Here is a 57,671-nt window from a genome sequence, read left to right as displayed (position 1 = left end):
GGCTGGTTTTACGCTGTAAAGATGAAACATGGGGCGAGTGGCAGTGGGGGCAATCCATCAGGAGGCGGTGGAACGAGATGATCGCACCTAGCCTATCAGCCGATGGCTAATGCTACATTTTGGCTACTCAGAGCTGACACTTTCGGATCGAGTGCAGCAGATTGAAACAAAGGTTTATGTGTACCGCATGAGATCAGGAATTACTATCTCCTTTTAGAGGAACGATTTTTTGGAGAGCAGGTTGGCCTACTGTGCTAAGCAGTTAATAGTTCCATACTGTGGCCGTGAATAACTCAGTGATCGTCTTTCTTAACTCACCACGAGCAGAAAAACGTTACATAAGTCGGCCTGGTGCGACTGTACTTTCCCGAATGATATTTACTCTTCTATCCAGACGATTGCTTACACGGTTATTGAACAGAGATTCACCTCAGTCATTGTGTAAAACTTAGAAAATTTCACGGGTTTTACAGCAAATTCCTTTAATTGCCCAAGCTTTGGCAGCAAGATGGATTTTACCATCTGATTGAATTGGAAGACTTTCCTTAAGACGATTGCGTAGTATTAGACGATTTTTCTCCGTCAAGCTTTGTACATATCGTTGGGTTGTCCCAGGTCCCCTAATAAAAGGAGACCAATAGTCCTCAAAATCATAGAATAGAGTAGGTACTTCAATTGCACATATTTCAATATGACGAAGATCTACTGATTCAAATAATGCTTTCAATTGCTTAGGACAGGCCAATGGATAGCGCTTTACAGGATCCAACTCCATCGCAGCTGAATCCATACTTTCAACACTATTCCATAGGTAACGTAACATTTGCAGTCCTTGACCAAAGTCCCAGCAATATGCTGCAACAACACCCATATGGCGAGTCGTCCTAATCATATTAGACAAGGCTAGCGTAGGGTCTGATACAAGATTAAGGGCTAACCCGGATACTGTAGCATCGAAATTAATCCAATTAAGAGGAATATCTTCTGCACAGCCCACCACAAACTTAACAAAGGGCAATGATTCATTTGCATAGTTGATTCGTTCAGCAGATGGATCGATACCATAAACAATCTGAGGTTTAGATTCAGCAACAATTTCTGCGGTCAATGCACCAGTTCCACATCCTACATCCAGCCATCGGCTATTAGGACTAACTGATAACCAAGTGACAAACTCATGAGCAATCATCTGACTCCATCGACCGATAAACCTATGATAATCTGTGGCGCTGAAATCAGATGTTTTGAGTGTATTTTGGATTAGTGACATTTAGACAGATATTATTTTCTAAAGTTCTGAAAGTCGGTTCCATAGGCATACATGACCAAACAGTCTTATAAGTCACGACGACTGTTACCAGTCATCCATAGCTCATAGTTTTTGGTTCTGCTTTGAATACTGGCTATATAGAAAGCTAATACGGCTCCAAGTAAAGAGGTCTTGTGCTTACAGACAAACTGAAAATGGCAGTCTTTTAAGACTAGTCCAACATTATCTCAAACACTACACTAGTAGGAGGCGTATGTGTTGATTACAGATATGTCAATAGTACACCCTTGAAAGTGAAGGATAACAGCATTGGTCCGAGAGCTCTCTTAATCACTTACTTGTATATTAATGATTAGCCACACTATCTCATGTCATTAATAGCTGAAGTTCAACACATAGCGTAAGCCCTAATTTTGAATCATTCTAAGATAGCCTATGTCACTCATTTGACAATTATTACTTAAAAGAGGAAGTGGAGTTTCATCCTGTTGAAGGATAGCTAAAATAAGCAAAATCAGGAATTTATATCTTGTGTTTCATATGAAAAACATTTCTTCTCTCTACTTATATGAAGAAAATTATCTGTTTTCATGGAAAATCCCAGGGTAGGTAAATGCAATATTATCTAATTGACGTTGCCAAAGTCTAGTCTGGGACATTAACTTGATATACGAAACACTTCTGCCCTATGTATACATTAGCCTGAGTATCTTTTCATTGTCCCTATACTTAATGACGACATAACATGTGATAACTTTCCATCGGTTGTTAATAGTATCCTCACTTTATAATGTAGAGACCTATTGCATTCTGGAAAACGCATCCAAAATATCACTTCTTACCTTTTCGGAGAGCTCTTGAGAGTGATAATCAGCTATACGACTAAATATTTCATCTTCACTCAAAATCATATTAGAAGATGATGCCATAAGCTCCTCGCTCTCTTGGTATAGTAGCCAACAGACTGGCATTATAATTGAGAACGTCTCGCTTCTACTAATCCAGGGCCTTAAAAACGAAGTAGAAACAAATTCTCTGAAGTTAGAAACTACTTCACCTGCTTCATTGTCAGCATAATGATGTACTACTGGAGAAAATGTTTGACGATAAGATGTGGATGCAATACGTAAAGATAGGCTCTTATAATATCTCATGATTATGCTTGCCAATGTGTCAATGATAAGTGGATTTCTCTTGTGTACATCACTGTAGTATCCAACTAGAAAATGTTTAAATGGGTTCGCAGTTAAAACTTTCTTATATGGGAAATGAGTAGATATCGAAGGATCTGTTAAAAACGTTACCAAGTAGGCTAATCCACTAGCCGCATCTCTCATGACTTCCAAACCTCTTCTGATTGGAGATAAAAGACTTAGTTTTTGAGCGGAATCTAAATCAATTAGATATACCTCGCCTATATCTGTACAATAACTGTAATTATCTAAGGAGCCTGAATATCGATAAAATCCAGCTTTGCTGAACTTACGAATTGTTTTTCCATACAACCTACTTAGAGCTGATAAGAGAGATAGACGAGGATAGTTGTCATCGAATTCAAATTCATCTGGACTCATATGCTGTTTGAGACTGATAATCCACTCATTGATAGTTGCTTGTTCCTCTTTGTTAAGAGAGTGATACCTGAGAACAGCATCTGCTCTTAAGTGAGAGGTACTTGGTACTCCTGAGACAACGACACCTATAGGCATAGCTGTTTTACAGTTCTCTTTTAGAAAAAAAGCATCAGTATACTGATATACCTGGATAGGAATAATGCTGGGGCAATCATGCTTAAGAAGCGCTTTGGCTGTTTCAAACTCACACACAGCTCTTTCTAACGTTATTGCCCCTGTAGGTGCAGGCTGTGTGTGCTTTCTGATGAATTTCCCATCTTCTGAGAATCCTAAGTGAGGGTTGTGATTGTAGAGAGGAACATCACTAGGACGAATAGTCTCCCCGGTATGAGTCAATGCACCTGCACCTTTTATTTTTAAGGATTTTATTCTCATACCTGTACTGAAAGTGAGATTAGTCCTCTTTTCAATTTTGTGTAAGGCAGAGCGTCCTACTACTCCACAGAATTCTAAAGAGGTTCCTGGGTGCCAGCAAATTTTTCTCTCCAGGCAGGATAACTCAGCATTAAGTTCACTGACTGCTAAGTTGTATTTGCTCACTAATTCGCACTTTAAAGTGCTCTTTGGGATTCTTGAAACTTCCTTCTTTGAAAAGAGTTCTCTATGCAAAATATGTGTTTCTCCGATCATAACTAAAACCCATCAACGCTAAAAACTGAAGTACGTTTTATTCTAAACTTGGTATCTGCTAGTAAAAGACTCTTTCCTTAGGAAGCTGTTTAATCATGAGCTGTAGTGGAAAACTAGATAATCTGTACTTCTTCTGATTGTACTCTATTTGTAAATCATCAGCTTCGTGTCAGCTTAAACCAGTGTTATAGGCGGATAAAGATCTCCTATTTTTCTCTTTGCTTACATAAGTTGTTCTAGATCATCATAGCTACTGATAACGTTATTGGTTCTTTCTGAAAAAGTTGGAAAGTAAATCTGAGACTGTGTAATAGAACCATGATTGGTATGGCTCTATTCTTTCGTTATTGAGAAAACAACTCAGGCAGTCATATATTAGACCTGTTTAAAGCAACACCTCAGTATATAGAAGCTTTCTGGGGATAATTCTCTGTGAAGGTTGCTTCTTCGAATACGATAAGAACCCACTGGTCAGTAGATGTAGTGATCATGTCGTCGATTAATGACTACTCTAATCCGTCAACCTCAGATGGATTCGGGTTATCTGGAGTTTGGTTGACTCCTTCTAATCGAAGTCGCTTGTTTGGGCCGAGTTGAATATCTAATACTCCACCGTTATGTATGATTGCTAAGCCTATTATGCTAAGACTAAGAGCAATCGATGGTATGACGATAAGGATAGTTCGTAGCGACATGAAATTCTGTACAGTGTACCGAATGATCGCCTTTTCTATGTGTTCTTTCATTGACTAAACTTCTCCTGTATAAAGAGACATCTCGCTATTATGAGCTCACGGCTTAAGGCTTCATGACCTTACGAACAAACATCTAGGATGCTCATGAATGAGTAAATATCACTCTGTTCAAAGCTTACGAATATAAGGCTTGTTCGATGTGTTTAGTAAGACAAGTGAACTCCTATTTGGTTGTGTACATTATTGTGAGTGATTTCTATCCCTGATAACGTGGGAACAGAATGGAGGCTCTGAGGGATACTTACATTGGTTCATTATGTGATTTCTTGTGAAAGGGGTATTGCTGACTATTGTGAGGTAAAGAAATTTATTCCTCAACCAAAAATGACGAGTTTACAATACTAAGTTAAGGAAAAACCTGTGATATCGCTCAACTCCTCTCTACAAGAAGGATAGAAGCAATTAGGATGCGCCTTGATATTTAAGAAAGTTTGCTTAAAATAGGAAGTGTCCCCCTTAACTTAGGCCGTCCAACCTCTGTCCTTGGTGTTGTCTAAGTTAAATCTGCGATTTGAATAGAGAATATGACTAAGGAAGTATCGACTCGCCGGCGAGGTGTAGTGTTAACTCCGGTTGGAAAAGCTCGCTTAGAACGGGCTATGCAAGACGAGCTAGAGAAGACTCATCCGTATAAAATACGATTTACTCTAGAAAACCTAACTGATCGGACTGGCCTTAGCAAAGACACTGTTGCTAAGGTCTTAGCTGCAGAAAAAACTGTAGATAAGGGTACTTTAAACAAATTCTTTGGAGCATTTGATATCACTTTGGAAGAAAGTGATTACGTTAAGCCAACTAATGCTTCTGAACGAGTGCAGGTCTACGCTCCTAAGACTGATTGGGGCGAGAAACCAAATACTAGCTTTTTCGTAGGTCGTGAGCAAGAAATTAGCCTATTAACGCATTGGGTCAAAGGAGAGAAGACTCGCATCATTACCCTACTAGGCATAGGAGGGATAGGGAAAACGATGCTAGCCGCAAAGCTTTCTGATCATCTTCAACATAATTTTGAATATATAATTTGGCGAAGTTTACGAGAAGCCCCACCATTAAGCGAAATACTGATTCATCTGATTCAATTCTTATCAAATCAGGATGAAATAGAGACGAACCTTCCAACTCGTTTGGGAGAGAGAATCAACTGCATGTTGAAATACTTACGAGAGCACCGTTGCTTAATAATCTTAGATAACTTAGAGGCAATTCTACAAGCAGAAATTGTTGGGGAATTTCGTCAAGGTTATGATGAATATGGAAAATTCCTTAAACTTATAGGAAAGTCGGAACACAATAGCTGTCTTATATTAACTAGTAGAGAACATATTCTTGGATTATCTCAATTAGAAGGCCCAAAATTCCCAGTGCGTCATTGGCCCGTCAAAGGCCTAAAGTATGAGGCTTCTTTGCAAATCTTGAAAGCTAAGGGGCTGACCTTCGAAGATTCTAATCAACAGGCAGACACACTTATTGCTCGTAGTGGAGGGAACCCTCAGATACTAAGCTTAGTGTCTACAGACATTAAAGAGTTGTTTTTTGGAGATATCTCTGATTTCCTGCAAGAGCAAGTTACTGTTCTAGAAAATGTTCAAACGCTCCTTAGTGGACAAGTCAACCGCTTAACTCACTTAGAACAATTAACTATGTATTGGCTAGCAATTAATAGAGAACCAGTTTCTATTGATGAATTAATGAAAGATTTGCTGCCATCTATTTCCAAGCATAAGCTACGTGTTGCACTTTCTACTTTGTCAAAGCGTTCACTAATTGAAGTGAATTCGTTACGTTTTACTTTGCAAAACGTAGTTATGGAGTATATAACAGAAAAATTAGTGCAGCAAAGTATACATGAGCTGAGAGAGTGTGAATTTAATCGACTTCATAATCATTCATTGATTAAAGCCTCGGCTAAGGATTACGTTAGAGAAACACAGATACGCTTGATCTTGCGACCTGTGGCTAATAGCATTGAAAATTCGCATAGAGTGATTATTAATGCTTTGCAAAATGTTCGTCAACATATCGAATGGAAAGCAGGCTATATTTCAGGCAACTTGCTTAATCTAGTGACTCATTCAAAATTACAGGAGAAGTCTTTTGATTTCTCAGAGCTTACCCTGAGACAAATACATTTGACAGGTGTATCACTTCGCAATCAAAATCTAGCATATACTTCTCTTATTCAATCTTCTCTGACACATACTTTTCATAGCTTATATACAGTAGCGTGGAGCCCGAATAGGAATTTTCTGGCAACAGGTGATGCTATTGGAAACGTACAACTGTGGAGTGTCGAAAATCGCCAACAGTTAGCAACATTCAAAGGGCATGCTAATTGGATTCGCTCTGTCGCATTTAGTCCAAATGGGCAATTACTTGCTAGTAGTAGTGGGGACTCTACTGTTCGGCTATGGGATGTCAAAAATAAAACATGTATTCATGTTTTTGAAGGGCATATGGATGGAGTGCGAACAGTTGCATTCAGCCCAAATGGGCAATTACTTGCTAGTGGTAGTGGGGACTCTACTGTTCGGCTATGGGATGTCAAAAATAAAACATGTATTCATGTTTTTGAAGGGCATATGGATGGAGTGCGAACGGTAGCATTTAGTCATGATTCTAAGTTACTTGCTAGTGGGAGCGAAGACTGCTCCGTTCGAGTGTGGAACGTTGAGGAGCGCTTATGTCTCTATAAATTTACAGGTGAGAAAAATTGTTTCTGGGCGGTGGCATTTAGTCCTGATGGAAAGTTCATAGCTGGCAGTGAAAACTATCTAATTCGTTTGTGGGATATTGAGAGACAAGAATGTGCTCATACTTTTGAAGGACATAGAAATTGGATCTGGGCGGTGGCATTTAGTCCTGATGGGAGATTTATGGCTACTGGTAGTGCAGATACAACAGTTCGATTATGGGATGTGCAGAGACAACAGTGTGAGCAGGTTCTTGAGGGCCATAATAGCTGGATTCAGTCTGTTCACTTTAGTCCTGAGGGAAGAAACCTTGTCAGTGCTAGCAATGATGGCACTATTCGTTTATGGGAAACCCATAGTGGTAAGTGTGTTCATGTGTTTGAGGGATATACCAACGGAGTTTTATCCGTGACTTTCAGTCCTGACTCTATGTTGGTTGCTAGTGGTAGTGAAGAAACTAACTTAGTTCGATTGTGGGATATTCAGCGATGCCAGTGTGTTCATCTCTTTGAGGGGCATACTAAATGGGTTTGGTCAGTGGCGTTTAGCTCAGATGGAAAGTTCCTTGCTACAGGCAGTGCAGATACTACTATCAGGCTTTGGAATATTTCTAATAAAGAATGTGTTTTTACTTTTGAGGGCCATACTAACTGGGTGCGCTCAGTGGCTTTTGACCCTAGTAGCCATTATTTAGCTAGTAGTAGTGAAGATGCAACAGTTCGTTTGTGGCATCTTCACAATCGAGAATGTATTCATGTCTTCGAAGGCCATACTAGTTGGGTGCGCTCAGCAGTTTTTAGTCCTGACGGAAATTGCTTAGCCAGTGCTAGTAATGATGGAACAATTCGACTGTGGGATGTCAGTAAGCTCCAATGTATTCATACCTTTGAAGGCCATACCAACGGAGTTTGGTCAGTAGCTTTCAGCCCAGACGGTCAATTCCTTGCTAGTGGCAGTGCAGACAATACTGTTCGCCTATGGAATTTGCGCACGAATCAATGCGTACAAGTTTTTGAAGGACATACTAACTGGGTATGGCCAGTAGCTTTTAGTCCTGATGGCCAGTTGCTTGCTAGCGGCAGTGCAGATGCGACAGTCCGACTGTGGAACTTTCAAAAAGGCAAATACACACGTATACTCCGAGGCCATACTAGTGGTGTTCGGTCTATTCACTTTAGCTCGGATAGCTTATATCTTGTCAGTGGGAGCCATGATGGAACTATTCGCATCTGGAATACCCAAACAGGCACACAGTTAAACTTGTTTCAGTCACCTCGCCCCTACGAAGGGACAAACATAACGGGGATTCAAGGGCTAACAGAGGAGCAGAGATTCTCAATGATATCGTTGGGAGCAATAGGAGGCAACTCATCAAAATAAGTATGGAGACCGAAAAAGGTGTGGGGTGCGATTCGTTCCTGTACGAAAGGCTGAAAAGCTAATAAGACAGGGCTTCTGAGAGATAACCTATTCTAGGTAGAGTTCGCACTTTTAATCTCTCTCAGATGATAACTTGATGTCTTTGTAGGTGACGCCTCTGACCAAGCCCAGAGAGCTAGTCCTACCCGCCCGGTATAAGGCGTGACAGCATAGCCCCCATGCCAAGCGGTTTAGCGCCAATGGGATGAAGCGGGGCTAAATGTCGGTATCTGGAAGCCTACTCTGGAAACCCGGCTAGCAAGTGTGCATGAGTAAAGCTCAATGAGCCTGAATGTATGTCAGAACCATCGTTATTTTTAACCAGTGAAAAAGGCTGACGTGAACGGAAGGCAGTGCCTGAAATTCACAAACACTGGAAACAAAAGTTACTGATTTCGAGAGCCTTCTCATCCCACAAGAGTAGGTTTTATACCCAAATCGAACCCGGTGGATAGTACAACTCTAAACCCACAACCAAAGGACATCAGGAACGAAGTAACCTGACCAATTTTCACTCCAGAGGGTCGAATATCTGGAGCAGGTACTAAGCCGAAAGGATTGGCAGGCAGGATGGTCTAAGAAGCCAACGCCTGGGGTAATGCCCAGGATATGCAGACGTAGACCCGATAGTACGGAATGAAGAGCCTTCAGTCGGAGTAAAGACAATGACACACTCAGCAATGGGTAGTGATGAATGGGCAGCCATCGACTGGAAAGCAGTCGAGAAAATGGTCTACCGACTCCAAACCAGAATCTTCAAAGCCAAACGTCGTGGTGATACCAAGCAGGTTCACAGACTTCAGAAGCTATTGATGAAGTCCCGTTCTGCCAAGCTCTTAGCAGTCAGGCGGGTAACACAGGACAACACCGGCAAGAAAACAGCAGGTGTGGACGGGGTGAAATCCCTGCAACCACAACAACGGCTTGACCTGGTGAATGACCTGTATCTAACGGATAAATCTAAGCCGACGCGGCGGGTGATGATACCAAAGCCCGGCACGACGGAAGAACGACCGTTAGGCATCCCGTGCATGATTGAAAGAGCAAGACAACTGCTAGTGAAACTAGCGTTGGAAGCCGAATGGGAAGCGGTTTTAGAAACCAACACCTACGGATTCCGAACGGGAAGAAGCGCTCACGATGCTATCCAAGCCATCTTTAATGGGATCAACTTCCAGCCAAAGTATGTCTTAGATGCTGACATCTCGAAATGCTTCGACAAAATCAACCAGGCCGCCCTATTGAACAAACTGAAGACGTTCCCGAGCTTACGCAGGCAAATCAAGGCTTGGCTGAAGTCGGGAGTGGTTCTAGACGGGCAGCTATTTCCAACCACTGAGGGAGTGCCGCAAGGCGGAACCTTGTCGCCATTACTGGCGCTGGTTGCCCTTCACGGTTTGGAGGCAGCAGCTAGAGGATGTATTCGTCAGCGTCAGTACCTACAGCGAGAGCTGTGTGTCTGTGTCTATGCTGATGATTTCGTCATTCTCCACAAGTCACTAGATGTTGTCTTGCGGTGTAAAGCAGCAGTGGAAGCCTGGTTACAAGAGATGTCTCTTGGGTTGTGTTGCAAAAACCTGGGTAGTCCTGCCTTGGTATGCTGAGATGTCCTGATCACAACCGCGCAATGCTCCCCTCTAACCCATTTAAGTGGCGTCACTTCCAATCAGGCATCATCTTGCTGAATGTACGCTGGTATCTACGCTACGGCCTCAGCTACCGGGACATAGAAGAAATGATGCTCGAACGGGGCGTCAACGTTGACCATACGACGATCTACCGCTGGGTGCAGGCTTATAGTCCAGAGTTAGACAAGCGCTGTCGCCGCTATCTCAAGCCTACCAATGACTCATGGCGGACTGATGAGACATACGTAAAAGTCCGAGGAAAGTGGAAGTATCTCTATCGAGCCGTCGATTCCGAGGGTAATACGCTGGACTTCATGCTCAGTGCCAAACGGGATGCCAAAGCGGCCAAACGCTTTTTCAAAAAGGTGCTCCATGCCTCGCACACAATTGCACCGAGAGTGATCACCGTCGATAAGAATGCGGCCTATCCGCCTGCCATCAAAGCCTTAAAGAAAGAGAAATCTTTGCCTAAAGCGACGAAAACTAGGCAAATAAAGTACATGAATAATATAGTCGAGATGAACCATTCTCAATACCCCCATCTGCCCCAAAGTCGTCTGCGTTGGCTGTGTTGCAAAAATTGCGTAGCCCTTTATTGGTATTCTGAGATGCCCAGTTCGCACCCTTGCTATGCCTTCCTCAAAACCGTTCAAATGGCGTCACTTCCAATCAGGCATTATCTTGCTGACGGTGCGTTGGTATCTGCGCTATAGCCTCAGCTACCGGGACATAGAAGAAATGATGCTCGAACGGGGCGTCAACGTTGACCATACGACAATCTACCGCTGGGTGCAGGCCTATAGCCCAGAACTAGACAAGCGCTGTCGCCGCTATCTCAAGCCTACCAATGACTCGTGGAGGACTGACGAGACATACGTAAAAGTCCGAGGAAAGTGGAAGTATCTCTATCGAGCGGTCGATTCTGAGGGCAATACGTTGGACTTCATGCTCAGTGCCAAACGGGATGCCAAAGCAGCTAAACGCTTTTTCAAAAAGGTGCTTCATGCCTCGCATACGATTGCACCGAGAGTCATAACCGTCGATAAGAATGCGGCCTATCCGCCTGCGATTGAGGCATTGAAGACAGACCAGTCCCTACCGAAAGCAACAAACATTCGGTAGAGAAAATACTTGAACAACATAGTCGAGCAAGACCACCGATTTCTAAAACGCCGCACTAGACCAGGCCTAGGATTCGGCTCATTCAACACCGCCAGACGCACGCTTAAAGGATATGAAGCCATGAACATGATTCGCAAGGGGCAGATCAAAGGTGCCGACCAAGGAGATGTCATAGGCCAGATCTCATTCATCAACCAAATTTTTGGGCTCGTTGCATAATCGGTAGGAGAGTGGTAGAGATTTTCTCTTCTAAGTGTCTTTTTGCAACAGAACCCTTTTCCGTCCTGAGTAACTACTCGCTGCCTTGAATGACTTGGACCTACTGCTAGCGGTAGGTCCCCGCGTCGCTTTGCGGCGCTAGGGAATGCCTACCAAGACAGTCGCTGTAGGCCAAGCGATAGTGATAGATCAGATGCTCAAACGGCTCGCCGTTAATCGTGATCTCCATCCCCTTCAGTTTGGTGAAGTCCGACAGCCCCATCACACCTGGTTCATGACGCAACATGAACATCACTTCTGGCTCTGGCCCGTGCAGCGCTTTCCACTCGCGCACTCGGCGCTGCAACGTCCGCAGCACCCGTGGATACTTCCCTGGATATTGTTCTTCTAGATACTCGAACAACGTGGTTGGTTTTAGTCTCGGCTCCCGGCGCAGCATTGGCTCTAGCTCGCTAGCCCACACTTCTGCTAAGGGGTCTCGACGTTGGGGCGCTGCCATGACGATCCGCATCAATCCGTTGCCCCGTTCGCTCTGATATCTCGGCTATCGTCGACGATGCCGACTGGGGCTGACCCAGCTTTCTCGCGTTCATATAAGCTCTCTTCTGGTATAAGTGAATGGCTTTGGGCACAGGACATAGCTCTCTTTCGCATGAGATCTACCTGTGCCTTTTTCTTTGCTTTTCGGTAAGTCGCTCTGCTAGGTTGCTGGTGCTAGTCAGTCTCACTCCGTTCTATCCGAACACGACAACCTTGGTTTAGAACCCGCCTATGTCACTGTCGCCTAATAGACATCCTTAGTAAGAAAGGTTAGCTAGTAATAGGTCAGACTTGAATTAAATATGCTGATATTTTCGTCTTCGTTGAACTTATTTTCGTTATTAGATATGCTTTTAAAATCTTTAATGCCTTGTTATGTATTGGTTGTAGACTTTTTGGTTGATTGACTATTAATTTGACAACCTATGCGTGGTTTGTGCGTATTCTTTGTCTCTATCTCATTAATCTAATAACCGGTACTGTAACTTCTATCGAAGGTCATCGTTAAAGCTCGGCAGTGATTCCGAGCTTCTCAAGCCCATCTATTCCTAATAAGGCTGAAGATATGAATATAAAACATCTATTCTGGTGGCTAGCCGGCGCTGATGCCAATATCTTGCTACGCCCTGAATGTCGAACCGAACGCATGAAGCATACAAACATGGGCATGATTGTCCTCGCCACCTCAGTCATGGGTGGTATATCTGGTGGATATGCATTACTGACCATCTTTGGTTCTCCAATCGTCGCTGTCACCCTCGGCACATTCTGGGGATGCATCACAATCAATATTGACCGTTCGTTCTTGATCACATCTAAAAGCTCTACCGGGTTTTGGGCAAAAGCCAAAATGGCAGTCCCTAGACTGATGTTAGCAAGCATGCTTGGGTTGATCATCAGTAAACCCCTGGAGCTGCGAATGTTCCAAGCTGAAATTAGCCAACAACTAGCCCAAGATAGACAAACCCAGAGCCTTGAAGGGCAGGCGATCACACGACTGCAAGATAATAGATCCAAGAAGGCGGAAGAAGTTAATACTGCACGGCAGCAGTGGCAAAGCGACAATAAAGCTGCAATTGACGAAGCTACTGGAGAAGTGGGCACTGGACTGAGGGGCACAGGCGACATCTACATGTTGAAGCGTGATACCGCAGACCAGAGTTTAGCCGCTCTTAGGGAGCGTGAGGCTGAGCTAGAGCAAATTGATCAGAAAATTGCTGTTCAGGAGGCTAAGCTTCAAGCTTTGACTCAAGACATTCTCAGTGGTCAAGCATCTTTACTAGAGCAGTTGGGTGCTCTTTCCAACTTAGCAGCAAATAACGCAACCCTAGCACTGGCAATCCACACGATCACGCTGTTATTCATCACTCTAGAGATTACGCCCGTACTGGTGAAACTAATGAGTCGGCCTGGCCCCTACGACATATTGCTCTTGGCAGAACAGGGACAGGTAGAAAAGTCAAGCGAGCTTGAGGTGCTTGAGGCTCAGGAAGAACGTGAAGAGGCGTTTTTACTCCGCCGTCAGCTACGAGAAGGCCAATCGAACAAAACACTAACGTTAATCCGTGAGGTAATCGATACAGAGTTTTCGGAGGCAATGCAAAAAATGTTGTTAAGACCCGAATATGCACGAGCATTCAATCAGGTAATGGATGTTCTTCAGCAAAATGTGGTGACAACACTAGCGGCAGAAGCCAATCGAGTTAATGTCTACAATGCCACAGATGTGAAGAAAACCTTGCAGAAGACTCATTTGGACTTTGCGCAGCAGAAAGCTAAACAGCAAGTACAACAGCAATGGCAAGAGGCCAAGCTCGACGAGCTTAGACAGATGACTCGAAAAATGAACGAGATGGAAGTAAAAGTATTTCAGGATAATCTTCCGACTAACGATGATGAGACAACGCCAAAAGCAGCCTAGTTCGCTCTAGACAGCTGCTCAATAGCTATTTGCAAACCATAAATTTGAGAAACAGACCATGGCAGAGAAGTACAAATCGATGAGATTAAACAATTCTTTGGCTCAGTCCCAGTCAAGTAATATTGATCTTATTTCTGCACAAGAAGAGGCTCTCATTGAGCAGACTCGGAAAGTGCGGCACAACTGGATTACTAGTCGATTAGATGCCAGACAAAGAGAGCTGCAGCGGGGAGAAGTGGATCTCATTCGGATCACACAAGAGGCTCGCCTCGAGCGGCTAGAAATGGTTAAGGACACACAGGCACAAGCGTTAAAGGAATCCTGCAATCAGTATCTAGCGCAGGGAAAAGCGAAAGTTAGATCAGAAACCCACCGTTTACTTATTGAACAGGCTCAACAGTTGCGCGAGGAGGCAGATCGGATAGAAGAGAGCTTCATTGAAAGAATTGAGCGCAAACAGGAACGGTTGAAGGCCATCAAGGATGATCGGTTACAGCAGCGGTTAGCGGACCAGCTCGATCAAGAGATAGATGACTTTTGTGAGTTGCAGAATCAGTTGATGGCTAAATACCAAAGCATCGTATCAGAAGGCATTTAACGGACCACCAGGCTCTAGAGATTAACTTCAGAGCTTGGCGGTAATTCGTGACTTGGCTTCTCATCGTATTAATCGTAACTTCCGAAGCCTCTATTAGTGTATCCCTTTTCAGCGCAGTCAATTCTTAAGACAGACAATAGGCCATGCTTTATAGCAAAACTTTCCCTGTCGAATTCAGTCAACGAATTCAAGTTCAGTTAGATGAATTCAGAACAGCAAATCCCCTACAAGCTTTAGATCGCATCCAGTCAATTTATGAACAAGCCCACAAGTGTAACGTTGTTTGGGTACTTACCTGGACATTCCTACTCCCTGGTCCTGCCTGGATCGCAGTCCGAAGTAATCAACTTCTATCTCAACCAAGTCTGAAAACCATTCGTCCTGGAGTAGTCCTCGTCTACCCATTGATCATCATTGCGACTCTTCTCTATTTAGTGATGATGTGGCATTTACTACCTGCCTATACAGGAATGTGGCAGGTATTCACCGAGCCAAGCACGATTGGGAATGTATTAATGTCTTTGTGGCACAAGCATACTTTTCGTACCGTCTGTCTGATTACACTCAATATCGTAGTTGCAAAGTGGGCTTTATCTAGCTGTGTTTTGACTGAGACTTTTCAGGCTCAGCGCGATTCGCTCAAGGAATCTTGTACTCAAAAATGGAAAGACACCGCTGTTCAGGTTGCCGTAGAGCAAGAGCTGGTCGCGCAACAACCGGAGTTAATGCAAAATTTCATCAGTCAAGCAACAACTTTGATTCTTGCTAATGCAGAGCTAACTGACATAGAGCAACAAAAGCTAGTCGCACTACTACCTCAAATTCTACAAAGCTCTAAGCTTCTCCAAACTCCTATGCAGACTATCTCTCCTTCAATGCAAGATAAAGTACATAATTATGGTATGGATCCATTTTCGTGAGCTTATGTTACCATCACATCGACTTTCAAATGGAACCGAATTCTTCGTTTATCCTCTGACTCAACCGTCCACTGCTGAAGAGCCTAAAATTCGGCCAAAGGACTTAGTCAATGTCCTCGCACATCCGCAGACGTGTACCGCAGTCCACCCTCATCCCGGCAGTATCTTTTTGGGGTTAGGTGCTTCAGATCCTAAAGGGAAAGAGCGTTTCCCGATATGGCTTCCAGCTCCAGTACTATCTAGTCATGTCTGTATAGGTGGGGCAATAGGATCCGGGAAAACAACTATGTTGTCTCGGGTGGTGGCAGGAGCTATACGGACTTATGGTTCAGTAGTCATTTGTGAAGCTAAGGCCGGACAACAAGGAGGCGCTGAGGGGGCTGCGTTCACTAATTTGACAGCATATTTGAAACTTAGACAACCCGAGCTAGAAGTATATCGCTGGCCGCGAGGCAACTGTTGGTTTAACCCATTGCTCTATATTTTAGCTCCTCAGGATCGTCGAGCATTTCTAGATACAGTAACTCAACAGATCCAAGATCAGCACGCAGTGAGCGGCGATATGGTGGCATTTCTCTACAATGCAGCAAATATTTCTGAGCAGGTGCTGCTCTTCTTACAGCGATTTATACCTAAAGATCGTCTGACGCTGAGGCAATGGGTGAACTTTATGAAGCACCCCCTCCAGTTCGCCCGCCAATTGGAGAATATGCTTCAAAGGTCAGAAGAAGAAGAACATCAGTTTCTACTTGAGATCAAATCTCAGTTAGGGATGCTCAACTTTTTCTACCTAAACAAGCCAGAATTCGCAATGACACGTCATGGGGTAAACCTGTTTGCTCGTTCCCTCGACCACGAGGATTTGTTGTGGTACAGCGAACCCCATGCAGGATTAAAGGAATTAGCAATAGACCAAGTACTTTACAGGCGAAGTTTGGTTGTAGTGAGTTTGCCATTGCATGATCCCGCATCTCGAGTTCTAGGACCACTCTTTTGGGATAGTTTACTAGCAAGGGTGCTTGAGCTTGGGCCAGATCCTCAGCCCTTCAAAGGACAACAGCGAGAGCGAGTCCTAGCGGTCTTAGATGAGACACATCGGTTACCGGTAGGCAGACTAGGGGAGAGTGGCGATTTTTTGCGAGAGTTCGATCTTGGCTTAGTTGAGGTTACACCCGCAGTAGTGGATTTAGAACGATGGCAACGCAATCAGCACGTATACCAGACTATTATCTCTCTAAGTCCTGGAGTTCCAGCTATCACTGAACTGATACACGAGCGATTACCTAACTATTTTCTAAAGCCAACCTACACCTCAATGCACCCTAATGAGAATGGACAGATGCAAGCAGTACTCAATATCCGATCAGACTTTAAGCATCAAGTCAGTGTAGATAACCCTGGTGTTTCGTTAAGGTCTCTACAACGTACAGGTCGCTTTACAGGACTTCTGCAGTCTACTTTGCTTGATGATTTCTGTAGAGCGTTCTGGATTGACTTTGAAGATAACCTATTAGCCAAATTGCCCAAATTGTTAGAGCAAGCATTAGATCCAAATTGTTCTGCCGATATCACAGCAGCAGTAGATTATGCATTGGGTTTAGCAGAGTTTACTTAATAAAGTGTTTAATTTAACTTTTTCCCTGTTTTATCATTCTGAATCTTTACTCTAAGGAGAAAAAATGTCTGATTTTACTGGTAGTGATAAACAAGAATCTACTCCTGAGAAGGTAGAAGCAAGAGTAATTGCCAATGAGTTAAAGCAAGAGTCGGGCTGGCTGGATGCGCTGCCAGATTGTCCCTGTACTGTTGAGGATGCTAGAGAAAATAGTCACTTTGATGAGGCAAATTGGTTCGATAGACAATTCTTAGAAGATTATCATCCTGGGGCTGAAACTGCCTTTCGATCTGCAGACTACATTGAGTATGAGGCAAGTAATGGCGAAACGATGTATATCGGTCAGCAATGCACATTTGATCAGCAAGGCAATTTAATAATAGAAGGGCCTGGGGCTGGAACGCCAGATTCGGTTTCACCTGAATACAGTTTGTTCGAACACACAGAAAGGGATGTCGACCCCTGGGAAGCACTTGGCTCAGAAGAATACAATGAAACATGGCAACCAAATCAAGGTGAGGGATGTGACGCGCTATCAGAACTTTCGTCAGAGAGAAGTATTCCTAACGATCTTGAAACAGGCTTAGAAAGCCAGAGATCTCTAGAATCATTTGCAAATACAGAGACTCAGATGTCGATAGAGACATCTGGCGAGACCAGCTCTTTTGAATCCGAATCGCAAACCGGTTCAGGACTATAGAGGGGAGAAACTATAGATGAACGTTTTCAAACGCATTGGGGATACAGCCGCTACGATTCTTGGTCTAATGGTAATTGTTTGGTTTGGCATCAGCTGTATGAAGCTTGGGTGGCGAGCTCGAGATAACGACCTCTTACGACCTGTTGTGTCCTTTATACTAGGTGTGGAGGTGAATGAGGAAGAAAAAGGTACTGTTGGGAAAATTCAGGACTGGCTAATAGATAATAAAAAATATGATGAACAGAACAATGTTGAATAGACCGCATGTCTATCGAAACTGGCAGAGCTGAGTATTCAAAATAGGGCGTTGCTGAATTAAGGGATGAATCTAGAGGGAGCAGGCACATCCCAGAACTTTAGGTAGTGAATCAATAGTCGCATAGAGTGTTTCAACATCTCTGTTGATTTTGAGTAGCACAACGTCTTGCGATGCAACCTGGCCAGATAGTGACGCAATCGGGTATTCTCTCCCTCAACCCGAGTCATGTAAGTCTTACTCACTATCTGGTCTCCGTCTGGAATGTAGTTTGGATAGGACTTACGCAGTGGTCTGCGACTAGCTGAACTTGTATTCGATAAGATCAGCGTATGGATAACTGTTTTAGCCGCCTCGACTACTGCCAATATCTGCTGGTTTCTCAGGTCAACTATACGTTGACTCACTTTGCTGAGCATAGCGACAACTGGAGTCATGACCAGATCAATCGCTACCTGAAGCGAGAGCGCATCACACCTCGTCTAGTTTGGGAGAATGTAGCCTCAGCGGTCGATGCCGATGCCTATGGCTATATTCTGTTCGATGACACCGTTCTCGACAAGCGCCATTCGTTTGCCATTGATTTGGTTCGTCGTCAATACAGTGGCAACGCTAAGCAAGTCATCAAAGGTATTGGAGTCGTCACCTGTGTCTATGTCAATCCCAACACAGACCAGTTCTGGATTATCGACTATCGGATATATGACCCAGACGGCGATGGTAAAAGCAAGCTCGACCACGTTCAGGAGATGTTGCTGGGCATCGTGCACCATAGGCAGTTGCCCTTTCATGCGGTGCTAATGGATAGCTGGTATGCAGCCAAGCAACTGTTGTTACTCGTCGAGTCGTTGAACAAAGTCTACTACTGTCCGCTAAAGAGCAACCGCAAGGTAGATGATTCAAGTGGAGAGCAGTCGTATCAGCGCGTCGATAGTTTGGAGTGGCGCAGAAGGGAAGAGACAGTAGGCAAAGTTATCAAGCTCAGAGGTTTTCCAAAAAGCCACAAAGTGAAACTGTTCCGGGTTGTGGCGTCTACCCGCCGCACGGACTATATCGTGACTAACGATATGACTCAGGAGTCAACTGAGGCTACTCAAGAAGCATGTAGCCACCGTTGGCGTATTGAGCAGTTGCACCGAGAGGGAAAGCAACTGACAGGATTGGAGTCTTGTCAGTGTCGGCGAGCGAGGATACAGCGCAACCATATTGGCTGTGCATTGTTAGTGTGGGTAAGGCTTAAGGCGTTAGCCACTCAAACCAGCAAGACGGTCTATCAGCTCAAGCGAGAGTTGCTGAACGACTACTTAGTTCAACAACTCAGAAGTCCGAGTATTCAGTTCTCTCCTGCGTAAGTCCTATTGGATATACCTTGAAGCCATCCGTCACGTAGAAAAAGCATTGCCACAAACTCACAATTGCCCACAACGGTTCAAACGTCTCAGCACTGTGGTCACCGATGAGCCAAACCTAAGATTCCTGGCTTGAAGTGGTCTACGACGGTCCATATCCAGATTTTGGTTTTTTACTCCCCACAAACGTCTGTAGTTCCTCGAGTTCACCCACTTGCAGTGTCTCTTCTGGGTCATCAGCATCAGGCAATAACTCACCCACCTGCTTTACCCAGTTGATGACCGTCGTGTGGTGAATTTTGGTCACCCGTTCGATGCCACGAAACCCCATGCCGTTGACATATAGCAATCCGCGGATGCATTCGAGCATTGCTATGCACTTTGGGTTGCTGATAAAGGGCTGTAGCCTCTCGTAGTGTAGTCAGCAAAGTGCGGAAGGCTATACATGCTCAGGCATTGCTTTCTTTCCTCGTCGCTGTATCCGCTATGTTCTTTGGGGTTTTCTACAAACTGACGACGACAGTCCGCGCAGATATAGTTTTGCTTGCCTCGCTTGTGACCATTTTTGCGAATATGTTCAGACTGGCATTCAGGACATGCCATCAGTCACTTCTCTAACAGCTATACCAGGATGATAAAAATCATCCTCTATTTATGCAGCGCCCTGCGGTCGCGCAGAGAGCGATTCATAAAAGGTGTTGAGGATCTGGAAGCGTTATTCCAGGTTGCTTAAGTCAAATCAGAGAAAGGATGACCGCATTAATGTAGATGGGTTCTAATTAGGCTACTCACATATAACAGTTTCACCAGAACAACTATCAAAATTTTCTATGTCTAATCCTAAAAGGTTCAAATCTCCATAGTAAGAGAGAATATTTTTGTAATAAGATTGTCACGATATTGAGAAATTAATTGCGGATCGACCGTGTACTTCGCTTCTTTTACTTCAGAGATAATCATAGACTTACACTTTTTCAAAAATGAGCTAAGATGAGCATTGAAACGTTTTTGTCCATTATAAAAGGATACTTTTGATTGGCCATCATTCACTTCATGAAAGCTATCAAGCAGCAAATTTATATCTTTTTTTAGTTTCGCTTGCGAACTCTGACGTTGAGTATATAACTGAAGAGTTAGACACACTGCAGAAAAGACTTTACCTAGATCAACAATCTCAGAGATACGATGAGGGTACAAATCATTAACACTTTGAATATGAGGTTCTTCCGTAGAGTCACTGAATCGAATAATATTCCAACTAGACTTAGTACCATTATCTTCTGTAATTCTGCAATGGTCTTCAGCAATAGCCCATGAGTAGCTAAACAAACGATAACAGTGAACCAATTTACTATTCCAGTCGATAGCTAAGTTTTCAGATCCATCTGTGAATTCCTCATTTTCACTGCTGCAAAGAAAAAACAAGCCGCGCACAAAAAATAGGTAGCACGACTTTGGGCCAAACAAATAAACTATCTTCGGATTATTAGGCTCAGTATCTAATCCAGACAGATTCTTCAAACATAAGTACTTCATATCAAGCTTCAAAATGACAGGATATTCTTCACAGTCATATCCTGGCTGCTGACTATCAACGGATGAATCAATCTCTTGAATAATAGGAATTGGGTCAATTTTGTACGCTCCATACTCACTGTATTTATTGAAGAACTCTTGAGATAGTCCTGACTTTTCCTTAACCGCATGATAATAACGTTGACCGGGTTCTGCGTAGGAAGCTAAAGCATGACTGCGCAGTTTTTTTGCCCAGCTTAAGCATGTAGCTTTGTCTACAGAAATTGATTTGTTGTCTCGCAGACTAAAGCTTTTGACTGTAAAAGCTGCCATCAACCAATTCCAGCATTGGTAGACAGTACAAATCATATATAGTTCAGAATCACCATCTGCAGTAGAAAAAGAACGTGATCGCTCTGATAGGAATAAGCGGGCACTATATATATCTGAAGCACTGGTACGACTTTCTCTTGAAGGAGACTCCGTGGGTAGCTGGTACAGTACATTATTGTAAATACCCGCATACTTTGGTGATAATAAAAGCATCTTAGAACGTAGAAGATAGATCCTAGCGAGCAGATGATAATGTGGGTGAGAGGTAGCCTGTGAAACCTCATTGATCAAATGATAGTTCGCAAGCCTGGAAGTCAATAACTGCTGAGCTCTATCTAAAGCCTTCCAAGACGCTTCGTTTAAATCTCTATAATGAATATTCTTCAGACTCTTCGGTAGCAAATCTAAGCCATATATGTCATCAGTTTCTACCTCCCAATCAAGTATATAAAAGTATTCAGCCAAACATATTTCATAACGTGCGAGTATTGAGGTTGATATCTTTTGATCATCACAAATAAACTCTAAGCTCGGGTCTGTGCCCTCGCGATAAGATCTGCACCAGTCAAACCAAATTTTTGATGCGTTATGTAACCAAGACTTCAACTCATGTAACCTAGTATAAGCTTTACGATATAGACCTTCACTAAGGAACAATTCAGTGATTGAAAGATAGGCATTAATAGTAATATATGAGTCTTTTTTATCAAGCTTCTTTTGATCAAGCGTATCGAAAAGTTCTCGTTGAAGCCAACTTTCCATAGCCAAAGTAGAAAATGGATAGCTATGATAAAGCGCCTCCGCTTCATCTAAGATTGTTTGCTGCTCCACTCGATAAAGAAGATCACAGTTATAGGTATGAGCAGAAATGCCGGCATCCTTAATTGCGCGCAAACGTGCCTGTAGAGCAGCTCTAGCTGTACTTAGCAGTGAGTCAAAACTACAGTAGTCTCCATAACCCACTGGATCAATCGTGGAAAATTCTGCATAGGAGCGAAGCGAACTTTCTTTGTTAACTAGTTTCCTATCTCCTGGATATTTCTTACAACTCGTTTCAAGTGTTTCTTGCATTGTTCTATGGCGACAAAGTTTCACCAAACTGTGTGATAAGACAGGAGATGGAATGTTGTCTTGAACCATATTTTTCAAGATGACAACATCATGGGCAATAGGGAAAAACTCATGTTTCAAGCAATGAATTCCCCAAAATAGTGCTGAATTGATCACTCTGATGAACTGAGATTGAGTGCCTCCAATTCCAGTAGTTTTGCACTTAAAGTAGAATCTTAGATGATCATCTACTTGAATCTTTAGTTTCTCATAGACGCGTTTTGAAAAAGGTTTGTATTTCCCTTCTTCCCAAACCCTTATATAAAACTCACCAGTTGTTTCAATAGTTGACTGATTATTCAATATGTCGAAGACTGCATCGATAGGTGCTTGCGGGCTATATCTGCAGTCCGTAGTTGAAATCTTTAAGGTAAGTAGCTTATCATGAAAAAAGTCTTGTGGTTTTCTTAGTATTGAGTTCAAACTTGAGCCAGTTATATCTATAGTCTTTAGATAAATTGAGAAATCATGATTTAATAAATAGTTATCAATCAGTATTTGAGTAATATTTTCAACAAAGCCAGGTGTGAAATAGGTTTTTACATATTTATCGTCATCAGAAATGTTAATAAACCTAAATTGGCTAGTGCCTGCTTGCAAAAGCATTAGACGTAATACATCTATGACTTTCTCTTTAAAGTTCTTACCGTCAAATACCTTTTGCTGTGATTTTTTTAGATGAGCTTTATATTTAACTCCACCATTCCTAAATAACACATTGCTGAGGTGATTTTCGACTTCTGTCAAACTATTAAAAGAGCGTTCGTTAGACTGTGATTTAATAATATTTAATGATGTTTTATAAAGATTTACTATCTGCTCGTGGCTGTGTTGGCTTGAGTATCTAGCAAAATTTAGAGATGCTTGTTTTATTAAAATATTGAGATCAGTTTCAATCAAACCTAAACTCTGAAGTTCTTCTCCAGTTGGCTGACTTAGTATCTGTAATACATGCAAGATTTCCTCTTCTGTTAATTCCGCAATATCTAATTCAACCTTATTACTACTCGTTGTATATCCAATCAGCTTATCTGAACATTCTAGATTGGTTCTTCTTTGACCTGAAACGGTTTCTTTTAGAGATGCAAGGACTTCGATTAGAGTTCCTAATGTTTTAATTTTACCCTCGTATTTATTTTTCCATTCTTTTCTTATTTTATTACTAGGGTCAATGTCGGGATCCTCTTCGGCCTCTCTCTTAAATTCTGCATATTTGTTTCTCAAAAGGATTTCTCCTCTAGACCGCGCTCCCAGGTCAGCTCTACCGATGAGGTTTTTTAGAATATAATCATTAATGGCTTTTGCACGGTAGTCATCCCCAGTTTTTTTGTTAGCCATACTTATTTACCTTGTGACAGACAATAAATTTGCATAGTAGAAATAAGTCAAGTTTTTTATTTCCTATTCCTTTATATAGAACAAAACCTTTTAAGATAACTAAGAAGGGAGTTTCGTGAGTTGTGGTTAACCTATGAAATTCCCATGTTTGAGCTTAATACTTTATGCGCTAAATTGCAGTCTTATTGGCCCTAAAGTAGCGAAGCTGCGAAATGGGGCAATTTAGTACGCATAAACTATTAACATGGTTCATCTGCTCCCCAGCGAACGACTCAATCTTACAGTGAGTCTCACAGTGCTTCAGAGCGCCAGACTAGATCTGGCCTAATCGGCGCTTACTAAGTCGGCTGAAACGACTGAATTCTCGTGAGACTCATCCCTTGGCGCTATGGGCAGATGAAACGGCTGAAACGCCTGTATAGCAGCAGCTTTTCCCTGCTAGAAGAGAGTTGGCTAGTTGCGGTGCCGAGCAGCTACTCGACGCTGTTTCAGGCCGATGATAAGGCGCTGCCGACAGGCTCTAAGTCAATGCGATCGCTAAAATCCAACCTAAACACACCATAGGGTGTGACATGGTTCCACAACAGCGGCGTCAGTGCCCGCAAGTCCTCCGGCTGCATCTGCGCCCACCACCTGGGTTCACTCAGCACTCTCTGAATCATCAGCGTGTTGATATAGACCAGGCTGATCTGCAACAGATGTAATGCTAGCGCCGCTAGCTCCTGATGAGCACGCCGATTGCTGGCAAACTCGCCGCTGCGCCCATAGAAGATAAAGTCATTAGCGCCATTCCAGCGCTCTACTACATTCAAACCATCCTGGATCTCCTGTCGCAGTTCAACAGAATGTAGGTAACGACAGAGGAAGATCGTCTTGACCGCTCTGCCTAGCTCTGCCAAACCTTGATAGGTCGGGTGCTTGGTTTCACTACGATTGAAATGCCTGAGAATGACTTCGGTTTCAGCCGTGCCCAACCGCAGCGCCGTCGCATACTTGATCAGCTGGTCGTACTGCCTGCGAATCAAATCCCAGTCAATCGCCCGACTCAACACTGGCTGTAAGTTCTGGTAGGTGGCTTTAGTGCCTACCCTGATTGGCTGACAAAAGTTTAATCAGGAACAAACTTAACGGTAATCACGCTGAAATCGAGCAAGCGCCCGGACTTCTTGTTGTGTTGTGGCCTAGAAGCCATCGCCGGTTGCGGATCAATGTGAGAGGTAAAACAAGCCTGTTTAATCACCTGCCAACCGTTGAGCAGAGCCGCCTTAGTCCACTCCAATCCGATGCGAAAGTAGCTGTTGCCTCTATCCCAGTGTGTGTCAATCCATCGCCTACGGCCTGATTGCACAACCGCTACGCCTTGAGCCGTGACGTAAAGCGTGGCTACTGCCAGAATAAACCATAAGCGAGAGAGGTCAGTGAGGCCTCGAATCTCAGAGCGTTGTAGATTCCAACCGGCGGACTGGTCGTCTAAAAATCCTTCCTCGATATCGAAGCGCAAGGCATATTCCATAAAGGTTTGCGGGCTAGTGGGCTGGTCGCTGACGACGGCCCAAAGTTCACCATTGATGTTGTTGCGCCCGATGATGACATGCACTGGGCCGTACTGTTCGTGACGATGGAGTCTGATGTGGTGGAAACATAGTGCCCGACCTCGTTCTAGGTGAAACGATTTAGGTTGACACCAGCCGGAACCGGGTCGCCAAATCCAGGTGTCACTTTTGATACGGATGCGGTAGTGCCAGCCGAGTTGTTTTATCAGCGTCATCGCACGGGTATGCACAAAGCCTCGGTCGGCCAACAGAATCATGTTTGCGTTTGAAGGCAAGTATTGCGTAGACTGCCTGAGCAGTTCTTCATAGGCTTCAAACGCAACAGAGGCACTGTTGTGTTCTAGAACTCGCCAAGCCAGAGGAATGGAGCGGCCTCGATACACCACGGCTAGCCGAATTAAGCAGTACTGCTCCCAAAACAGCGAGGTGTCTAAACAAAGATAAAGGCACTCGGCTTCCCAGGTCGCCAAGGCCGCTTGAATCAGCGGTTTGTACAATCGGTGGATGTTGATGCGGCTATTGCCTAACCAGCGACGCACCCGTCTTTGTTTACTCTGGGCGTAGAGACCGCGACAGGGCAAGTAGGTTGTCCACTTTGTCAGGCTGACGCTGCCGGTTTGAATCAGCGCAAACACCATCCAACAGCAGGTCGTTAGATGCGATAGATGTGCCCAGGGGCAATCTTGACCCAGCCAGGCTTTCAAGGCATCGTAGAGGCGGGAGTTTTTTTCACAGCGTTCCTTTGGTTTTGAGTTGCATCTAAATCTTAGAACGCTGGCTCCCCCTCGCAACCTTTGCGGCTCTCAAGTCCCTGTATGACAGCGATTCAACCTGGCTATTGCATCTTTTGTCAGCCAATCAGGTGCCTACCTCTGGGAAGTAGAGTCGCTGCGCCCCGATCCGCTTCAGCCGGGGCATCAAGTTAAAGCCCAGTAGATGACAGAAGGCAAAGGCAATCTCGCTTTGACCGTGAGTATCGACATAGTTGCGCTCTACCTTCATCTCAGTGTTGTGGCGCAACAACCCTTCGAGCATAGAAGCGACTTCAGAAGAAGAACAGGTCTTGAGCTGAGAGTAGATACACACTGACTTCTTCTCCACATGCCAGTAGATCATCACCCCCCGGCCACCGTAGCGCTGGTGCCATTCAGTCATTAGATTCTGGTCCCATGCGCCGAACTTCTTCGAGTCCGATGCGCAAGCTGACGTACCCTCACCCCAAACGGTCTCTAGGCGTGAGCGCAGCACCGCATTGACGACCTTAGCAATCGCATTACGCAGATGTTCTTTGTGGATGTAGTGACGCTTGACGTAGAGCAGATTGTTGTAGTTTTCGTTATCGATGCCCGCACAGACCCGCTTGAGGCCAGTATTGGTGCCTAGACCATAGAGGCAGAGCAACAGCCGCCGCTGTAAAGTGTTGCGGTCCAGGTTCTCACGGGTAGCAGCGCTCTCAAACTGTTCAGTAAAGTTGACCCGCAAATCTGTTTCTTTGAGCATCTCCAACAATCCAGTCAGCGGCCAGCGGCGAGTAATCTCTGCCTTGAGCTTTAGCAAGTTGGGTGGCTCTGGCTGCGCTTCTACCGGAGAGACTGAGATCCAACCGTGCTTGCGCGTCTGAATGCGAACCCCTTTGTTCTTTGGCATTCCCTGGTTCAGCTGCTCAACTCTGCTTGCATCGTCTGCTTGAGCTGCTGAATAAACGCCTCTGCTTCTAGCGGCTGGCTAAGTTCCTGGTAGTAGACTTCTCGATGAGCTTCAAAGTCTTGGGGTAGATCCTGTTCTGGATTGCCGTATCGTCCGGCTCCTACGACCCAAACCACCCGAGCACGTAGCTTTTCTCATAGCGCTTGCAGCACACAGATCTCGTAGTTGACCCGGTTGATACGGACTTCTCCGTTGCTATCAGTTTCGCCGATCAGCTCTGGCCAGTGGGTGGGCAATACGCCTTCAATAACCAAAGTTTCGTCTTCGTCGTAGAAACGGCGATTGCTATCCTGATAGCGTTTGAGAATCGCTAAGGCGTAGACAACCGGCTGATGTTGTTCATTATTAGAGTAAAAGCTCAAAGCATCCAGAATGGCAGGCACCATCCGCCGATAGTGATGCAGGTATGACGCTCGAATGCGAGTATGCACCTTCTCGTGATAGGTCTCGCCTGCGCTCTGCTCATCAATCAGTGACTGCAATGTCTCAGGGTTGGCCACAGGATAGACGACATCTCTCACTGTACCTTCCGGTTGCTTAAGGGAAGCCGTTGCAATCTTCAACAAAAGCGCCTCTTTGCGATTGACTCGTTTGAAGCTAGCAATCAATTCGCGCTCGACTCGGCGCTCGGCGCTGATGCTCAAGCGGTGGATGATTTGAATTAGCAAAGTGACTAGGTCATCGATGATCTCTCGTTCTCGCTGCCAGCAGAATGCAGCGACTAGGGTGTAGCGAATCGCTGGCGGATGGCGTCTTAGCTCTCGCGGCGGCTCAGTGGACGCTCTGCGGCGATACTGTTGCACTAGCTTGGGAACAACATGATTAAAAAACGCCGAAGGCAGCTCTAGCTCACGGATGCGCTGTAGTTTCTCTATCTCTTTCAACAGACTGTTGAGACCCAGCCGTCCTGGATCTGTTTTGAGATAGCTCAACTGCGATTGCCTAAACTGGCTGTTTTCATCCTCTAGTGGGCTTTCAGTATTCAGCAGGGCATTGATGCTGGCGCGAGTCTTGGCTGATAGCTGAGCCGCGATCTGTTTACAAAAGCTACGCTCGTGCAGACGGGCCGCAGAGCGGATCAGGCGTTCTAACCCCTTCGCAGTGGGCGGTTCAATCTTGAGTTGTCGCAACTGCCCGTAGGCTTGTGCTTTGAGCGCTTCAAAAGACAGGCCCAATGGTAGAATCTCTTCTATCAGCCAGCGCTTCAGCTCTTGCTGATCGCTCTGCCTCATCGGCCTGATGCCGAGGAAGGTTCTGATCTGGCTGCGATGCGTCTTAACCGTTCGACCTGACCATTTGTACTGACGGTAGTCCGCTTCAGACAGGGCTAGCTGCTGAGCAATGAAATCGGTGATCGCTTTTGGGACCTCGCCAGCGTGCTGAGGGAATCGCCCTTCTACTTGGAAGAACTTGAGCAGGATGGCAAAGCCCAGTCTATTTTGCGCGGCGGCGTTAGTGATCTCATCAGGTAGCAGCGCTAGCTCTGATGGCATCAGCGTAAACTGCTCGATTAGCTCCTCTGGTTCCCACTGTCGCTTCATTTCAGCTTCCTCTATGTTTAACTGTCGCTAAACATATCAGGGCTAAAGAATAGTTCTAAAAGAGTACAAATGAACTAAATGGCCCCATTTCGCAGCTTGTCGGGTAAGAGGGAACACGTCGCCGCGTCCCTCTCCCCTAAGAACGGCTCGTGACAGTTATCCCATCAAGCCGCTCAAGCCTTTGGCCATTCAAAACCACATCATTCTTATGCAGGTACTGATGACAGGCTTGGTGAAGATGAATTAGATTCTCTTCTATCTCAGTGCCGTCATTCTTAACTTGCTGCCGATGATGCGTGTGTAGAGCTTCTCCATTGAACAAGGCGTCATGACAGACTGGGCACCGCCAATTCTGGCTCTGAGCAACTCTGTAGTATTTCGAGCCTTTCTCCCAATAGGCTTTACCGTATCGGGTTTGGCGGTATTGCCAGTAGTCTTCGAGAGTTGGATTATCAGGAGAAGCCGTTCCTTTGACCTTGACATGGCGTTGAATCGGAATATCCGCTAGACGCACTAACGTTAGTGGCTTCCGCTTCCCTGTCCGGTCAGTGACAGACGTGGTGAATGTCCACAGCCGTCCTTGGAAGGTTCGGTAGTATTTCCTGGCAACCCATGAACTCCGTTTGTTCGGATGACGCCGACAGCACCATCTCCAGATCGCCTGCCAGAGTTGGGAATCCACGTAGCTAAACACGTCTTTACTGACGCCATGTTTGTAGTAGTTACCCCATCCTCGCAGTATCGGGTTTAGGTGGTGTATTACTGCCGCCGGACTGATAGAAACATTGTGCTTCAACCAGCTCCGAATCCGCTTCAGAAAGGCCAGAATCTTTTCCTTTTGCGGTTTACAGAGACACTTACCTTTGTGGTGCCGAATTGAGAACCCCAGAAAGGGAAAACCCTGTTGGACATTCACTATCTGAGTCTTCTCCATATTCAGCGTTAGCCCGCGTGGTTTAAGCCACGCCTGCAAGATAGGGACAACCGCTTCGATGTCTGCTTTTGTCTTCGCCGTTACCACGAAATCATCAGCGTAACGACAGTAGCCATAAGTTGGCGACGTGCGTTTATACGATGATTGAGACTTTGCCTTTGAGGAAGGCTGGTAAGTTCTCGTTGTCGTAAATGACAACAACAACTTCTCCATTCCATTCAAGGCAATGTTCAAGAGTAACGGTGAAATGGACCCGCCTTGGGGGGCTCCCTTGGGGGTGGCATGGAACATCTCAGCTTCTACGTAGCCTGCCTTGAGCCACTGCTTGATGAGTTCTCGACCCGGCACGAGGCCGATGGTGTCGAGGATAAAGGAGTGACTCAAATTGTCGAATGCACCCTTTAGATCTGCATCGAGTACCCAGGTATCACAGCCATGTCTGAGTCGTAGGAAGCACTGCTCAATAGCATCATGACAACTGCGACCAGGGCGAAAACCATAGCTATGTCCCTCAAATCGGGCTTCCCAATGAGGTTCGAGCGCATTCTTCATTATCGTCTGGGCGACTCGATTTTCGAGAGCAGGAATTCCTAACGGCCTCAATTTTCCATTCGCTTTCGGAATGTAGACCCGTTTAGTCGGGAGCACTTGCCAGAGGGAATGGTCTTGCAATCGATTCACTAGTTGGACTCGTTTCTCAGCGGTTAAGGCAGTCTGGCCATCGAGGCCCGCTGTCTGTCGCCCCTGATTCTCTTGAGTCACATGCCGTACTGATAGCAGCAGGTTGGAGTAGCTTCTTAGCATCAGTTTCATCAGGCTGCGCACCTGATTCCACTGACCGTTTTGGGTGGCACGATAAATCCGTCGTCTTAGGTTCCTAACACGCTTCTTCACTTGGTCCCAGTGGATACTGGTCCAGTGTTTTAGCAGCTTCCTTTGCTCCGATGCCGGGATGGCTCTATCTTTCACAATGGATACGGTTCCTTTACTTTGGTTTACCGTTAAAGACCCGCCAGAAGTTTGCCATCTTTCGATGTGGGGCAAAGCTCGAACCCCTATCTCTCGCATTACACAAGAGCCTTCGCTTTCTCTGGCATCCTTTACCCGCTGGATGGTTGTGCATCCCTTACGGTTTGCCTACTCTGATAGTTCAGAGAATCCATCGGGCTTATGCAGTTCCGAGTGTGTGAGATACGTCCGGGTCGGGTTCCGTCTATGCTCCGGTGGGATTGTGACCTATCGCTTAACGAAGTAGCGAGCCGCTAAGCCACCCACTCACCTTTTGGTCGCAGTGTGTCAGCCTGATTTCACTGATTCCGCCAATGACGAAGCTTCTTCGACGGTTCACGGGTGTTAACCCTTTCGGACTTCCCCTTGCCCTTTCCCAGCTTTAGGCTGCCAGGTCAGGATACTTGCGTGGTCTGCATTCCACTGACATCATTACTAACGTCAGCGTAACCGGAGTCGATAACTCTGTTACGTGGGGACAGCAGGACAGGTGCTGCTGAGAGATTATCTCCACTCTTAATTCGGCTGTTGCCTCCTTGCACACTCGGCTTATCTACATCGCATCGCTACTTTAGGGCCTACTTGCTGCTGACCCGTCTGACTGTGCCAATATCGAGCGAAGGAATGATCGCTTCCATTTTCTACAGAATGCGATCGCCTCTACTGTTGTTGCTGTCTGCATGACTTCAGCGTCAGTCCCTCTCAGGTGTCTTAGGCGACTAGCAAGCATGGGTGTGAATTGCGTACACAGCAGGCCGTTCGAGGATAAGACAGCCTGTTTGCAAGGCCGTTGACAAACCACGGAAAAAAAGACAGGTTGTTGACGTACTATGCCGTTGACAAACCACGTATTTTTGGACGTTTTGTGTACTTTATTTATATGCCAATAGTCGAGGCTCCCTTCCTGTGTCAGTGTGATCGCCTTGTCTAGAGCAATCACTTTTCTCTCAGTGCGATCGCCTTTTCTTCTAACTGCTCATTTACTTTGCGGTTCTGGGCGAGTATTAAGGAAGATAAATCTTGACTGTTCGATAGACTCTCATACCTTGTCATACCGCCCAAAGCCAAGCGTCAGATCCTAGCAGTGCTGGATGCACCGCTAGCTTCTGTGCACAGGATTAGTGTTGTAAGGGTGAAGGTTATCCTGAGCTGACTTCAAAGGCTCTTAAAACAGCACGAACTGAGTGCTGTTTAGGCTGGTGGTGTCTACGCTAGTGAGAGTGGCTAGCACTTCGCTGGTATCCGTAGCAATGATGTTATTGCCAACAAAGGAAAGGTCACCAATGGTTAGCCCGCCTGCTAGACCAATCAGGTCCTTAGTGTCAAAGTCAATGATGGTATCAACACCGTCACCTAGCGATAAGACAAACGTATCTCTACCCTGACCACCCGAGAGCATATCGTTGTCTGCTCCTCCGTCTAGAATATCGTTGCCATCGTTGCCAAGCAGGATGTCTCTACCGCTACCGCCCGTAAGCAGGTCGTTCCCCCGACCCCCATCGAGCGTGTCGTTGCCATCACCGCCGTTGAGCGTATCGTTGTCCGCTCTCCCAAAGAGTGTGTCGTTACCATCGTCGCCGAAAAGCGCGTCGTTCCCGCGACCGCCGTATAACGTATCGTTGCCTTTGCCGCCGAAGAGCGTATCCACGCCTCGACCCCCATCGAGCGTGTCGTTGTCCGCTCCCCCGTTCAGGATATCGTTGCCATCACCGCCATTGAGCGTATCCACGCCTCGACCCCCACTGAGCGTGTCGTTGCCCTTACCGCCGAAGAGCGCGTCGTTGTTGGCTTCTCCGTCTAGGATATCGTTGCCATCGTTGCCGAGCAGCGAGTCTCTACCGCTACCGCCTGTGAGCGTGTCGTTCCCGCGACCCCCATCGAGCGTGTCGTTCCCTTTGCCGCCATCAAGCGTGTCGTTGTCCGCTCCCCCGTTTAGGATATCGTTGCCATCACCGCCAAAGAGCGTATCCACACCTCGATCCCCATCGAGCATGTCATTGCCCTTACCGCCATAGAGCGTGTCGCTGTTTGCTCCTCCGTCTAGAGAATCGTTGCCGTCGTTGCCGCTCAACTGATCGTTACCACCGAGTCCATCGATCTTGTCATCTTTGTTGGTACCACTGATAACATCAGGACCTCTGGTACCGGATACGGATAGAGATTTTGCTAGTATGCCTGGATCGTAGACAATCCCGTTAAGCTCTCCATCGGCATCTCCTTTACCACCATCTTTCAGGTGAATTAGAACAGTGTCTACTAATCCATTGTTATTAGTATCCTTAAGTTCTGCGCCTAACCCGGTAAGGGGATCATAATTAAATTCGAATGTCTCGCCCGTATTCGGATTGAACTTGATAAACGTGTTAACATCCAATTCTTCTTCCAAGGTGAGTGAAATAAGCTCTTCAGTAGCGTCTTCTGAAACTTCAGTAACAAACTCAAACACAGCAGCATCGGCATCAAATGCCTCTCCTTCTGAGGTTTGGTACTCCTCTAGAAACGCTAGCGCATCCTCTATGAACACTTGTTCAATCAGCAAGTCTTCTATCGTTGGAATATCGATCGATAAGAACTGAGAACCGTTTTCACTTTCAAGCTGTACCTTGTTGCCTTCTTTTGTTGTAACAGTCGCAGCCGTCCCATCGTCTGTAACAGAAACCTCTCCCGGTGGTTCTGCAATATCATCAAGCGTTAGCATCTGATCATCAAACTTAAAGCGTTCTACGTTTTGATACAGCGTCAATGACTTTTGAGAGCGCACATCCACAACAACAACAGATCCATCTAGACGCCGCCTAATACTAAAATCATTGCTCACCCCGTTTGAGACCCCAACATCAGTGCCTTCGCCACCATCCACCGCATTGTCACCAAATCCAGGCAGCAAAACATCATCACCACTACTGCCCAAAAGAAGATCATCGCCTTTGCCGCCATCAATCACATCACCTCCGACAAAAGGCAAGTCTGAAGAGGGCGAACCATCAGGCGCTTCAATCGGATTAAAAAGGTCCTCGCCCACTAAAATATCATCGCCACCCTTACCCAAAATAATATCGCGACCCTGCTGACCTACGATGTAGTCCGAACCTTGCAGACCAATCAAGACATCGTTGCCAGCGCCGCCATAAACTTGGTCTGAGCCGCGACTTCCTTCAATAATTTCATCTCCATCGGTCCCTAAGACTACCTCACCGTCCTCTATTTCATCCTCAGAGACAGCTTGCCGACTAAGTACATCATCCACGCTATAAAAGGCTAATTCGCTGCCTGCCGAAAGCGGTATCTTTAGAGAATCCAAAAGCTCAGAAATATCTGCTGAGAAGCTAGAAAAGTAGTTTTCTAGACTAGATATTGTAGATAAATTATTAAATCCTTGAAGGGTTAAATCTTTAAGGTCTAGGTCGGACGAAGGCTGAAGGGTGAGTTGAACGGCGTGAGAATAACCCTCCGGTTCCTTAATAAGGTAATTGATGGTAAAGGCACTGGTAGGATCAAAATTAGAATCGGCAACATCAATATCATCCGGTAGTTGGATTGTCCAACTGCCGTCTGGATTAACATTCTGCTCTGTATTAATTGTCTCGCCATTTTGAACAATATTAGATAGTTCAATTTCAAGGTCTTCGCGTGAATAGAGATCTTTTATAGCGATATCAGCATCTGCAAAATCATTGAGAAAGAAGGACTTTGGTAGTGTAAAGTCTCTTAGATTAAGCGGAATATCGTAGCTCCAAACATTGGTAACTGTTCCTGGCTGACGAATCACGTCTAACGCCAAATCAACTCTGTCAATTGCAAATGCATTCTCAAGCTGACCTTTAATAATCTCACCATCGGGCCTAACAGCTTGAGAGACAAATAATCTGTTACTAATATCGTTGTCAAAGACATCTTTACTGTTAGCGTAGGTTTGATCCACCACTGTAGAAATGCCGACAGGAATTGTCGAAACATCTTCCGTCTCAAACTTGATGAACTTGATACCAAACAGCAAGTCCTTAGTACCATCCGCTTTTAATACTTCAACAGCATTATCAAACTCGGACGACTTTTGGATAACGTAGTCTGAACGATGGCCTTCTGTGTAGACGACAACATCTCCGATCGGACTACTCAAATAAGATGAGCGTTCACCAGACACAGGAACTAAATAGCCTATATTAATGGGTACACTTGGAAAGTCAGCTTGAGCAATAACGTTATTGCCACCACCAGGATAAATAAACTCATAGGCAAAGTCGTTATTCAAAACCAGATCATCTCCGGAGCCGAGCAATAAGGTTTGGGCTGGTGCACTTATACTGTAAGGTGTTGCAGACAGCTCACGGCTTACAGAAAGAGGTTTAAATGTTTTTACATCTAATGCATTTAGCTCTGCTTTGCTAAAGCCAAAATCGTCGCTGCCAGAAAGTATGATTCGATTGTCAACCGTCTGGGGCAAAACAAGTTCGTGGATAGCGGCAAAACGAAACCCGCGGAATCTGCCGTTGTAGCCATCACTCATAGGAGTTAGATCTACCTGATTGAAGCGGTTCCTAGTTAATTCAAATACATCGCTTTCATTTGCACGCTGTGAATCGAAAACAACCTCATCAAAGATATCTCCTGATAGACCAAGACTGACACTGCTATTAACATTATCTCTCAGATACACTTTCCGAAAAGCACCTTCTTGTCTAGGCAACCGGCCTCGGACTAGGATATTTTCGGCTTGAACACTGCCAATATCGTAGGTTTGACTAGCAGGTGAATTGAGTGAGTACCTATCTTGACTGCCCATTTCTCGAAACGTTGAGGGGCCTACAATATCAGCGGATGACAGAATTAGGTTATTAATCGGTGCTAAATAATCCGTTAGTACGTCAGTTCCGCCTATTGACTCGTTAATTGTTGTGGAAGCTACATTATTATTCAGAGTAATCTTAGCTTCCTGAACGGAACCATACGTAGAAAGGGAACCATACGTAGAAAACTTATGCTTAAGTCCTTCGCTCTCCAGTAAAAGCGTAAGCTGAAGATCATTGACAGTATTATCTAGAGCAATGCTGTTATTACCAGCACTTAAAATGGCATATATATTGTTGTTGGGACCATTCAAGGCATCTCTAGCGAAAAGTACTGTTGCGCCACCTAAATTAATCACTCTTAGCGAAACATTATCGACAAGCTTCCTTGGTGTCACACCTTTATCGGCTCTGATAGACATAATATTGCCAGGAGCTGCTGATGTAATTAGCGGAGAATAGGGAAAAGGAGTGGGTGCGAGAGAAGAGCCTGGTTGCTTCGGAATCGACGAGAGTGCATCTTGAAAATTGACTCTATTAAGGCCTGCACCCAAATCAAAGATATCAACGTAGATGCCATCAGGGGTATCAAACAAAAGGAGGTCATTTGTCTTATCATAAGGATTTCGCCAATAAAAGGGACTCTCGAAATTTGGCTTTGTTGATCCGTTTAGTGTCAACAGGGAAACTATGTCATCTCCCCGACCAAGAACTATCGGCGCACCCCGATTAAAGCCGATAGGGAGTGAAAAACTGTTGTCTCCTTGAGTACCCGTTAAGTTTCCCGTGGGGAGAGGAGAGTTTGCAGCATATAGCTCCTTAGGCAGCTGTCCTCCAAAGTATAAGCGGCGGTCATCCTCTTCGAGGTTGTCAGCAACACCAAAGAAGAAATCTACACTCCTTTCGCTAGATTGCAGATCATCAGCAAATAAAATTCTCTCAATCTCTCGTAACTGAGTGTTGTTAGGCAGTTCGGCTACATTGCTGCCGTTCTTGTCAATGATAACGTCGCCAATGGAAAGATTGAAGTGATTCTTTCCGAACCTATCAGTTCTGACCTCGAGCGCCGCATCTGAATCGTTGGGATCAGCCAGAATAATATCGGAATCTAGAATAAATAGATCGCTTGCCGAAGGTGTAAAAGCCCCACCGTTATTGAATGGCCCATAGTAGTTTGTTGTGATTCCGTTGCCAGGAAAGTCTGGCGCACCGCCATCGATAGTGTCTCTGCCGAAGCTGAGCTGAGCGACATCTGCCCCTTCGCGTAAACTAGCACCGTCATCTTTATCAGTACCTGCAAAGTAGTCTGGCTTCTCAGTACCATCATAAGTTTCTATTCCTAGGGCCTCACCGATATCTTTAACCGGTACCGAGAAATCCCATCGCCTCTTGTTGGGTAGCAGTGAGGAGCCAAAACCGCCGATTTCCGAAAAACGCTTACTAAAGAGCTCAGAGCTACCGAATAAAGAGTGTTTTCCAGTTTTTATCTCCAGGTCATTAAGGCCCAACGCTCCAAGTTCAATGAGCGTTTTTTTAGGTAATTCACTTTTTTCTCCCGCTACTTCTAAGCTGCCTTCCAGTTTGCCAATACCGCCTGTTAATGTAAGAACTGGTTCGATATAGGCATTAGCAGTTATGGATAATATAGGATCAAACTCAAACCAAAAATCAAGTGCCTCAGAATCACCAGTCTCTTTAGCAAGGCTGCTAATTTCGCGGTATATTTCAACATTAGAGCCATCTTCCAAATCTAGGAAAGAAAATTTGTCCTTTTTTTTACCTTCTATGGTGAGCGATGGCTTTAATTCTTTGATTGAAAAGTCTATGTCGTAATCTGCAAACAAAGAGGCATTTAAGTTGACGTCTAGAAGCGTTGCGTCAACTTCGTAACCGAACCTTCTGCCAAAGAGGTCGAATCCACTGCTATTCTTAAACCCAATAGGATACGGTAGGGTACTTCTAATCAATTCATCAATATCAAATTTGACATCGAAAAGTTTAAAACTATCTTCTATTTTGAAGCTGTATTCATTTGGCGACGAAGGCTGCTCAGTCCACTCAACGTTGTTTAAGTTTGGCAATCCAAATTCGATATCCAAGAAATCGGCAACGGGAAGATCAATATTTAAATCGCCACTGTCAAACCCATACTCTTTGCGACCAAAAATATAGTCAATGACTTGTTTGTCATTTTTAGTATCAAGATCTACAAAGCGATGCGTTCCATTAAACGCAAGATCTACTTTCTCACTGAATCCTGCGGATTTTCTATTAACTTTCTTCTTGAATCCACTAAATATTGAGCGAAAAACATCAATATATTCAAAGTTTGCTTTGCCATCTAGATAAAGTGCTGCATCTGAATTAAACACTGCATCAACATTTAAGGATAAATGAGGCGCAATTAGATCAAAAAAAGCACCATTTTTATCAAAATTAATGTCAAATCCTAGCTCACCATTTTCAATCTTAAGTACCGCATCAGCATATAGAGGAATATTCCAGTCGACGCCGCCAGCATCATATTCAGCATCAATCTGAAGACCGGCTTTAACTGTGGCTGCGTTTGTCTTATTTTGACTGCTAGCTATACCCAATTGAGCGCTAGCGTCTCCCGAGAACACACCCGGTATGCCTTGCTTCCCTGTGCTTATCGGCAAAAAAGCCCGTAATGGTACTACAGGTGGTCCGAAAAACTTGTGAAATCCGTCTGGTTCAGATATGCCAAGAATATCTCCAAAATCAATTTTACGAGCAGAAGATTCTCCTATACGATTTGACCATAGCACCTGATCTTGAATGTTCAGCTCTACTGAAGTGCTTTCTCCATCAATTTGCAAAAAGGTTTTATCGTTTTCCTTTTGCAGATCTTCCAGGGCTGATTCGCTTAATTCTACATCTCTCACCAGAGCTGAAAATATGGCCCCCTCATCACCAGGTGAATCTATCTCATTGATTTGAGCATCAATAAAATGACCTAGTTCTTCTGTCAAAACGTCGGATACAGCTGTTACATTTGACAAGTTACGTGCTATATAATCTCGCGAAAGATATATCTGTCCTAAAGTTGCTGAGAATGCACCGTTTGCACCGTTCAGTTCCTCTGCTGAACGAATCTGCACTTCAGGTAAATTCGTAAAGGTTCCTGTTGCCCAGTCTTGTTTCAACACTTCCAGCTCTTCAAGATTGAAGCTATCTCCAAAAGCCGTCTGTATATTATCTATAAAGTCAACGTCTAGTGCAGATGAGATAAGCCATTGCTCAGATAATCTCTGGGCCTCGCTTAGGACCAAATCTAAAGAGTGCTTATCAGAAGAAATAACAGCTTTCATAGAACTTCCCCATTTCGGATTAGACAATCTAATTATTGTTTAAGTGTGAACAGAAGAGTCCATCGTTACATTGATTTACTCCTCCATAGAACTGAATAATCAATCGCTCTGGCATATGTATATTTCATGACAATAGGCTGCTGCGTGATGCCTTCTATACCTGTTTCAATTAGAAAACGAACTTTTAGTAATTTTGTCGCTTCTAGTAGCGCTCGATAAGATACCGTTGACAGTAGCTCTTCTCTGAGATCAGGCAGTTTCACCCAGTCTCGATTGACAGCTAGCCAGTACATCACTCGCTTCTTTAACTCAGTCAACCGAGCAAACTGCCGTTCTAGTACATCCCACAGTTTCCTAAAAAGTAAGGTGTCACAATTAGAGAACTCAGCAACCCTTCCATCAAACACTGACTTAACCGTTGCAGCCACTATCTTGAGAGTTAGTAGATTACCGCGATAGTGGTTATATAGTTGTTCGTATTCGTTCTCCACAATAGATAATCTTGTCTGAAAAATCTTATTGTTAGTAGTAGGGTCAAGCCCATTAATGCGTAGGCTATTAACGAGCGAATGTGTCCTATCCCTACGCGATATGCCCAGTGGGTTTTCCCGGTTCGTTATCAGCAAGCAACTTTGATAAGATGCATCCGCGATTCTTCTAAACAGAGAACCGTATGCTTGATAGGCTTCTTGATAACAGTCAGCACCTGTATCCTTTCGCAGAACAGACTCTGCGTTGTCGAGTACTAGGAGGCAACGATTCTGTCGTAGGTGTATCAGCAGGTAGCTGATTGTTCGATCATCTAGGTTAGGTACTGACGTATCTTGTTGGTCTGATAGAAACCGGATGATGTCAGATAGTAGCTCTTCTATTGGGAAATCACGTTGAAGAGACCGCCAAATGACGTAGTCGAAATGCGCTTGAATATTTGCGGCTAGTTTGAAGATAAGAGCTGTTTTACCTATACCTCCTATACCCAAGATAGACACTAAACGACAGCAGTCTTGAATGATCCAATCTATTAGGATACGGCGTTCTTCGCAGCGACCGTAGAGCCTTTCAACATCAATCCTTCCTTCCCAGCTTTGCTTTACCTTGAGTGTGTTTAAGTTCGCAACAGGTGGCTCACCTACCTGAAGGTTATTCCTACTTATTTTGCACAACGTGTTACGAACGTAGCTTTTAGTAACCTTTTTCCCTAAAGTCTCCAAGAGACATCGCCAAAGCTGTGCGTTAATATCTTTCGAATGGCCATAGTCATATTCTGTGCTATTGGCAATCTCTATGTAGGACTGACCGTCCCAAATACTACGGAAGATAGAAGCTTGAATTTGATTGCAGTAATCTGACTCTAAGAGGTCTTCTAGACGCTCCAAGGCTTCATCAACTGTTACCTGACGATTCATGACATGCTTACTGGACTAAAGGGGAGCTTAAATTTAATTGCCAAAGGGAGCCGTCGAACGCTTTACCTATCTACCAAGCTCATAGAGACTGATTTGGTAGCCGTTAGCAGCCCCAATCCTGACTCGTCCTTTTTTAGCTAATTTGCACGTCCTGAATGTTGAACACTATCTTCCGAGTTTTCAGTCATAGGAAATTATTACGGATTTTCTTTGTTTTTCAGTTACATAGGTTATTAATAAAACTACGTGCTTTGGCTGACAGAATCACAGTTGAGCTGACATTACTACAACTTCATCCCCTGATTGCCCCTCTTTCTCTATCTCTAGCAGAGCGATCGCTCGTATTATTGGTCTGTGTAACAGAGCGCGATTACTGCTGGGAGTGTGGAAGCGGTAAGAGTGGGACGGAGCATGAAGTCGAGGGAGATGCCCGCTGTTGTTCAATTAGCGCGATCACCCTATCCTATCTTCGAGATATTTGCTGTAATGAGTGGCGTTGTTGCACGAATAGGGGTTGCGGACGGGGCAGTGAAGTAAGGTTTAAGTACCACCAAAAACCGCAACCTCATGAGCTACCGCGTTCGCAACTGGTCCGAGTATAACAAGGGTCTGAAACAGAGAAGCAGTCTAACATTTTGGATTTCGCCCGATGTCTTGGCTAATTGGGAAGTAAAGGAAAAGACAGGCAAGCCAGGGGCAACGGCAACCTACACGGGGTATGGCCCCGACTCGTGGAAAATCCAGCCATATGCTGAAAGCGCTGTGAACACTGAGTTACAGCCCCCAAAAAATTGACTTCTCAGAAAAGTACTAACTAACAGACATCAAATCAGGCCGCTTCTGACGGTGGCGAGATCGGCAGATCGTAATGTAGCGGTGGCGGTTGACGCGGTTTGTAGAGTTCAAGGCAAGATATAGGGAGCAGATATTGAAGAAAAAGCACTCAGTGAACCCAGCAACACCATTCCAAATAAAAAAGATTACATTCAACGATGGAAGTACAGTCTCTCTATCGAATATGACCGTCTTTGTCGGGCCTAATAATGTTGGGAAGAGCAGAGCGCTTAGCGAGTCAATCGCTTTTTCTCAATCGGAAGGTCTACCAACTCGGCCTAAACCAGTTATTGTCTCAAAAGTCGATATAGATGGACCAAGCTCTTGGCAAGAGATGACTAAGGTTTTGCCCGATCCGCCTATCCTTGAACTAAGCTCGTACAAAATCGAATCATTAAAGAGCGATTTGCAGGAAGCTGACGGATCTCAAACAACTTGGGGAGCAAGTGGTGCTAGTGCAGAGGAAGCGATAACTGACATAATCTCAGGAAATGATAGACAAAATAGACTAAGGCAGTTTATGGGTGGAGCGATTGTCCATCTCAAAACAGACACTCGCCTTTCCCTGCTTGCTGACTCATCCACACCACAGTCAGCCCAAAGACCTGGAAATCTAATGCAGTACCTATACAGTGCAGGAAGCGCTGTAGAAAATGAAATTTCTGAGACTGTATATAGATACTTCGGAAAACAAATTCGACTTGACTATTCGGACATTCAACATCTCCGTATAAGATTTTCATCAGATTTTGATGACGTGCCATCTGATCCTCGCGACGCACTAAAACCAATGTCGAGACGTGAGCGATTAGAGGAACAAGGTGATGGTGTTCGAAGCTTCACAACGATCATCACTGCACTGAAAGCAGTTCAGCGCTCTGTCGTTGCGATTGACGAACCAGAAGCATTCCTGCATCCGCCACAGGCGTTTCATATTGGAAGAATAATTGGAAATGCCGCCTCGGATGATCGACAGCTTATTGTTTTGTTGCTACCCACAGCTCAGACGTGCTGCGAGGAATTCTAAGTACTGTGGAGAATGTAACGATTATCCGTATTGATCGCACAGAAAACAAAAATTCATTTTGTGAAATAGATTCAGAAGCATTAAACCAAATCACTTCAAATCCTTTACTAAGCTCTGCACGTGTTTTAGATGGCTTATTCTACTCATCTGTCATCGTTACTGAATCCGATGCCGATGCCAAATTCTTTGCTTCAGCGTTCAATCACGTTAATAAAGAACTGGAAGCACACTTCGTTGCTGCTGAGAATAAGCAGACTGTTGCAAAAGTCCTTCAACTCTATTCAATGATGGGCGTTAAGCACGCTGGCATTGTGGACTTCGATATGCTTAGAGTAGAGACAGAGATATCTCAAGCAATGGTTCAGTTAGGTATTCCACAAGCCCAACAAAATACAGTTCTGGAAATCCGAAGCCTAATAGCGCAAGAAGCGAATCAAGTACCAGCAAAAACTAGGTTAGAAAATTTCAGAGATATACTAGCTCGCATAAACACTAAAGTTACTGAAATTGATGATGACGCATCAGAAGAAGAGGTTGGCAAAGCGCTTAAATTTTTGCAGAAAAGAGCTAATGAAGCCGCTAATCTCACGAAGCCCTGGAAAGAGCTAAAGGAAAAAGGCAGAGCAGGCCTTTCTCCCTTAGCTCAGGAGAAATTTGACGATTTGTATAGTCTGCTATTAGATCATGGTCTTTGCATATATCCGCTAGGCGAGTTAGAGTCATCGCTAACTGACTTTGGATTGAGATATACAACTGATAAAAGGCAGTGGATAGTAGAAGCACTAAAGATGCTTGCTAACTCGCAAGTCAGTGACGAAAGAACCTTTTGGAAGACGATAAACCATATCATCAGCAAGAGACTACAGTAAGGTCATATAGCATGAAAAGGAGAGTAATTAAAATTGTGATCGTGCCAAACAAGAAGAGTAGCTTTTGGTCGCAGAAAATAGACATAAGTAGAGTCTCTAATTAGTTACTTTGGCCGGAGCCATCAGAAGGTGTTATGGAGTGTTGACTTCTTTTGGAGAAATGCCCTCGTTACTATAGTCGCTCATGTATTTGCGTGCTGCTGCCTTGTCTTTCTCGCTGATGAAGATGGCGACGGCGGAAATGAATATGCACAGACCAATAATAGTGAGCATGAGGCCAAATACCGCTGTGGTGTTTTCAACGCAAAGATTAGTCATTAAGGATACCAAAATGTACAACTACGATTGCTCAGTCAACGTTGGTCATCGAAAGAGCCCAAAGAATACAGGCTATCCAGCGTAGGGTTACGGGGAAGATAGCTGAGCAAAGTTCAGTCAGTTCTCAGGACTGATTACCTTGAATAAGGTTTGCTGTGCTGGAGTAGATTTCTCTGCTTCAGTTGATGTCCATAAGGAACTAATCAAAAGGAGAAAAACTAAGGCAGCGGCGAGATATAAAGCACATAGCACAGTAACTTTACTCCCTTGTTCAAACCCTTTGATAAGATCGGATTTCTCTCTTAGATCTGGAATCTTTGTCATACTTCTCTGGCTAAATAATGGTAGTTATCAGATGATGACAAGGCGCTTGTATCTGTGGTTTCTACTATAGTTTCTACTATTTCTTGTAGGAATTCGCTGCGGCTTATCTTATTTGACAAAGCTCTATCTCCTGGTTATTAGATACCTATAAAAATACCTGACGCCATCGTTCAGTTATTTGTCGGTCCTTGTGCCCACCAAAGTAGGTAAAGTACTAAGCCTCCGAAAAGCTTGCAATATTGCAGACTTTTTAGAGGCTGATCTTTGAAAGCTGTTTGATTGCGGTCTGCAAATACTTCTGCTCTGCTTCCGAGAAGTCCGAATGCTTCCCCACTAACTCAACTGCTTTAATAGCTCTATTCACTAGAGTCTCTAGCTGTATCGCAGCTATCCGCTTAGCATTAGTTTCCTTCGCTAGATGCCCCTTCACTGTGCGCGTAGATTTGCCAGTCAGCTCTGTCAACGCCTTCGTAAGTGTTTTCACACCTTTTGGTGGTCTACCAGGATAGTCCTGATAGCCAGCATTCTTCAGTCGGTCTGCCAATGCTCGAATTTCTTTCGGACTATAGTTCTTACGCTGTTGGTTTTCTTCTACTTCTATATCCAATGCCCGTGATGGCTCAGCAGCAGAGTCAAAATCGAACACTCTGACCTCAACCCGAGAACTAGGAAAATGCTGGTTCCAGGCTTTGAAATTTGACGCCTTTATTAAAGCTAGCGCTGCTCGTCGGTGTCCGCCTGCTAGCAGGCAACCATTCTTATCGACTGCGATCGGGGTGATCAGTCCGATGGCGGCGATCGAGTCTGCTAGCTCAGCAACGTGAGCAGAGTCAATGGGGCGAGAATCTGGGTTAGCTCTGTCTTTAATGTCTTCAAAGGGAAGAGAGCCCTTAATCTCCACGGACGTCAGGTTCTGATGCTGAGCGATTCTACTCTCACTCCCAGCGTTAGTCTGAGCAATCAGATTATCTAAATTCATAACTCAACTCCTAGAATCTCTAGAATCTCGTCTGCTAACCTTGCATACTCTCTTGCGCCTGCACTGGCGGCTCTACCTTTCATCTGACCCAGTGTTAAACCACTTTCATTCGCATCATAGTGACAAACACGGTTTTGTATAGATTGGTCGAGGATAGGTAGACCTGCTTTCTGGAACTGCTCATGCAGTCGCTCTCCTCGCTTATTAGGTTTGGGTGGGACGCGGGCTAACAGGATTTTGTACTTGTCGACCGATAGCTTTGCCTGGTTGATAGAACGAAGTGTAGCGGTGACCTCCCCAGCGTCAACACCACAGGGCAGAATCACTAAGTCCATATTCTGAGATAGCTTCTCTAACTCCTGTAAGTCTGGATTCCCTTGTGTATCAATCCATAGAATTTCACAGTTTTTAGGAACCTGACCCTGAATGCCATCGATCACAGAAAAGCCAAGGCTGTGTCCATTCTGCTCGGCTCGTTCGGCCCAGTAGGTTGAGCTTTGGTTGCTATCTGCATCTGCCAAGACAACTTCAAAGCCTTTCTGGGAGAGTGCATAGCAAATGTGGATAGATACGGCGCTTTTTCCTACGCCTCCTTTGCTAGAGGCAATCGCAACTTGAAAGCGTTTCATAAGGTAGCCTATTAAATAAGTCTGCAATATTGCAGACTTTCTATTTGGCCAGATACTATATCTAGTCTGCTATATTTGCAAGCTTAATTTCTGATTGATTCAGCAATAGTTGCATACTTAGTGCAATGACTATGGGTCAAACTCGCACAGTGGCTGCTTGAAGCCTACTGCACAAGCAAGCACAGCGAAACAGTTTGGGATGTACGCTGCCGTGAGCGCTCATTTAGAAAGAGTAGTGCTTTCTATTTATCTAAATTAAGTCTGCAATATTGCAAGCTTTTTAAATGAGCTGGCAGGCGGACGAGCCCAGAACCATATCACCTCAACCACCCGATTAGTTTGCTGCGCTCGGCGATGGCAAGCCTCATGAATCGCTTGCTCACCTGGTTCTTCGACTGCTTGCTCGGTAGCTACGCACAGCTCATCAAATGCTGCTTCCATCTTGATGTCGAGAGCGCGACCCCTTGAAGGGTGGCCAGCACCTCAAGATATTTCTCACTGCCGACTCGACCGCATGCGCTCAGCTCAGTACCGTTGTGCAGACGAGCATACTCACAGCCTGACTTAGAATGTGTTGAGATACCCAGCCGTGCATTAGCATCAGCAATTGGGCCGGAGGCTCTAATCTGGGCAATCAACAGCTCTAACTAGGCGATAAAAGAAGGAAGCATGTTGTATTTTCATAGTTTCTTTTACGACAGCCCGACACAAGCGAACAAATTTCGGGAGCTCTCGCAGTACTCATCGGACAAAGCGAACCGTAGGCTTAGCAGTGCACGGCGCTATCATCACACTGACCTCATCAACAACTCCTACAGTATATTTCCTTACCTAGGGTCATTGAAGAGCGATACCTAGGGCGTGAATGCCGTTACTGAGTAATTCAGATTGGCTATTCGTGTTACTTTTATAAGCCGTTTAAGAAGTAACCACGAGTAGCTAACAGTAACAGTGTTCGGAGCCAAGGCGACCGCACAGTCAAATTCCAGGTAAACGACAAAGCCTCTTTCGAGCGACTAGCCTCTCAAACTGAGATCGCATCGCTTTTGCTGCTGTGATATCCCACAACAAGACACCTGCCTCGATATTTCTTTGATGGGCAGCTTCTGTAAAGTTAGCAGAGGTCACCAGAAGTCGCTCATCGTCAATCACTACGCACTTAGCATGGAGACAAGCACGGGGTGCTTTCTCCTTGGATAAAGATCTCGGATCGTAGAACACCTCAGGCATCCGACTCCCTGGCCAAGTGCTACGGCGAAAGGTTTCAGAGAACTCGCGTAGTAACACAGCATCTGACTGACTATTCTTGCCGTAGGGACGATTAATATTCACAAATAACCGAACTTGCAAGTCCGGCTTATCGCTCATCCTTTGAGCAAGGGGCTGAAATAGCGCTTTTGCCTTATGTCCGGTATCTAAGGCATAGCTAGAAATCAGAACGCTCTTGTTTACGCTGTCAAAAAGTTCTTTTACAACAACGCGCGTGTCGCGACTCTCCGTACCCTGTACTTCTTCGCCTGTCCAAACCAAGTCAATGTCATTGCGTTTTTGCTGAGATCGCACTCTTTCTTCAGCCAACAGTTTGAGCATATAAGCCAAATGCTGACCCTGCATTCCCTGCTCACTGAGCTGATTGATTACGATCGCAACGTCACTCATCAGCGCATTTGGCACTATATTCGCCAATGCTGAAGGATGGCAAGGCAAGCGAATGCGATTACGAGCGATCGCATCCATCAATCCTTCCATAGCAGGCCGACTAAGCTGATGAAATACTGAGGCCATGTCTCAAAACTGTAGATTAACTCATCGACGCTGGAAAGAAGGCAGCGCCCGTCGTTTCTACCGTATCGACTACCAATGCCCTGTCTAAAAACTCATTGCCTTGTTCGCAAGAAGTTTCGGAGATGAGTACGCAGCCGTGGCAAGCCGCACCGTGACGAAAGCGCTCTTCATAAAGTTCGTCCGGCGTGTGCTGTGCGCAGACCGGATCATTAGAGCAAAGGCGACCAGATTCTAAAGCGGTTAGCAAGTGGTGCTCTAGTTTTCGCCCAATTTGAATTAGGCCGCCCAGTGTTCCTTCAGAACCAGATGAGCCGGTGTAAAGTAGAATGCCGTAGCCTGAAGTGCCTGCGTAGACACGCTCTCGAATGGCGCTAGCAGAGTAACCACACTCTAAGGAAATAGAGGTAATCAGCAGATGCGATAGGGTATGCAGCATGATATAAGGTAAACCCGGAAAGGTGTACTGCGGTTTATCATCTGAGTTATTTAACTTTATCTCCTTACGGCTGAGCCACCGATTGAACCCTTTTTTTAGTTCTTGCTCTCGCTTTTTGACTGTCTCTTTTTGTCGCCATGCGTCGATAGTCTCTGGTTTAAATGAAACAAAGACGCCTTCACCTTTAACCTCAATAGCTGGAAACCAATCGGTATCGAGACCTAAAGCGGCTGTGCGAACCCCTAAGCTAAGGTCTAATTCTCCGTCAATATCAGAAAAAGGCGGCTCGAAGCGAGTAAAGCTCACTTGAGCGCGAACTTCTCTGAGCCGATGCACCAGAACAATTCGATCGATGTACGTTTTAAGAGAGAGTGAAAGATGGTCTAGAGAAAGGTTGCGAGCGTAGAAGTCTCTGTCTGGCAAGTCTTCTCCAATCTCGTCAGGCTGAGAAAGAAGTGTCTCTATTTCTACTTGTTTAATCTTTTTCTGTTCTGTGGGTTTGCCGCTTTTTCGCCGCTGAATCTCTTGCCACACAGCTTCGTCTGAGAAGCCTTCTAAGGGATTGGAAATTTGAGGCTTTCGGCGAGCAAACCTTAGCTCGCTGATATCTTCTAAATACTGCAAATCGTTTTCGTAAAACTGACCGACTGCTTTTTTGATATTATCGTCGGCGCTGGGCAGCGAAATCACACTCTGAGTTTGCGAAAAGTATGCGTTACTCGCCGAGCGTACTAGCAGTCGGTTGGGTGTTCTTTTCCCATCTTCATCGACGCATTCTTGACGGGCGTGTTTTCCAAGCCAAGGGCGATCGCCTCGGCAGCTGCCTAATGCATTTAATCCTGGCAAGGTTGCGTCTGAGAGGGCGCGGCGAGCTTTGCAGGACTCACAGCGCACAAAGATATCGGCAAAGTCGCTGCCAGTACCGCCTTCATCTAGCCAAAGGTTACCGGTACAAGCGGTTCCCTTATGCACATAGCCGCGCCAATCGATATCACCAATGTGGCCATAGACGCAAGCTTGGACAAATCGAACCGGAACAACTGGCTTCTTCTTTCTATTTTCATCTAAATATTTTCCGCCCAAAGGTGAGATAGCACGCCAGGGAACCAGTGGGCGAGTCCGGTAGATTTTTCCGCTAGGGCCTTGAAAGCTGCTGTCTAATTGAGCAACAAACCAACCGGGGAACATGAAGCTTTGAATGCCTGTTCTAGGCGCTGTTGGATCTTAGTTGTTCGCAGGGGGTTCATACAGCGCAATCTTTGAAACGCCTAGCTTTTGCTGAAGAAACTGTTCTAAGCGAGGCTCTACAATAGGGTTAGGCTCGTTACCAAACTTCCAGTGGTTGAGGCCACCCATAATGATGGAATGGTTGGGCAAATCGACCATTGAGCCAGGGCCAAAGCTAGAGAGAACTTGACTCTGGCGGATTTCACCTTCAGGGGGAACTTGTCGGGTTTTCTTACGCATACTGCTTACTTAACGTCAGTTCGGGATAAGGAAAGCTTGAAGAAAGGAGGATAGGTAAGCTGAAGTTGTAAAACCCATCAGCCCTATCCTCCACTATGTTCAGCTTAGAAGAACTGTTCTGCCACGTCGATGACTTTTGCCAAGTGTTTGAACCCCTCTGGCAGCGTCAGCTGCTAAGCCACCATCTGAAGACGCGACAACGCGCTCGCTCACTGAGCTTGAGCGAAATCATGACGATACTCATCGGCTTTCACCAAAGCCACTACCGCACCTTCAAACACTACTACGTTCATCATGTATGCCAGTACTGGAAGCAAGCGTTTCCAACGCTAGTCAGCTATAACCGCTTTGTCGAATGGACGCCCTCTTGTTTGTTCCCGCTGTGCTGTTATCTAAAGCGCTGCTTCGGCCGTTGTACAGGCATTAGTTTTATCGATGCGACCAGTCTATCGGTCTGCCACAACCGTCGGATCTGGCAGCATAAGGTCTGCAAAGATACGGCGGCTAGGGGCAAAACCTCTGTCGGCTGGTTCTATGGCTTCAAACTACATCTGGTGGTGAACGAGTGCGGTGAACTGCTCAACCTCACCCTGACCCCGGGCAATACGGACGACCGTGAGCCCGCCTTTGACTTACTCACTGGACTATGGGGAAAAGTCTTCGCAGACAAAGGCTATGTATCGAAGCAGCTGGCTAAGCAACTACTCGAGGTGTTCAACATCGAGTTCTTTGCTAAGCCTCGGCGCAATATGAAGAACCAGCTAGTGCGGCTTACTGACAAGCTGCTCTCGCGCAAACGTTCCATCATCGAAACGATTATCGACCAACTGAAGAACATTTCGCAGATAGAGCATTCTCGTCACCGTAGTCCGGTCAACTGCTGGGTCAACATCCTCTGTGGACTGATTGCTTATTGCCACCAACCGAAGAAGCCTTCTCTCCATATGGAGTGGGAACTTCCCCCTGCTGCTTAAACCGAACTGACGTTACTTAGAGATCGCTCTCTATCTCCTCACCATTAGGATCGTGTAGCCAAAGGTTGACGGTAGGTTCCACATCTCGAAGACTGCGCTGAGCTTTGAATTTGCGGGCATCTTTGTTTTGCTTCTTCAAGTTGGGATCAAGCGGGGTAAATAGCAGCGGAGGGGCTTTTCCGACTTCCTTTTGGTACTGCAAGTTTTCAGAGAGATCTGTTGCCACATTCGACCAACTGTCTAGCAGATCTTTTACATAGCCGCGCACTTTGAGCCTGAGTGCTTCTGTTTGCTGATTATCCATATTTACGTTATGTGCTTCAGCGCGTTTGGAAAGCACCTCAACTACAAAATCCAGTTCTTGGCGATGCTGTGTCATCTGACCTGCGCCTTCTGGGTGTGTGAGTTCGCTATGGCCTAAGCGAGCAAGTGCAACAGTAACCCCAGGTAGCCCTCTGTCGAGCGCGCGAGGAGAGAAGGGCGTCACGCTGGTGGCTTCCACCGCCCGGTAGAAAGTTCTATGCCATGACTGAAAGCGTTCGTAGTGAGATCTATCGCGCGGTCTATGGAGGTTTAGCAGGGTGACGACTAACCCAGGGCGTTTGTCATCTCGCCCGACTCGGCTGGTGGTTTGAATATATTCTGACGCCGTTTTAGGCTGACCGAGAACAACCATCGTGCCTAGTCTTGAGATATCGAGTCCCACAGAAATCATATTGGTAGCCAGCGCCACATCTACAGCTTTTTTGGCATCTTCGTGATGAAAGGTAGTTTCCAACCGGCTTTTGGCTTCGGCCACCTGACTGGTATTGACCCTTGAAGTCAGCTCTAGTGGCTCTTTGATTTTACGATTGGCAAATAGGCTTATTTCTTCGCCTTCTCGCTTGCGATCGCCATACACCTCCAGCCGCGATCGCACTTCATCTTCTACAATTCGACGACTGCCGCCTAGCTCTCTCAAACTGTTGAAATAGCCCATCAGCGTCATGTAAGGATCTGCAGGGTTATTCTTATTACGTGCGCCGCCTGCTTCTTCCCATGCCTTCCGACTAGCCCCTAAGAGAGCCAAATACGTTCGTAGTAAAACAACTTTCAAACTCCGTCCTTGCGCTGCCACACCAAGATAGCTACGGCCATTTCTCTCTTCAACAGGAACCGTTTTTGCAAAAAAGGAATCGCGACGGTCGGGGCCAGGAGAGGGAAAGACTTCTACAGTATTGCGGCCAAAGAGCGCCAGGATTTGACTATTGGCACGGCGAACGGTTGCCGTAGAAGCAACAATCTTAGGCCGAATTGTTTTACCGTTGCGTTCGGTTGTCGAGAGGGCATCGATTGCTGTTTCATACAGGCCTACCATCGTCCCTAGCGGGCCGGAAATCAGGTGCAGCTCGTCTTGGATGATCAGGTCAGGTGGCAGTAGCGGTTTGTTCAAGCTCGCGCCTAAGTTTGGCTGAGCAGGACTGTAAAATCCTTGAGTGTCGTAGCGTTCTACTTTGCCAAACAAACCAGCCGTTTCACCGACCCAGGGCAGGTTTGCAAACTTATCGACAGTGGCAATGAGAAAGCAGGGCAGGCGACGATAGATTGGTTCATCGACGGTGACAATGGGCAGCGACTGATCGCGGCGAAAGACGCATTTGGGTTTGCCATCCGGACGTTTCTTCCGATTGACGCAGGTGATGCGCAGATCGGTGGGTCTATCCGGTGTCGGCAGAAGCTGAAAAGATTTAGCGCTGAATCTCTCACCACACCATGGACAGTTATCCAGTGGGATCGGCACTTCACTGGAGCTACCGTTTTGATAGGCCAGCGTGCGAGCACGGGCACTATTGCGATCTTTAGCTTTACTACTGCCCATACGATTAGCAGTGGCAGCTTGCCCGACCCAAAGACCAATTTCAAAGGGCCAGGGGCCAAGCTTTTCTACATTTTGCTGGCGCTCTAGTTCTAATGCGCAAATCAGCGTAGAGGCGCGGCCTAACTGGTCGAGCGTTAGCAGGCGCAGCGTGTAGCGCATAAGGACGCTGAGGCCCGCAGATTCTATACCCGGATTGCGCAGGCGGCGAAGTACCAGGGTAAAGGCAGCAAGGCCCAAATAGGCTTCTGTTTTGCCGCCGCCGGTAGGGAAGAACAACAAATCTACAATCTCGCGGTCTGGATCTTCTGGGTTATCCATGCCGACGATGTTCATCAGCAAAAAGGCAAGCTGGAAGGGTCTCCACTGAGGCGGTGACATGTCTTTTGGGAGAGCATTTTCTTTGCCATGAGTAGAGCGCTGACGGATGGCGCGAGCGATCGCACGATTGGCCGTCTTAAATACCTCCAGTACATCGGGATTATCTAGCGCATTGAGTCCCGCTTCAATGCGCTGATTCACACGTTCAGCACCGTCTAGCAGCTCGCTGGCAACCTGCTTGCGTTGCTCAGGGGTAGTCGGGGCAGCAGCCCTTTGCTGTGCGATCCAACTTATGTAAGCAGTTACCATGCCACCCACCATGCCACGAATCGTTTGGGCATCAGGAGCATTGCCGAGCGCTTCGATTTCTAAATTGATGCCTTCGATCTCAGCGGGAATGACCTTTTCAACATCGGCCTGAGGCATCCAGTTTGTATAGATTTCGCTGCACTTAGGGCGACCTGAATTATCGCTCGGCTCTTTGCAAAGCTTGGCGGTTGCCGAGACGTTATGACCTACGACGAACTCTACGTCATGGCGATATTGCAGATCAGCGAGCCGTTCGTCTTTATCATCTAAAGCCTGATTGCGCAGGTCTGGGCGCGGGATGAAAGGGATAGCGGTCTTGACTGTGAGCTGAGACTGAAAGATGTAGGCGCAGTCGCGTTTGCCACGTTCGCTATTGGGCGATCGCTTGTTGACTAAGAAAAGTGACGCGGAGTAAGTGTTGTCAGGCAGTCCGCACTGCCGGGTAATAGGCCGCACTGAAAGCACAAGCTCCAGGCCTTGGCTGTTGGTCACGGGTACCACAGTAGATTTTTCTTCTAGGTCGAGAGGAATTGTGATGTGAGCCAGCCGAGGCTGACGTTGCCAATCGCGGCTGGTCGTCACTTGAAGACCTGTTTCAGCTTCTGTCTCAGCTTCATCCGCTTCGGTCGGCTCATAGTCGCCCCAGCTAACGGTCACGTCTATTACTTTAGTTTCAGGTGCGAACAGAAAACTCAATCCCATGGATGAGGGGAAGTGACCCTTGCGGGCAGAGGCTGTCTCGGGGGGCTTTTCGTCGTCGCTATTGCTAGCGCCTTTGGTAATTTCGCTCTCGAAGCTATCGTCGCTATCTGGGTCAGAGCGATCACTCAATTTGGCTTCGTAGGGCACCAAGAATCCAGATAGATACCAACGGGAGGGCGCTTGAGGAATAACTTCCGAGGCATGAGCGGCATCGTCGGGGCCAGGACCGATCAGGTCTAGTCGAAGGGCATTAATTAAAGAGGCTCTTACTGCTGCGGAGGTCTGTAGCGCCATGTATGCAAAATCAAAATAGCTGCTCTCAGCATAGCCGGAGAAAAGTTGATTTGACGTAGTTCATAAGCGCTTTAAGCCTTTTTCACATAAAATCCGTAAGATTACGGCCTATTTAGCGAAAACAAATACATGACTAATAACTGAGCATTGAGCTGAATTCAGAATGGCTCAGCTCTCAACTTAGAATGATATATGATTTAGTAACAAAATCCTTGACTGCCATAGGTACCAGGGGTGAGTTAGGCGCAGCTTAGGAAAATGGCGAGAGGGGAAATCATAAGAAAGCTTTTTCAAAGCTTCTCTCGCAACGAGAGGGAGGTATTTTATGCTGCTGCGATGGAACTTATTCAAGAGGAAAAAAGCAAGAATCATAACTTGCTCGCTAGAGACTTAGAGCGAATCCTACAAAATGGACAGTCAAAGTCTTTACCTGCAAGCAATCATCTCAGTAGTGGCTATCCAGAAGCTCCGAAAGATAAAGAAACAGGTTTGGCACTTGTTGATGTCAAGCAATCTCATCTAACTTGGAACGACGTTATCTTGAGCCAGGGTAATTTGGCTACTTTAGAGCGAGTAGCTTTAGAGAATAGAAAGCAAGAGACTTTGGCAGCCTATGGATTACAACCGAAGTCAAAACTTTTATTTTGTGGGCCACCAGGGTGCGGTAAGACGCTAACGGCGAACGTGCTGTCAGGCGTTTTAGGGATACCGCTTGTTTACGTCAACTTATCAGCCTTGTTTTCCTCTTATCTAGGAGAAACAGCAACCAACCTCAAAAAAATATTTGACTATGTTGAAAGGGGCGAATGGGTTGTTCTCTTCGATGAGTTTGATGCGATCGCTAAAGATCGAAACACGCTCAACGAACATGGCGAAATTAAACGACTCGTCAACAGTCTACTTCAGCTTATTGATAGCTCCACTAGCAATAGCTTATTTGTAGCAGCTACGAATCACGAATCTTTGTTAGACAGCGCTATCTGGAGACGGTTTGATGAGGTTGTCTTATTTGAGGTTCCTAGCGTAGAGCTTAGAGAAGCGCTTTTGAAGCGTTATCTTTCCAAGCTCAAACATAATGATGTAGACATCAAAATTTTTGCGACTGATCTAGATCAAGCGACTGGTGCCGATATTGAGCGTATCTGTACGGACGCAATCAAAACTGTTATTCTTCGTGGCGATAGGAAGATAAAGAGTGCCGATTTAGAGACCGCTGTAGCGCATCATTTTGAAAGACATCGGATCGTAGAAAAATCAGAGAAAGCCTTAGCTTCAGAAGTATAGTGAGTCAGTTCGAGCATTTAGAATTACCCAAAACCAGTATTGAACTACCGAGGAGATCACGGGGCGGTGGCGGTGGGGGGACATCTAGGAGCGATCGCAGTAGTCACGGTCAGCAGTTACTGACTCAGATATCAGGGTTAACTCAACGCTCAAAGCAAAACACTTCACAGTTTCATCTGAATCCAAAGCTGATCTTTAAGATCAAGCTAAGTCCAGACGGATCTCTACAGGAAAGCGCACTCTCACCGCTTGGCCTAACGCTACTAGCTCAAGAACCTAGAGTGAATAAGGCGATTGTCGTTTTCGCAACAGATGAAGATCTCACTCAGTTTCAGTTCCGTTTAGAAGTGTATAGCGGACTTGTTGAATCACCTTATGAATACGGCCACCTAGACGCCATTACAGAGCTGGTCGCTCTAGAACCCGCAGATCGAACAGGCCGATTGCTAGAACTTGAGCCTATTGAACCGGGAGAAACTGCTGCACTAGATTTAGAGCTGTGGCACACGGGTGACAACACAGAAATGAGGCAGTACATAGACGAGCTGGACGATGTCTTGAGAGGCTTGTCGGATAATTCTGAGATGCGAGTGAGCGATCGCTATGTAGGAAGCTATCTATGTATTGCCCGAATCAAAGTTACGTCAGACGTCCTCAATCTCTTACTAGAAGAGGACTTTGTCAAGGAAATCGACCGTAGACCAAAACCCAACTTTGAAACGCCTGCCGAATACAATATTTCCCTATCAGATTTGCCAGAAGTGAACTCGCCAAGTGAACAGAACTGCGGCGTTTTGGTAGTTGATTCTGGAGTGACGCGAGGACATCCACTAATCGCACCCGCGTTGGGTGAGGCTGAAGTTTTTCCGGATACAGCTAGGGAATTCATTGTGGGTGGGCCGGATGATGGGGATGAGTTGACGGGTGGACATGGCACAGGCGTATCTGGAATTGCCATTTATGGTGATATCGGTAAGGGCATCGAGGAAAATGCTTTTCAGCCGGATGTTTGGCTATTTTCTGCCCGCGTTACGAATCAGAACAATGAGTATGATCCTGACTCATTACTGGAGAATCAGCTTGACGATGCGGTTCGATATTTCACGCAAAACTATGCGAATTGCAAGATCATCAATATTTCCTTAGGCGATGCTCGATTATCTTTCAAGGATGGTCAAAAGCAGTTTCGGCTAGCAGCGAAGATTGACGAATTGGCCTATGAGCTTCGGCATAAGAACTTGGTATTCGTGATCTCGGCTGGGAACTTGCCTTACGAGATGGGTACGGGCGAACAAATGCGGATAGACTACCCCAATTACCTGTTTGAGGAGAGTGCGAAAATTATTGAACCCGCAACAGCGGCGATCGCGCTTTCTGTCGGCTCAATTTCATTAGGGACAGGAAGTCTTCAGTACAGTAACGATGCTCAAAGAACTGCGATTGCACGAGTGCAGGGATATCCTTCCCCCTTCACACGGCGCGGATTTGGAGTTGACGGCATGATTAAGCCTGACCTCATAGATTTTGGTGGTGATTTGGTCATTGATAGAACCCGGATCATTCCTAACGAGCCAGGTGCTTCTATCATGACGTTCGCAAGGGACTTCACAGGTTCTATGTTTCGTGCCTATTGCGGAACGAGCTTTGCGGCTCCGCGTGTGGCTAATATAGCAGCTCAGCTTTTTACGCTGTTTCCCAATGCCACATCAAACTTGATTAGGGCACTTATCGCCAGTTCAGCAGAATTACCTGGTGAGCTACCAAGTGTTCTACAAGAGCAAAAAAGAAATGACACTAAACAGTTAGCAAAACAGCTACAAGTCTTTGGCTACGGTCATCCTGATGTGACTAGAGCTAAATACTCCGCAGAAAACTATGCGGTTCTGTTAGAAGACGACAGGCAGATCCCAGTAGGTAGCTTTCAAATATTTGAAATTCCGCCGCTTCCTGAGCAATATCTGAGCACTCCGGGCACTCGAATACTGTCTGTCGCACTGGCGTTTGATCCACCTACTCGACCAACTCGGGGAGATTCATACCTCGGAATCACGATGGAATTCAATCTTTTCAAGGATGTCAGCAAAGACAGTATTGTACAAGCGTTTGTAAATGCTAGTAGAACTGACTCCCCAGAGGATTTTACGGAGATATCTTTATCAACACTGAAGAAGAACAATCCTGGCAAGGGGATTGCTGTAGGGCTTTATCCTGGGAGCAACCTCAGGAAAAAAGGATGTCTTCAGAAGGGTCAGATTAACATCTCCGATAGAGCCAAGGGATTCGGAGAGCAGCCGCTATATCTCGTACTCAGTTGCTCTCGAAAATGGGCAAAGCCAGAAGAAATCGAAAGCCAAAGATATGCGCTAGTGGTGTCTGTCTATCATTCTGATCCTGAGGTGGATGTGTACAACCAACTTAAATTGAAAACTCAAGTTTCTCCAATTATCCCAAGAGCACGTATTAGATAGAGAAAGCCCTATTCCTGTATGAGAGAAAGCTGGTCACTTGCGTTTGCCAATTTCTTCTTACGCTTTGTCTTAGCCCTCTTGTTGCCTTTTTTCTTACTGTGCAGCCCTGCTTTTACTTCTTCTTCGTAGCGCTGCTGATTGAGGTCTAGTAAGCGAGCGAGGACTTCATCGTGGGTACTTTCGGGCCAACGGTAACGCCAGGGAAGTTTTTTACGGCGTTTTTGGCTGGCTTGGATGAGGTTATCAAAGGCGGCAGCTTCAGCAGTATCGGAGAAGTGGAGGTCGCCGCTGGCAATGCGATCTTGGGCTTCGGGAGGGAGATTGGTTTCGTCGATGTCGAGGTAATCGAGGGCGAAGCCACAGGTGGTATCGATGTCGGGCCAGCCATAGGCGTTAAGGACGGCGCGATCCATTTGGTTGTGAAGGCCGCGGAGTTTGAGGATTTCGGAGTCGGTTTCTTGAGGATCGTGGAAGCGATTGTAGGTGTCAGTGAGGCCCTGGTTGTTACGGACCATGAGGTCGGCACGGAATCGATAGTAGGTTTGACCGATGTTCTGGAGGATGGGGACAGATTCCCAATTTTCCGGAAAGGGGAAGGTTTCGAAGCAAGTCGTTGGAGTATAGAGAAGATCGTCCTTCATTGACGATCCGAAAAACCTTGCCCAAATCTCATGAATTCTGCTTTGAAGAACACTCAATCCGGCAGACCATGACAGAGCAAAGACATCAAGTCGCTCTGAAAACACCATGTTGGATTGCATCACAGCAATTACATACTGTGTCGAAATTCGAGAAACTACTAAAACATGTTCAAGTTTTCTAGCTGCTGTATATAGTTTTGGGCGACTTCGCCAATATCTCCACCACGGCCAAGCAGCGACATCCTTTGCTTTTCGAGAACGTTCAGGCTTAACCTTTTCCCGCAAAACTGCAACTAAATCAGGCCAATGAGATGCTTCATCCTCG

37 protein-coding genes and 6 pseudogenes (1 of these 43 cut by a window edge) are annotated in these 57,671 nt (G+C 45.6%); 18 read left to right on the top strand and 25 right to left on the bottom strand.

Annotation, left to right across the window (positions count from 1 at the left end):
- Positions 1-448: 448 nt before the first annotated feature.
- Complete coding sequence (locus tag S7335_RS22600) at positions 449-1,189, bottom strand: class I SAM-dependent methyltransferase (protein WP_006457773.1); 741 nt, start codon at positions 1,187-1,189, stop codon at positions 449-451.
- Between the two features lie 881 nt (positions 1,190-2,070).
- Positions 2,071-3,534 (bottom strand): hypothetical protein, encoded by a 1,464-nt coding sequence (locus tag S7335_RS22595; RefSeq protein WP_006458480.1) that lies wholly within the window; start codon positions 3,532-3,534, stop codon positions 2,071-2,073.
- Positions 3,535-4,813: 1,279 nt separating this feature from the next.
- On the opposite strand from S7335_RS22595, the gene S7335_RS22585 reads away from it, so the two are divergent.
- From S7335_RS22585 to S7335_RS22570, 4 genes and pseudogenes are all read left to right on the top strand, one after another.
- Positions 4,814-8,359 carry an NB-ARC domain-containing protein gene (locus tag S7335_RS22585; protein WP_006458100.1) on the top strand — a complete coding sequence of 1,182 codons (3,546 nt, stop codon included), beginning with the start codon at positions 4,814-4,816 and terminating at the stop codon, positions 8,357-8,359.
- 704 nt (positions 8,360-9,063) lie between these two features.
- The gene (locus S7335_RS22580) at positions 9,064-10,002 is read left to right on the top strand and encodes a reverse transcriptase N-terminal domain-containing protein (protein ID WP_369791694.1); all 939 of its coding nucleotides are present in this window, start codon (positions 9,064-9,066) and stop codon (positions 10,000-10,002) included.
- Positions 10,003-10,025: 23 nt separating this feature from the next.
- A pseudogene (locus tag S7335_RS22575) lies at positions 10,026-10,553 on the top strand (IS6 family transposase); the annotation flags it as partial.
- Positions 10,554-10,656: 103 nt separating this feature from the next.
- Positions 10,657-11,367: pseudogene (locus tag S7335_RS22570) on the top strand (IS6 family transposase).
- 163 nt (positions 11,368-11,530) lie between these two features.
- Here S7335_RS22570 and S7335_RS22565 read toward each other — a convergent pair.
- Positions 11,531-11,945: pseudogene (locus S7335_RS22565) on the bottom strand (IS21 family transposase); the annotation flags it as partial.
- Entirely contained in the window at positions 11,878-12,021 is a 144-nt protein-coding gene (locus tag S7335_RS29040) for a hypothetical protein (RefSeq protein WP_227500110.1), read from the bottom strand. The pseudogene S7335_RS22565 and the gene S7335_RS29040, both read right to left, overlap by 68 nt.
- 451 nt (positions 12,022-12,472) lie before the next feature.
- Here S7335_RS29040 and S7335_RS22560 point away from each other — a divergent pair, with 451 nt between their 5' ends.
- The 6 genes from S7335_RS22560 to S7335_RS22535 all read left to right on the top strand — a co-directional run bounded on the left by S7335_RS22560 (position 12,473) and on the right by S7335_RS22535 (position 17,920).
- Positions 12,473-13,828, top strand: a complete 1,356-nt coding sequence (locus tag S7335_RS22560) for a DUF4407 domain-containing protein (protein ID WP_038019525.1) — start codon at positions 12,473-12,475, stop codon at positions 13,826-13,828.
- A gap of 58 nt (positions 13,829-13,886) precedes the next feature.
- Positions 13,887-14,426, top strand: a complete 540-nt coding sequence (locus S7335_RS22555) for a hypothetical protein (protein ID WP_006457757.1) — start codon at positions 13,887-13,889, stop codon at positions 14,424-14,426.
- 143 nt (positions 14,427-14,569) lie between these two features.
- Complete coding sequence (locus tag S7335_RS22550) at positions 14,570-15,346, top strand: hypothetical protein (protein WP_006457877.1); 777 nt, start codon at positions 14,570-14,572, stop codon at positions 15,344-15,346.
- 286 nt (positions 15,347-15,632) lie between these two features.
- Positions 15,633-16,961, top strand: coding sequence for a hypothetical protein (locus S7335_RS22545; RefSeq protein ID WP_050766040.1), 1,329 nt, complete (start codon positions 15,633-15,635; stop codon positions 16,959-16,961).
- Between the two features lie 64 nt (positions 16,962-17,025).
- Positions 17,026-17,661: a hypothetical protein gene (locus S7335_RS22540; RefSeq protein WP_006458251.1), complete on the top strand. Its 636-nt coding sequence runs from the start codon at positions 17,026-17,028 to the stop codon at positions 17,659-17,661.
- Between the two features lie 16 nt (positions 17,662-17,677).
- Positions 17,678-17,920: a hypothetical protein gene (locus tag S7335_RS22535; RefSeq protein ID WP_038019523.1), complete on the top strand. Its 243-nt coding sequence runs from the start codon at positions 17,678-17,680 to the stop codon at positions 17,918-17,920.
- 56 nt (positions 17,921-17,976) lie between these two features.
- Here the strand turns inward: S7335_RS22535 and S7335_RS28130 are convergent.
- A pseudogene (locus S7335_RS28130) lies at positions 17,977-18,201 on the bottom strand (IS1 family transposase); the annotation flags it as partial.
- Between the two features lie 48 nt (positions 18,202-18,249).
- Here S7335_RS28130 and S7335_RS22530 point away from each other — a divergent pair.
- Positions 18,250-19,269: a transposase gene (locus tag S7335_RS22530; RefSeq protein WP_006458415.1), complete on the top strand. Its 1,020-nt coding sequence runs from the start codon at positions 18,250-18,252 to the stop codon at positions 19,267-19,269.
- Between the two features lie 7 nt (positions 19,270-19,276).
- Here S7335_RS22530 and S7335_RS22525 read toward each other — a convergent pair.
- From S7335_RS22525 to ltrA, 8 genes and pseudogenes are all read right to left on the bottom strand, one after another.
- Positions 19,277-19,869 (bottom strand): annotated as a pseudogene (locus tag S7335_RS22525) (IS1 family transposase); the annotation flags it as partial.
- Between the two features lie 246 nt (positions 19,870-20,115).
- Entirely contained in the window at positions 20,116-23,562 is a 3,447-nt protein-coding gene (locus S7335_RS22520; protein WP_006457771.1) for a hypothetical protein, read from the bottom strand.
- Between the two features lie 488 nt (positions 23,563-24,050).
- Positions 24,051-24,647 (bottom strand): annotated as a pseudogene (locus S7335_RS22515) (Tn3 family transposase); the annotation flags it as partial.
- A 23-nt stretch (positions 24,648-24,670) separates the two neighbouring features.
- Entirely contained in the window at positions 24,671-25,753 is a 1,083-nt protein-coding gene (locus S7335_RS22510; RefSeq protein WP_038019365.1) for a transposase, read from the bottom strand.
- 220 nt (positions 25,754-25,973) lie between these two features.
- Positions 25,974-26,762, bottom strand: coding sequence for a Tn3 family transposase (locus tag S7335_RS28615; protein WP_006458178.1), 789 nt, complete (start codon positions 26,760-26,762; stop codon positions 25,974-25,976).
- A gap of 8 nt (positions 26,763-26,770) precedes the next feature.
- Entirely contained in the window at positions 26,771-26,938 is a 168-nt protein-coding gene (locus tag S7335_RS28610) for a hypothetical protein (RefSeq protein WP_006457936.1), read from the bottom strand.
- A gap of 18 nt (positions 26,939-26,956) precedes the next feature.
- Positions 26,957-28,363: a DUF4158 domain-containing protein gene (locus S7335_RS28605; protein ID WP_006457998.1), complete on the bottom strand. Its 1,407-nt coding sequence runs from the start codon at positions 28,361-28,363 to the stop codon at positions 26,957-26,959.
- 136 nt (positions 28,364-28,499) lie between these two features.
- A complete protein-coding gene (ltrA, locus tag S7335_RS22500; protein ID WP_227500097.1) occupies positions 28,500-30,266 on the bottom strand; it encodes a group II intron reverse transcriptase/maturase in 1,767 nt (588 codons plus the stop codon).
- A 1-nt stretch (position 30,267) separates the two neighbouring features.
- On the opposite strand from ltrA, the gene S7335_RS28600 reads away from it, so the two are divergent.
- Positions 30,268-30,552 carry a hypothetical protein gene (locus S7335_RS28600; protein WP_198011490.1) on the top strand — a complete coding sequence of 95 codons (285 nt, stop codon included), beginning with the start codon at positions 30,268-30,270 and terminating at the stop codon, positions 30,550-30,552.
- Between the two features lie 918 nt (positions 30,553-31,470).
- Here the strand turns inward: S7335_RS28600 and S7335_RS22495 are convergent.
- Both S7335_RS22495 and S7335_RS22490 read right to left on the bottom strand, forming a co-directional pair.
- A complete protein-coding gene (locus S7335_RS22495) occupies positions 31,471-38,424 on the bottom strand; it encodes a calcium-binding protein (protein WP_006458270.1) in 6,954 nt (2,317 codons plus the stop codon).
- A gap of 65 nt (positions 38,425-38,489) precedes the next feature.
- Positions 38,490-39,830 (bottom strand): NB-ARC domain-containing protein, encoded by a 1,341-nt coding sequence (locus S7335_RS22490; RefSeq protein ID WP_006458194.1) that lies wholly within the window; start codon positions 39,828-39,830, stop codon positions 38,490-38,492.
- A gap of 411 nt (positions 39,831-40,241) precedes the next feature.
- Here S7335_RS22490 and S7335_RS29310 point away from each other — a divergent pair, with 411 nt between their 5' ends.
- The 3 genes from S7335_RS29310 (at position 40,242) to S7335_RS22475 (ending at position 42,560) form a co-directional block, all read left to right on the top strand.
- Positions 40,242-40,367: a hypothetical protein gene (locus S7335_RS29310; RefSeq protein WP_006457964.1), complete on the top strand. Its 126-nt coding sequence runs from the start codon at positions 40,242-40,244 to the stop codon at positions 40,365-40,367.
- 481 nt (positions 40,368-40,848) lie between these two features.
- Positions 40,849-41,691 (top strand): AAA family ATPase, encoded by an 843-nt coding sequence (locus S7335_RS22480; RefSeq protein WP_038019518.1) that lies wholly within the window; start codon positions 40,849-40,851, stop codon positions 41,689-41,691.
- A gap of 5 nt (positions 41,692-41,696) precedes the next feature.
- Positions 41,697-42,560 (top strand): hypothetical protein, encoded by an 864-nt coding sequence (locus S7335_RS22475; protein ID WP_006458445.1) that lies wholly within the window; start codon positions 41,697-41,699, stop codon positions 42,558-42,560.
- Between the two features lie 132 nt (positions 42,561-42,692).
- Here the strand turns inward: S7335_RS22475 and S7335_RS22470 are convergent, their stop codons facing one another.
- From S7335_RS22470 to S7335_RS28595, 8 genes are all read right to left on the bottom strand, one after another.
- The gene (locus S7335_RS22470; RefSeq protein WP_038019515.1) at positions 42,693-42,878 is read right to left on the bottom strand and encodes a hypothetical protein; all 186 of its coding nucleotides are present in this window, start codon (positions 42,876-42,878) and stop codon (positions 42,693-42,695) included.
- Between the two features lie 117 nt (positions 42,879-42,995).
- On the bottom strand, positions 42,996-43,202 hold the full coding sequence (locus S7335_RS22465) for a hypothetical protein (RefSeq protein ID WP_006458013.1): 207 nt from the start codon (positions 43,200-43,202) through the stop codon (positions 42,996-42,998).
- A gap of 250 nt (positions 43,203-43,452) precedes the next feature.
- Positions 43,453-44,181, bottom strand: coding sequence for a ParB N-terminal domain-containing protein (locus S7335_RS22460; RefSeq protein WP_006457829.1), 729 nt, complete (start codon positions 44,179-44,181; stop codon positions 43,453-43,455).
- The gene (locus S7335_RS22455) at positions 44,178-44,810 is read right to left on the bottom strand and encodes a ParA family protein (protein ID WP_006458400.1); all 633 of its coding nucleotides are present in this window, start codon (positions 44,808-44,810) and stop codon (positions 44,178-44,180) included. Before S7335_RS22455 ends, S7335_RS22460 begins: the two co-directional genes overlap by 4 nt.
- A gap of 255 nt (positions 44,811-45,065) precedes the next feature.
- Entirely contained in the window at positions 45,066-45,251 is a 186-nt protein-coding gene (locus tag S7335_RS22450) for a hypothetical protein (protein WP_006458410.1), read from the bottom strand.
- A 537-nt stretch (positions 45,252-45,788) separates the two neighbouring features.
- Positions 45,789-46,595 (bottom strand): DISARM system phospholipase D-like protein DrmC, encoded by an 807-nt coding sequence (drmC, locus tag S7335_RS22445; RefSeq protein WP_006458070.1) that lies wholly within the window; start codon positions 46,593-46,595, stop codon positions 45,789-45,791.
- Between the two features lie 16 nt (positions 46,596-46,611).
- Positions 46,612-48,231 carry a DUF1998 domain-containing protein gene (gene drmB, locus S7335_RS22440; RefSeq protein WP_227500107.1) on the bottom strand — a complete coding sequence of 540 codons (1,620 nt, stop codon included), beginning with the start codon at positions 48,229-48,231 and terminating at the stop codon, positions 46,612-46,614.
- A 24-nt stretch (positions 48,232-48,255) separates the two neighbouring features.
- The gene (locus S7335_RS28595; RefSeq protein WP_006458287.1) at positions 48,256-48,498 is read right to left on the bottom strand and encodes a hypothetical protein; all 243 of its coding nucleotides are present in this window, start codon (positions 48,496-48,498) and stop codon (positions 48,256-48,258) included.
- Between the two features lie 95 nt (positions 48,499-48,593).
- Here S7335_RS28595 and S7335_RS22435 point away from each other — a divergent pair, with 95 nt between their 5' ends.
- On the top strand, positions 48,594-49,472 hold the full coding sequence (locus tag S7335_RS22435) for an IS982 family transposase (protein ID WP_006454164.1): 879 nt from the start codon (positions 48,594-48,596) through the stop codon (positions 49,470-49,472).
- A 16-nt stretch (positions 49,473-49,488) separates the two neighbouring features.
- Here S7335_RS22435 and drmA read toward each other — a convergent pair whose 3' ends face one another.
- Complete coding sequence (drmA, locus tag S7335_RS22430) at positions 49,489-52,953, bottom strand: DISARM system helicase DrmA (RefSeq protein ID WP_006458084.1); 3,465 nt, start codon at positions 52,951-52,953, stop codon at positions 49,489-49,491.
- Between the two features lie 336 nt (positions 52,954-53,289).
- Here drmA and S7335_RS22425 point away from each other — a divergent pair, with 336 nt between their 5' ends.
- A complete protein-coding gene (locus tag S7335_RS22425; protein WP_006457909.1) occupies positions 53,290-54,237 on the top strand; it encodes an AAA family ATPase in 948 nt (315 codons plus the stop codon).
- On the top strand, positions 54,237-56,705 hold the full coding sequence (locus S7335_RS22420; protein WP_006457796.1) for a S8 family peptidase: 2,469 nt from the start codon (positions 54,237-54,239) through the stop codon (positions 56,703-56,705). The genes S7335_RS22425 and S7335_RS22420 overlap by 1 nt, the downstream gene beginning before the upstream one ends.
- A gap of 8 nt (positions 56,706-56,713) precedes the next feature.
- Here the strand turns inward: S7335_RS22420 and S7335_RS22415 are convergent, their stop codons facing one another.
- Positions 56,714-57,671, bottom strand: partial view of a type IIL restriction-modification enzyme MmeI gene (locus S7335_RS22415; RefSeq protein WP_006458458.1) — the 3' end only. It continues 3,032 nt past the right edge of the window; 958 of the gene's 3,990 nt are visible here — the last part of the coding sequence; the start codon falls outside the window, past its right edge; its stop codon occupies positions 56,714-56,716.

It is taken from the genome of Synechococcus sp. PCC 7335, assembly GCF_000155595.1.
In the GTDB taxonomy this organism is placed as follows: domain Bacteria; phylum Cyanobacteriota; class Cyanobacteriia; order Phormidesmidales; family Phormidesmidaceae; genus Phormidesmis.
Note: the sequence above shows the minus strand (reverse complement) of the source record. Positions and strands in the feature narration are given on the sequence as shown.

Coding starts and splice junctions, on each gene's coding strand:
- S7335_RS22530 (WP_006458415.1), top strand. CDS start 18,250: ATGGATAACTGTTTTAGCCGCCTCGACTACTGCCAATATCTGCTGGTT.
- S7335_RS22520 (WP_006457771.1), bottom strand. CDS start 23,562: ATGGCTAACAAAAAAACTGGGGATGACTACCGTGCAAAAGCCATTAAT.
- S7335_RS22495 (WP_006458270.1), bottom strand. CDS start 38,424: ATGAAAGCTGTTATTTCTTCTGATAAGCACTCTTTAGATTTGGTCCTA.
- S7335_RS22465 (WP_006458013.1), bottom strand. CDS start 43,202: ATGACAAAGATTCCAGATCTAAGAGAGAAATCCGATCTTATCAAAGGG.
- S7335_RS22545 (WP_050766040.1), top strand. CDS start 15,633: ATGTTGTCTCGGGTGGTGGCAGGAGCTATACGGACTTATGGTTCAGTA.
- S7335_RS29310 (WP_006457964.1), top strand. CDS start 40,242: ATGAAGTCGAGGGAGATGCCCGCTGTTGTTCAATTAGCGCGATCACCC.
- S7335_RS22470 (WP_038019515.1), bottom strand. CDS start 42,878: ATGACTAATCTTTGCGTTGAAAACACCACAGCGGTATTTGGCCTCATG.
- S7335_RS28605 (WP_006457998.1), bottom strand. CDS start 28,363: ATGAAGCGACAGTGGGAACCAGAGGAGCTAATCGAGCAGTTTACGCTG.
- S7335_RS22595 (WP_006458480.1), bottom strand. CDS start 3,534: ATGATCGGAGAAACACATATTTTGCATAGAGAACTCTTTTCAAAGAAG.
- drmC (WP_006458070.1), bottom strand. CDS start 46,595: ATGGCCTCAGTATTTCATCAGCTTAGTCGGCCTGCTATGGAAGGATTG.
- S7335_RS22585 (WP_006458100.1), top strand. CDS start 4,814: ATGACTAAGGAAGTATCGACTCGCCGGCGAGGTGTAGTGTTAACTCCG.
- S7335_RS22510 (WP_038019365.1), bottom strand. CDS start 25,753: ATGGTGTTTGCGCTGATTCAAACCGGCAGCGTCAGCCTGACAAAGTGG.
- S7335_RS22425 (WP_006457909.1), top strand. CDS start 53,290: ATGGAACTTATTCAAGAGGAAAAAAGCAAGAATCATAACTTGCTCGCT.
- S7335_RS22460 (WP_006457829.1), bottom strand. CDS start 44,181: ATGAATTTAGATAATCTGATTGCTCAGACTAACGCTGGGAGTGAGAGT.
- S7335_RS22480 (WP_038019518.1), top strand. CDS start 40,849: ATGACCGTCTTTGTCGGGCCTAATAATGTTGGGAAGAGCAGAGCGCTT.
- S7335_RS22490 (WP_006458194.1), bottom strand. CDS start 39,830: ATGAATCGTCAGGTAACAGTTGATGAAGCCTTGGAGCGTCTAGAAGAC.
- S7335_RS22435 (WP_006454164.1), top strand. CDS start 48,594: ATGTTCAGCTTAGAAGAACTGTTCTGCCACGTCGATGACTTTTGCCAA.
- S7335_RS22450 (WP_006458410.1), bottom strand. CDS start 45,251: ATGGAAGCAGCATTTGATGAGCTGTGCGTAGCTACCGAGCAAGCAGTC.
- S7335_RS28615 (WP_006458178.1), bottom strand. CDS start 26,762: ATGCCAAAGAACAAAGGGGTTCGCATTCAGACGCGCAAGCACGGTTGG.
- S7335_RS28595 (WP_006458287.1), bottom strand. CDS start 48,498: ATGCGTAAGAAAACCCGACAAGTTCCCCCTGAAGGTGAAATCCGCCAG.
- S7335_RS22535 (WP_038019523.1), top strand. CDS start 17,678: ATGAACGTTTTCAAACGCATTGGGGATACAGCCGCTACGATTCTTGGT.
- S7335_RS22455 (WP_006458400.1), bottom strand. CDS start 44,810: ATGAAACGCTTTCAAGTTGCGATTGCCTCTAGCAAAGGAGGCGTAGGA.
- S7335_RS22555 (WP_006457757.1), top strand. CDS start 13,887: ATGGCAGAGAAGTACAAATCGATGAGATTAAACAATTCTTTGGCTCAG.
- drmA (WP_006458084.1), bottom strand. CDS start 52,953: ATGGCGCTACAGACCTCCGCAGCAGTAAGAGCCTCTTTAATTAATGCC.
- S7335_RS22540 (WP_006458251.1), top strand. CDS start 17,026: ATGTCTGATTTTACTGGTAGTGATAAACAAGAATCTACTCCTGAGAAG.
- S7335_RS28600 (WP_198011490.1), top strand. CDS start 30,268: ATGGATACGGTTCCTTTACTTTGGTTTACCGTTAAAGACCCGCCAGAA.
- S7335_RS22560 (WP_038019525.1), top strand. CDS start 12,473: ATGAATATAAAACATCTATTCTGGTGGCTAGCCGGCGCTGATGCCAAT.
- S7335_RS29040 (WP_227500110.1), bottom strand. CDS start 12,021: ATGCGAAAGAGAGCTATGTCCTGTGCCCAAAGCCATTCACTTATACCA.
- S7335_RS22550 (WP_006457877.1), top strand. CDS start 14,570: ATGCTTTATAGCAAAACTTTCCCTGTCGAATTCAGTCAACGAATTCAA.
- S7335_RS22580 (WP_369791694.1), top strand. CDS start 9,064: ATGACACACTCAGCAATGGGTAGTGATGAATGGGCAGCCATCGACTGG.
- S7335_RS22600 (WP_006457773.1), bottom strand. CDS start 1,189: ATGATTGCTCATGAGTTTGTCACTTGGTTATCAGTTAGTCCTAATAGC.